The organism is Pseudomonas sp. SDO5532_S415, from assembly GCF_054071155.1.
Genome location: NZ_JBSVWS010000035.1, coordinates 1 through 40,816, shown reverse-complemented (window position 1 = coordinate 40,816; position 40,816 = coordinate 1). Strand labels below are relative to the sequence as shown.

The following is a 40,816-nucleotide window of genomic DNA, read 5'->3' as shown; positions in this document are numbered from 1 at the left end:
CGCTTGCTCTGCAGCACGCGTTATCGTTAACGTCCTTCGCGAGCAGGCTCGCTCCCACAGGGGTTACCCGCCGCGGCTCAGGTCAGGGGAACTGCTTCACCTTCAGCCCTTTACGGCATTTCCACTGGCTGCAGGTTAGCGCGCTGCAGGGCTTCGCTGGTCAATCTGGCGATCAGTGCCTTTTCCTGCACCGCGATCGCCTCCATCTCGGTGTAGTACTGCGCATCGCTCATGACCGCGCCGGGCTTTATTTCGCTGTCAGGTTTGCCCAAAAGTTTTGCCAACCGAACGACCTCCGAGCGCCAATGAATCTTTTGCACCGCCGAATCACTGTCGAGCCAGGCCTGTTGCGCTGCCTGCAAGTCCAGCAGCGGCTCGCCTTTGGCGTGCAAGGCCTTGAACAGCTCCTGATAGTGTCGCTTGAGGTACTCGACCCAGAAGGTTTGTTCGATCAGCCGTTCCTGCAACAGCGGTCCCCTCTCCTTTTCCAGCACCCGTTCGTAAGCACTCTTGATCATCCCGTCCGAGACTTCGGGTGCGTTGAACCACATCTCACGGGATTGCCAGGGTAACTCCAGGTCCTCCGCCAATCGAGTGGTGTAGATCATATGGATTTCCACCTCATCAATATCCTCAAGCGGTTGCCCTTGCGCATTCTCATGGGGGACCAGATCGCCTTCTGCATCGAATTCGGGAAACCGGCGCCCTGCGGCCACCAGCTCGTTGACCCGCTTTCGAGCGATCCTGCCCAGCTCGTCCAGACGCCACTTGCCGCGCGCCAATGTCACCAGCTCGATCTCGATTTCGTCTGCGCCCAGGTCATAGGCCTGAGCGATCAAGACCTCGACGCCCATGGCGTTAAATATCTGCGCGCCAGCATCCACGCAGGTTGTCGGGGCAGCGGCCATACGGAACAGTTTTTCCCGTAAAGCCGTGTTTGCGGCTGTCGCCTCAACCATTGACCAGACCTTGCCACACAATTCGATCCTCGCCGCTTCGTTGGCGGACAGAGCATCCGCCGATTGCGCGAGCTTCCTCAATTCATTGAAAAATGGCTCCGACCCGGGTTCACGTTCGAGGTCGGCCCATACATCCTGTTTTTCCTTCCATTGCGGTTCGGTCAGCCCCTCTTTCCAAAGACTGCTGTCAAACACACCTTGGGGTGGAAACTGTGGATCCGGCTCAAAGCCGACCGACTGGCGATAGTCTCTGACCCTGCTCAGATTCTCCGGGGAAATAGAGGCCGGCTCGTGACTGATGAGCGTGCGTGCCACGATCTCCGCTTGCTCTGACCCTGGCGTCACCTGCGGAACGATTTCCAGGGTGTTGGACCTCATGTCCAGGAACAGCGTGCGGATCCTGGGCTGATCGAATATACCCACAGGCCAGGTATGGATTTCCGTGTTGGCCAGCAAAAGGATAAGCAGGTCGGGCATCTGTCCGATATCCGGAGGCAACTTCAAGGGATTGCCCTCAAGCCCCAGGTATCGCAGGTGCGTCAGCCCCTTCAACTGCTCGACAATCTGCGTGTCGAACTCGATCAGGTTGTCTGACAGGTCCAGTTCGGTCAGGTGACCCCATTGCCCCAATGCTTGCGGCATCTTGTCCAGTTCGTTGTTGCCCAGATTCAGTCTGCGCAGACGCTTGAAATGACGCAGAAATCCATCCGCGTGTGCGATGCCGGTACCCGATAAATTCAGGTGAGTCACGTGACTGAAATTGGCCGACAGCGGTGGTAGTTCTTCGACTTGTCCCTGCAGGTCGATGTTGGACAAATCAATCGTTTGGCCCTGGGGCAAACCGGTATTGTCCATGTCCACCTCCCCCCTGCGTTGCCAGGCCTCACTGAGTGCATTGGTGATCATCAGTCGTGCATCCTGCTGGGGGGACTGTTCGAGTGCCAGCACCCAGTTTTGCAAGGTGCGGGTGAGCGAATCAAACTCGCGCTCACGGTTTCTGAGGACCGTTTCGCGACTGTCGCCCAGGCTCGCGATAAACGCGTCCATCTCCTGCGACGACATCGTGGGGTACAAGTGACGGACCCGTTGCTCAAAAACAGGTCGCCACTGGCTGACGTCAGGGTGATCGCTCAGGGGATAACCAATACGCTCGCCGGACAGACGTTTGGGTACCCGGAAAAAAGGTTGTCGACGCGGTTGCATTCTCAATAGCGGACGAAGCTGATCACGGGGCAACTGATGCTCGATGATTTTCACCTTCAGCTGCGCACCCTGCGCGACGTGGGGTAACCCGATGGCTTGACGATGCCGGTCGGGCAAGGCGTGCTGGATCGAGGCGTAGAGATCGTCGGTACCGTGCAAGTGTTCATCGCGCTCATTGCGTGCCTCGTAGCGTCCCTCGCTCACCCGAACCAGCACCTTGCGTTCGGTAGCCTGCTCGGAACCGACACTGGCGCGCAGTTCACCTTCGAGCCCGCTTTCCCGTACTTCAAGGCGAAGATCGTCGGGCCAGCCGGGGAAGGCTTCCAATGAATTGAGTGCCAGGATCTCTGTGTCTTGATCGACCAATGCATCGAGGTACAGTCCCTCGTAGGCGCGGGCGAGGCGCATTTGCTGCTGTAACCGACGCGCGCCCTCGGCCAGGCGTAATGGAACACGCTTGTCGGTGCTCAGAGTCGCCACTTCATTGGGGGGGGCATCGGCCAGCAATTCCTTGACGATTGACGCCGGCAGACCGGTGAAATCCCGTTGCACTACAGAGACTGCCGCGTCCGCCGACGGTTGTTGCTCGGCATAGAGGCTACGCATCAGCCGCGCCTTGACGGCGATCGCATGCTTCTCCAGTTTTTTTTGCAGAGCGGCAATGCGCTCTGCTGATGCGTTGGGCAAGTAGTCGGGCAGCAGGGATTTGATTTCCGCCTTGTCCATGGCTGCGATGATTCGTGTCGGCAATTGCCCCGCCATCAGCTCAGAGCGTGTGACTCTGATCGTGTTCAGCGGCCCGGCATCTGCACTGCCGTACTTGACCGAAGTCTCGCTCGGTCCCGATCCGGACACAGCTTCTATGGCCTTGTTCGCCGGCCAACCCGGCAACTCGACTGCCAGAGCGGCCGGCAAACTGCACAGCGCGCTGGAGAGTGAACCGTCGCGGATGCCCTCGGCAACTTTCACCGCATCGCCATAGGCCCGGAATCGCTTGAGGCTATCAAGAAGAATCGCCGGGACCGGTTCGCCCTCAACATGCAACCGACGCAGGACGGCGGCGTCCACATCGCTGACCTGCCGAATCTGCTCCAGTTCGGTATCGCTGAAACCCTCTACCAGCGGGCCGAGCCGACGCATCAGTGTGGCGCCCTTCCAGGTTTGGGGACGGTCCAGTTCATGGTGCCAGGCGCCTTCGCCATTATGCGCAAGTTCAGGGGCATAGGCATCGGGACGGGTCGGATGCTGGATTCGGTACTGCTTGCTGACCGGGTCCTGCATGACCTGATAAAGCTCATCCTCGAGCGGCAAAAACGTCTGCCCACCCTGCGCATACAAGCCCAACTCATCAGGGCCGGTCCCGGCCGCCAGAGTGACGGAGGACTTGTAGGGTGCAAGATCGGGTTTCCACAATTTCTGTTTACCGTCGGGCATGGTGACCGGTTTCAGATTGTCCACCATCGTCGACACTTGAACCTTCGGCAACACCGCCGCTGCGGTACCGGCAAAGGCCGCATTCAGCGCCACACTGGAAAAGTGCGCCCACATCTCTCTCGGCTCACCTTCCTCGTATGCTTCGATACCCTCGAACACCTCAGTGCACATCTGCGCCGCGCCGACCATCAGCATGATCGGTCCGAGCCCCGGTACCACAAAGGCAGCGAGGTAGAAGACATTGATCACTGCGTCCTGAAAACTTTCCAGCCGGGCCAAACGAGCTTCGCGGTCCTCATCACCCGTGGTCACCGCCATCACGCGCGCATCGTCATACAGTTTTTTGATGAATCTTTCACGCAGCTGCTGCCACGGCTTGCTCCCGATAGAGGCCTCGTCCACCGGCAGCTTCCTGGGGGTGGTCTGCAAGGGATAGTCGGATTGAGCACTGAGTCCGGAAGGCTGATACAACTTATTGAACTGCGCGAAAAAAAGGCCCTGTTGCCGCACCGGTATGAACTGGCTGAAAAAACGCCGGTAGGCACCACTGTGCAAGCGAGTGCGCAACTCGACCATGAAGTCGGCACTGGACGCATATTCTTTCAGTGGATGCAGGGGATCATTGGGCACGTAGACCGCCAGCCGCTCGACCCGATCCGATGGCTGCCGGCTCGGGCCGATCAGCAGCGGCCCCACCAATTCGATGCCAAACACCTTCAACGTGGCGAAGGTCACCGGCCTGCCGTCCAATACTGCGCCGTTTGTGCTGCCCAGCAACTGTTTGAGCATTAGGTAGACGTCTTCACCGATGCCCGATTCGACCTCGGCTCTGCCAGCCCGGGTTGCAAACTGCCGCCTGGCGATCTCACAGGTCACTGCCAGTTGGCGCCGGTGGTGCTCCTCCAGTTGCTGCTCCAGTGCTTCACGCTCCTGGACCTCTTTCGGTTGCACGATGTCCTGGATGTGCTTCTGATAAAGCGCCCCCAGGTCGAGGGTACGACAGAGTTTGGCAAAGTCATGGGGAGCGATGGGCCTGGCCTGCTCCTTGAGCGTTGCGTACGAGGGAATGACATCACCGCCATAGTTGCTCCAGTTGGTGATGATCTGGCAATCGTTGCAGGGCAGCGGTTGCTCTTCGTCGGGCGTGAAGTTGGCCAGGGCCGCCTCGAGCAAGGAAATGCCTCGAAATTCCTGCTTCAGGCTTTGATCGACCGGCTGATCGAAGACAAAGAATCCAAACAGATCATTCCGGTCTTTGAACGCATATTTACGGGCGAAGAAAACGTTTCGCACATCAAGGTCCAGCTTGAACCGGGCCTTGATCGCGGCTTTGAGCAGCGGCTCGGCAAACTCAAAAATATCCTGGATACGGCCGAGCCTGGCATCGATCTGATTCAAGGTTTCGCGATAGCGCAAGTGCAGGTCCGCGAGCACGGTCTTTTGCTCGGGCAAGGCCGTCCGGTACCAGGCTGGAAGTTGCAGTTCGTGATTGCCGAGTTCTTTCTGCCGCAGTGTTGAGGCCTGGCTGAACCAGGCGGGTATGCGGTCTTTGAGGAAGTTGTAGTGAACACCTCGAAGGTCGCTGGTGAAAGAAATTTCGGGCGTTGCAAGGGTTGTGTCAGAGACTGGCATAACGGGTCATCCGTGACTTATGGGTGAGACTTCAGCCTACCGAACGACCTCAAGAAAAAAGCTTATATATATACCGCACTCGAATGTCGGGCCGAATCAGCAGTTGCGACTGCCAGCTCCGATGCCCGGCGCCGCATCGAGCGACGCCGGGCGATGGGATGACCGAGGGAGCTAGCGCCCCATCAAATCCTTCGACGTCCCGGGCTGTGGTTCCGCGGGTCCGACGGGTTCGCTTTCCCCGGTTTCTCTGCGAGACAGTTCGATCAGTTTCTGATTGCGCCGAATGTCGTGTTGAATGCCGAGCATCTCTATTCCTTCTCTGTAGGCAGATCCCGTCATGTCTTCATGTGCGTCCTCAAACCGGCTCCGCTCCTGGACAATGCCCTGCTCCAGGTCGCTGAATTCATCAGGGTATTTTTCCTTGAGGTATTGCACCCAGTAATCGCGACTGATCAGGTCTTCGTAGAACACCTGGCTTTTCTCCAGGGCTTGCACACGCGCACGCGCGGTTCTCTGCGGTTCACCACTGATGGCCTTGCCATAGAGCATGTTTTTGGGTTGGCCCGGAAGCTCCAACCCGTCATCCCAGCCTCTGGACAGGCCCAGTCGGTACTCCAGACGCACTTCCGCCGGATCAGACCTCGTACGTAACGCAGCATCGGCCAGCTTCTCAACCTGATCCAGCCGAAACAGCTGGCGGGATAACCGCAGCAAGGCGACGCCTTTCTGATCCAGGCGACCGGAGTCGATCCCCTGCAAGGCATTGTGCTCGAATACCTTGACCTCCAGGTTGCTGAAGGTGAGGATCCGCCCATCCACACAGGTCCCATGGGAGCTGGACATGGCGAACAGGGTTTGCCTGAGTTCGCTGTCGGCAGCTGCTGCATTCACCACCTCCCAGACCTTTCGGGTCAAATCGGCGCGCGCCAACCTGAACTCCGCTGTATCTTGCAGCCGGGACAGCAGATGAAAAAACGCCAGATTGACCGGCTCGTCCCGAAGTTGGTTCCAAAGGGCTCGATGACCGGCTTGTAACTCGGGATCGAGTATCTCCAGCCATGGTTCGACGCCATCGAGCTCCGCTTCTTCCTCCCCGATGTCCTCGTCAGGCAAGAAGGGGTCAGATTCATCTTCACTCGAGCCCGCACTGCCAATCTCGCTGTCACTGGCCAGATCGTCGATCAAATCATCGAGGCCTTCGGAGGTGTATCCCATCCATGTGCCGGGTCTGACAGTGGTCGCGTAATCCCTGAGTCGCTCCAGATCGTTGCGCGACAGGTTGTTGTCGGACAGGTCCGTATTGGCCATCAAGGTATCGTGCTGTACGTTGAAGGCATCAGCGGGAATCGACGTGATTTCATTGCCACTTAGATTCAGCACCCTCAGACGCCCGGCCGCCAGCGTTCCGGCCGGCCACTCGGTCAATCGATTGTTGCGCAAATCCAGTTCCTCGAGATGCACCAGCGAATCGACACTGAAGGTTTGCAGATTGTTATGACTCAGATCCAGCGAGCGCAGATGCTCCAGCGATCCCAACGATGAATACAAACCCTCGGGATCGGTAAAGCCGACACCGGACAAGTCCAGACGTTCCAGCTGCACCATGCCCCCGACCGCCTGCGGAAGTGCGCGAAACTCATGACCACCGAGTTCCAGGTTGCGCACGTTGGCAAAGGCTCGCAGGAACCCGTTGGAGCCTTGCTCGGTAATCCTGGCGCCGTTGAGAATCAAGTCCCGCACATGAGGAAATTGCACCGGCAGTTCAGGCAGATCCCCCAGCTGCATGTCATGGAACCAGAGGCGACTGTCAGTGACGCCGTCCCAGACGATCGTCCCTTCGAGCCAGCATTCACGGATCAGCCGTGACGCCCGCCCACGGGAGACTGACGAAACAACCCAATCCGCCCCCCGAGACTCGCGGACAAACATCCAACTGTTCAATTGTCGTGTCAGGGTTTCCAGTGTCCGATGCCAGCCGCCGATGCGCTCGCTGATCACTCCATCGCTCGCCCCCTGATTTCGCATGCCTTCAATGGCTTGCAAGGCCTCATCGTCAGAAAACCGAGAGTCCAACCGTTGCAAACGCCGGGCAAGCCAAGCCGGGCCTTCTCCTGCAGGCTCCTCTACCGGCATCGGCAAAAGTCGCTGGGCAATCGAGGCTCCCGTCTCCTTGGGTGGAAAGACCGAGGACTCGGTTTCCAGCGCAAAACGCTCGAGCGTACCGGGGACCAGGCCCCTGGCCTGTTCTATCCGCCCACGGGCGGCGCTCAAGGCAGTTTGCGCTTGCGGAGTCAAAGGTGAGCCGGACAAATTCATGTTCAGCAGCAGATCATCCCTTGCCAGTACCGTTTCAGGTAGCTCGCCAAGCTGATTGTTGCGCAAGTCCAGCCAAGAAAGATCCGCAAGATTTTCGGCACCGGTCGGCCACGCCGCCAGGTTCGTCCCGCTGAGGTTCAACGCCTTGAGTTGGCCCATTGCACTGACATCCAGACGCTCCAACGGAGTATTGCGTAAATCCAGGTTCTGCAGCACGGGCAGATCGCCGGGCGTTACCGGCGAGTCCATCACGTTGCTGTCGCCCAGATCCAGGGTGTGCGTCTGACTGAAGCGGCCCACGAAACGGCGAACCTGTTCGACAGGTGCACGCAAGCCTGACAGGCGTAATGTGTTGACATGGGAGAAGCCCTGATCGGGAAGTTCCGGAAGCTCGTCGAACCGTATCCCGGACAGGTCAAGCACCGTGGAATAAGTCGTTGAGCCATATCGCTTCAAAAGCCCCTCATACCAGCACCGCTTGAGGGTCGGCAGGGTTGTCCAGTCAGCGAAGCCGCCGATTTGCGTCACTACCCGCGCAGTCCACGCATCGAGCTGTCGAGTGAGCTGGCTGTACTCTTCGCTCAGCGCCTCGATGGCGTCGAACCGGGCTTGGGCGTCCGGCCATTTCTCGAAAAACGCACCAGGCAAAGCGTCGGGCTGCGCGGTGCCAGAGAATGACGCGACATGACGTTCGCCAAACTGCTTGAGTCGCCCCTTGCAGTAATCTCTGACCATTTCCTCAAGATCGATCAGGTGTGTTGAGTGGTTTTTTACATAGTCATAGGCTGGTTTGAGCGCTTCGCGACTCGAAAGCGACCAGTCCAGGGAGAGTCCTGACAATAGCGAGTCATGAGTGCCATCGAACAATTGAGCGGGCAGTTCGTTGATCTCCGTTTGTCGCAAGTCCAAACGTTGCAGATGTGGCAGGTCGAGCACACCGACCGGCAAAGTCTTCCGCGCGTACGCCCCTGCAATCGTCAGCTCATGTAATGCGCTCAAGCGGCTGACATCAACGACACTCGCCGACTCGAACGCCCCACGAAGCGACAGCTTTTCCAGCTTCGTCAGCGCTCCCAACCCGGCGATAGCCTGCGCAGGAAAGGGGAAGCGGGATTCGATCGTCAGATCTGTGAGTTCAGTCATCTCGACTAACGCTTCAGGAAAGGCGTGCAATGCTGGATTGGCTACGTGAATCGCGAGCTGTTGTACTTTGGAAAATTGAGTCAGTACGCTGTTGACTGCGGCATCCGTGAGGCCCCTGCCACCCACTGTCATAACACGGACATGCGAAAAGTCCGCCGTCAGCGCCGGCAATGGATCGCCACATAAAAGGTTAAGCGTGGCATAAACGGGATTTTCCATGGCCCTGGGGGAATTCTGCCAGGCAGCTTTGATCCCGTCCGCCACCGCCTTTTTTCCATCCAGCATCGCGTGCAATGAGAGACTCTCGTCCGCGACCCATCGATCAAGCTCGGTATTGAGCTCCTCCCATTCGCGCATTCGGTTCCGCAGCAGGGAAAAAATTTGCTGGTTGGTTTTGCCGAGTCCCCATTGATCGAGCAGAAACTTCATGGCCTGCACGTCGTTCAAACCAAAGTAGACATCCTTGACCCGGGAGACCAGCGTATCGCTCTCCGCTCCATGACCACTGGCCGGGTAGCCCACCAGTTTTTCCGAAATGCGTTGCGGTGGTTTGAACCAGGGTTTGCGAGCGGATCGGGCGTGCAGGCTCTGCGTCGACTCGACGGGATGACCGCTGGCATAGTCGATAATCGCGTGCCGTAACTCAGCGCTTTGTCCCACCTCGGGCATGCCCAGCGACCGCCGCGCTTCATCGGGCAGTGCGTGCATGATGGAAGAGTAAAAATTATCGCCATGGCCGGGTACGCTGTTGAGGGTTTCTCCCCGGTCGTTAAAGGCCTGGTAGTACGAGCCTTTCTTGACCAGGTACTTGCGGGTTTCAGCGGTCTCGCTGCCAATGCCATCGATCAAGGCACCTTCGAGGTGGCCGTCGCGAATCTCCAGCCGCACCTGATCAGACCAGCCTGGCAATTTCGCCAACGTATGCAGCGCCAGACGCTTGCTCTCCACCGAGGCCATGTTTTCCATGTGCAACCCTGCCAGGGCTTGAGTCAAGCGTCCTTGCTGCGCATACCAGCGGGCTTGCTCTAGCAGGTGCAGCGGGAAACGTTTGGTGGACTGAAGGCGGTTGATTTCTTCGGCCGAGGCCTGGCGCAAAACGGTCTGCGCCGCCGGCTCGCCCAGCCCCGGGCAAACCTGCTGCAGTTTCGCGACCCAAGGGTCTATGGGTTCGTTGCCCTTGTAGAGACTTTCGAAGATCGCCGGTTGGCGGGTTCGGGCGAAATCGGCGATCTGCTTTCGCAGCTCCCCGGGTCTGGCGTCCTTGACCCGCGCCGCTTCACCGCCCAGCAGGCGGGTGATCTCCGTTTCGTCGAGCGCCGCCAATATGCGCGAGGGCAATTCGCCGCTCAGGACATCGGCCCGGGTCAACTGGATCTTTGCCTTGCGCTTGGCCCCCGGCAGCAGACGCTCGGAGCCGTATTTGACCGAGGGTCCGGACAGCTCGGTGCCCTCGAATACTTCCAGGACACGGCCCATCGGCCATCGCGGCAGCTCGGTTACCAATGGCAAGGAATACAGATAGCGGCCATCGATGGCTTGTCCGGTCTCGACTTGCTCGATGACCTGGGCAACACCCCGGTCAGCGTTGAACAGACGCAATGTGTCGCTCAACTCGGGGGGTGGCAACGCGTTATCCAGGTGCATCTTGCGCAAGGCATCGTCGCTGACGCCGCTGACGTCGGCGATCTGCAGTAATTGATCGTCTGAAAACGCTTCAACCACAGGTCCCATGCGCCGCATCAGCGTCAGGCGATCCCAGGCCAGCGGGCGCTCCAGTGTATGGCGCCAGGCACCGGCAGCGTTGTGAGTCAGGACGGGCTGGTAGGCTTGCGGGTCGGTCGGATGCATGATCCGCCATTGGTTCGACGAAGCCTCATACGTTGTTTCATAAAGCTGGCCGCCGAGCCGGACATAGGTCTTGCCGCCAGCCTCGTATTGGCCCAGGGCATTGGCCGTCGTGCCGGGGTCTAGTGCAACGGAACGCTCATAGCCGCTCAGATCGAGTTTCCACAGTCGGCTCTCGCCATTGGGCAAGGTCACCGGATCCAGGGTTTCGATCACGGGCTCGGCCTTGACCGCGGTCAGTTTGGCCAGTCCTTTACCGGCACCGGCCGTTACGGCGATCAGTGCCAGGTTTTCCGCCACCTCGGTCAGGTGGGCCTTGGCGGCCTTGCGATCGCCCTCACTCCATTCCACGGCACCGGCAAAGGCGCCATACAACAGTTGGCCAGTCATCACGACCATCATCAACTCGCCGAACACCGGTACGAACATTGAAACAGCCATGAGCACCAACATGCCGATATTCAGCAGTCGGGCGAGCTTCTCGGAGCGCACCCTGGCATCGACATCCGCCGTGGGCACGGCGTGGGCTTGCGCATCGGCGATGACCTTTTCGCGATGTTGCTCGAAGAGGTAGTTCCACAGGTCAATGTTATCGGCCCATACCCCGTGGCCCTTGCGAGGGACATCCGCCGGGAGCAGGGCGGGATCGTCATTGGGTTGCTGGTTGATCGGCCTGGTGGGTGGCAGTTTTTTGAAGCCGAGAAACGGATTGATGCCTTGCGCCAGTGAATTGAGTATCGATTCATAAGGACGCAACTTCTGGCTCAGCGGCGCATTGGATGCATCGTTGGTGAATTCACTGAAATAGTGCGGCCGATCGGCATAGGCGACGAACTGACTGAAAAACCGCTGGTACGCGGTCGGGCTGCCGTCCCAGGATTGCGTGGCATCACGGGTGGTGAAGCGACGTTTGAACATCGCCGTCAACTCGCCATACGTGAGTCGCTTGAGGGGATGGTGGGGGTCGTTCGGGACATACAGAATCAGTTCGTCGCTGTAACGGTATTTTTCGCAAATACTGAACACCACGCAGCCGGTCATTCTGCGTTTCATCAACGTCAGATCACGGAACCAGACCGGTTTACCGTTCAAACGGGGATGCACTTCGCCGTCGATCACAGACAGGATCATCCTGTAGTCCGCGGGCTCGATATCCTTTTTCAACAGCGCCAGTTCAGCCGCTGCTCGCAAGGCGGTCTTTTGAGCCGCGATGAATTTATGGCGCAGCGCCTGCTCCGCCGCAGCATCGGCCGGTTGCAGGAAGTCTTTGAGATAAACCTGATACTTCGCGCCGATATCCAGCGAACGACACAAGCTGGTGAACTGCGCCACCGTCAAGGACGTCTTGACCGCTTCAAAGTCCTCCGTCGCCGATTTTTGCGTCAGGAATCCCGACGACTCATGAAAGGCGCCGTCCTCGTATTCCGACGCTTCGAAGTTATGCAACGCCGCCTGTAACAACGGCAACTTCAACACATCGAAAATCCCGACATCGATGTCAAGGATGCCCATCTCCAGCGGTTGCTTGAGGCAGATCAGGGTTTTATTGACGTCCAGCTCGACGTTGAACCGGTCCTTCAGTGCCTTGCTCAGCAAGGGCGCGGCGAAGGCGTCGATGTCCTGGAAGGCCGTCATGGCCTGGTCCAGTCGGGTTTGTGCGCTAAAGCTGGCGGTGACGGCGGTGTTCAACGCCTGGCGTTGCTCCGGCGAGGCGCGTCGATACCAATCCGGCTGCGGCGTATTATGGTCTTTGAGTGCCGTGCGGCGTTGTGGCGTGGCCTGGATCAGCCAGTCGGGAATGGCCTGTTCCAGGAACGGCCCGTGAATGCTTTTTGTCACAGCGGTTTGTTTGCCGGCAGACGTGAAGTTGTCGGACATGGTGTGTCTCCTGTAAATGGGAGCACTAGCACACCATGACCGACAGCCTCGTTTGCGGTACATAGTTATGGCATCAGGACCGCGCAAAGCAGGTTATCGATGCCGGGTGTTACGAGAAAATGCCCTCGCCCCTACCCACCTTCGCCCGATCCATGGCTTGTTGCGTCAACAGCCTGAGCAAGGCGTCCTGCTCGTTTTTGATGGCCGAGTACTGTTCGTTGAATTCGTCGTCGGTCATGTCCCGGCCGGGGACAAAATCGCTTTGCGGTTTACCCAATTCGTGTGCCAGCACTCTGATTCGCGTCTTCAACCGATCTTTTTCCTCAGGAGCTAGCGTCACACCGGCGGCCCTTTCATTCAGTGCCAGCTTGTACTCATAGAGTGCATTCATGCGTCGGTCGAACTGTTTGAAGCGAACCCGGTTCGATCCCATCACGCAGGACTTCCAGAACGGTTGTTCAGCGATCGAGTCGCGCAGGAGGTCGCCTTGCTCAAACGCCAAGACTTGCAGACGGGCTTTTTCAATCATTGGCCCGGTAACCCCGGCAATGCCGCGAAACTGCATGGTATGCGCCTGCCAGGGCAAGTCCAGCCCGCCCTGCTGCTCCGGCTTCGCCAATTCGGTGGTGAATGCCAGGTGAACCTCGACGACATCGATGGTTCCCGTCACCTGGCCGTCGGCACCTACCCGGCGAAACTGCTCACCGTTGGCGATACGGTCGGCAATGTGCTGCTCGGCGATACGCCCGATGGCTTCCAGACGCGAATTCCCCTTGGCCAGTTCGACCAGTTCGGCTTCTACCAGTCCCGGGTTCGCCAATCCGTAGGCCTCGTGGATCAGCACCTTCATGCCCAGAACGTTAAACATCTGCGTCGCGCCATCGACACATTCCGATCGCGCCTGGGCTTCGGCAAAAATCGTCGTGCGCAATTCGCTGTCCTGCGCCATGGCTTCGAGCATGCGCCAGACCCTGGCCGTCAGTTCCTGCCGATAAAGCCCGCCGGCCCTGAAGTCGGCGGATTGGGTGAGGCGCCTGATCTCGTTGAAAAACGCTTCGGAATTGAACTCATCCTCGACCGCGTCCCAGATGCTCTGCCTGATTTGCCATTGCACGGGCATGCCCTCGGCCCATTGGATGCTGTCCAGGGTTCCCCGGGGTGGATACGGGCGATCGGGGTCCAGGCCGACTGACTCGGTGTACAGCCTGAGCCTGTCCAGATGCTGCACGGACATCCACTCCGGCTCACGACTCAACAGGGTACGGGCCAGCAATTCGGCACGAAAGGTTCCCGGCGCAACCTCTGGTATCTGGCTGATCTGATTGCGCCGCAGGTTCAGGTAAAGGTTGCGGGGACGGGATTGCAAAAACAGCCCGGTCGGCCAACCCTCGATGCCCGTGTTCTCCAGAATCAGCGAATGCAAGTCGCGCATCTGGCTGATATCGGGCACCAGCCTCAACGGATTGCCTCTGAGCTGAAGCGAACCGAGACGGGTCAGGCCCCGCAAATGCGCCACCGCTTGAGGGGTCAGTTCGATGCGGTTGTCATTCAGAATCAGGTCCTCGAGGTAGCGCATTTGACCGATGACCGGAGGCAAGCAATCCAACAGATTGCCGGTGACGTCCAGATAACGCAGGCGACGAAAGGGCTGCAGAAAATGTACCTGGTTGGGGAGCAAGTCCGCGCGACGCATGCTCAGGGAGGTGACATGGTCGAAATTGGCGGTCAGCTTCGGCAGGCCGTCGCTATGCCGACTCATCGAGTGCCCGTCCAGGTTAAGCCTCTGCGGACGGACGATACCAGGGACATCGAGCCCCGCCGGCCCGGTCCTTTGCCAGCATTGCCTAAGAGCCAAATAGAGTTGCTGCCGGGACGCGGCCTCGGCCAAACCGGAGCCCGGCATCGTCGTCGGTGATCTCACCCAGCGCGTGAGGGACAGTTCCAACTGATCGAACTCCTCTTCGAGTGCCTTCAGGCGTTCTTGCGCGGCGTCGCCGAATCCGATGCGCAGCGTTTCCAATTCCTCTTCGGACAACCCCGGATACAGCCAACCCAGGCGTTGAACAATCGTCTCCCGGCTCATCTGTTGCGGGTAACCGCGCATGCCTCCGCGAAGGCGCATGACTTCAGGGTCGTAGGCCGGTTTGCCAATCGGATGTTGCTCCAGCTCCCTGTCGAATCGCTCATGGCTTATCGCTGAACGCTGCAACGCCTGCTTGAGTTTTTCACCCTCGTGAATCTCGAAGCCGAGGGCTTCGCGCTCACTGTCCGGCAAGGCATGCAACAACGACGCATAGAAGCTGTCGGCACCGTGCAGATGCAGGCCCTGCTCGTCTCGCGTCTGATAAAGACCTCGTTCATCGAAAAACAGGACTTTGCGAATCGGCGCATTGTCGGGACCGACGCTCGTCTGCAATTCGCCACTGAAGGAGAAGGCGCGAAGCTCGATGCGAACCCCGGCGGACCAACCAGGCAGGGTCGACAGCGTTGCCAGCTCGAGTCGACGGGTATCGTTGTCTGCCAGGGACTCCAGATAAAGGCCCTCGTAGGCGCGACTCGCTCGCACACGGGTCAATGCCGCTTGCGCTCGCTCGTGCAGACTCAGGGGAACACGGCGTTTTTGCGACAGATGTCGCAGCTCCTCGGGACTGGCATCGCGCACGATTTCTTCGGCGACCACCACAGGCAATTGCGGGTAGTCATTGCGAAGCAAGCGCACGCTGGATTCGTCGGAAAGATCCTGTTGTTTGTAGAGTGTTTCGAATGAGCGGTTTCGATGAATGTCGGCCAACTCTGCAAGGCGCCTGCGCAATTCATTTATCCGCACTTGCCGGTCGCTGGGAATGCCTTGGCCGAGCAATTCATGAATTTCCGTTTCACTGAAATTCTCGATCACCCGTTGCGGCAGAAGACCTTCGCGCAGTTCTGCGCGGGTCAGCTTGATCTGTCGCTCAGGCCTGACCTCGACGTTGCCGAAGTCGTAGAACTCGCCTTCCAGTGTCGGCCCGTCGAACAGCGCGATGCCTCGGGATTCGGGCCAGCGTGGAAGCTCAATCATCAAGGCGGGTATGGTCTGTTCCAGCGCCTCCGGAATCCGGTTCGCCAGTATTTGCTGCCCGAGTTCGCCAGCCTGGGCATACAGCTTGAAGCGGTTGAGCGTGTCGACCAGCATGGCGGGCGGGGCTTCGTGCTCGACATGCATCCTGCGCAGGGCATCTTCATGCACGCCGCTGACGGCCAGCACCTGCTCAAGGGTCTCATCGGATACCGTTTCCGTCATTGTCCCCAAGCGTCTTAACAAGCGGCGCTTGCCCCACCCCAGCGGCTGTTCTACTTCAGTTTTCCAGCTCCCGGCGCCGTTATGTTCGACGACGGGTTGATACGCGCCTGGCCGGTCGGGGTGCTTGAGGCGATGCAGCCCTGTCTTCGGGTCTGTCGTCACCACGTAATGCCTGTCTTCGAGGCGCAATACGTCCTTGCCCTCATGTCGGTGAAGCCCACGTTCGTCGGGCTGCGACGTGGGCTCCAGGACCAGCGGATGCTCGTAAGGACTCAGGTCAGGGTTCCAGAGTCGTTCTTTGCCATCGACCTCCACGGGCTTGAGGTTTTCCACGAAGGGCGACACAGCCACAGCGGTTTTGGGCAGCACATGCCCCGCGCCCATCAGGGCTAATTGTGCAAAGTTGATCAGCACACCGTTGATGTAGGACGCAGCCTCTTCCTTATCGCCCTTGCTCCAGTCCTCGATGCCTTCGGCCAGTTCCGCCAGCATCTGCGCAACCATGATGCCCAGCACCGCCTCGCCCACTCCGGGAACCAGCATCGCGGCGAAGCTGAACAGGTTCCAGCCGATGTCCAGGTAGCTGGCCAGGCGCTTCCAGCGGGCAGTCGAATTCTCATCGCCGGTGGGCACGGCAATGCAGCGTGCATCGCGGATCATCTTGTCTCGCCGCTCCTTGAACAGCTCGGCCCAGAGATTTGCGTCCCTGACATTGGTGATGGGTTCTGCGTTGGGGTTCTCGATCGCGGTTTCGCGCCACCATGGTCCCATGTCGAGTGGATTGCGCTGTTGCCAGGTCATGGTCTTGAGCCGCTCGTTGACCCGCGCAAAAAAATGGCCCTTGTCTTTCTGCTCCACGAAACGGCTGAAAAAGGCCTGGTAATCCGGGTCGCGCAGCTGGCTGATCAAGGTTTTCATGAACTCGGCCAGCGAGGCATATTCTCTTAGCGGATGGTCGGGATCATCCGGCACGTAGGCGATCAGCGGACCGCTCAACCGGCTTTGTTGATAGATGTCTTCCTTGCGCAGCATTTCGTCCGCGACACCACTGGGACCGTTGGCAAAGAAGGCCTGGATCAGCTTGTACTGGTCAAATTCGCGCCCTGGCAGGACCGGGATATGCTGCGACCAGCGTGTCCAGAATGTCAGGCTGCCGGGGGTCAGGGCATCGACGGCCTTTTTCACTACCGAGGCTTCGCCTACAGCGCTGAACAACACGATGGATGTCAGGCGAAAGCCCATCAGCGACAACCGATGGCTGCGCAGTGGCGCGCCATGGAAGCGGATATTTTTCCTTTCTTCGACAACCTCGCTCAAACGGTCATAGGCGTGGGCAGAGATGTCGCCTTTCAGACGCGCGATCAACACCGATAACGTGAAGACGGCTTTTTCACGGGCCTGCGCGCGCTGGCGCAATTGCCATTTTGCAACGGTGTCCGTTGGGTCCAGCTTCGCCTTGATGTGTGTCTGGTATTGTCCACCGATGTCCAGCCTGCGACAGAGACTGGCGAACTTTTCCGGGGCTATTGCGTTAACGCGTTTAAGGTCTCCCTGTACGTGTTGCGATAAACGCCGGAACCACTTCTGAAGGCGCCTTCTTGAGTTTCGGCTTCCTCGAAGTTATGCAAAGCGGCGGCGAGCAGCGAACTTTTCCGCAGGCGACTGACACCGGTGTCGATGCCAAAAACCATGTTATCCGGGACATAAAGATGCAGGGACAGGGTTTCGGGGTCTTCGTAGGCATTGAAGTTCGCTTGCAAGGTACTCGCCAGAAGCGGCTTGGCGAAGGCCTCGATATCGTGTTGCAGGCCGGCCAGCAGTTCATCGAGCTCGCCCTGCAAGCGCCAGCGTTCGTCAATTAACGTTTTCAAACGCTGTCGATCCGCGGCCGACGTCTTCAAGTACCAATCCGGCATTTCTGCAGACTGATTCAACATCGATTCAAGCAGCGCCGGTGGCGCATTTTTTATTGCATCGGGAATAACCCTCGTTACGCGTTGCTCGTGAACACTCTTTTCAGATTTAGAGGGGGCATTCGTCGAGTTGCTTCCTTGCAAGTCAGACATGATTCAGACCTTCAAATGAATAGTTAAGCCAATAGCCTATTCATGCGAAGCCAAGGAATGGATATACATCTGTACCACCCCTGAAACGGCTCATCGTGCATCCGCCCTGCGGCAGGTTTACACCCGGCCCAAAGGGGCTACTATTTCGACACACCTCGCCTCCACATGTCCCCGGGACTGCGCCCATGCGACTATCCGATTTCATCACGCAACACGCGGACCGCATCGTCGATGAGTGGGAGCAATTCGCCAAAACCATCACGCCCGCAGCCGAATTCCTGGATCGAGTGGCCTTGCGCGACCACGCCAAGGCTATTTTGCTGGCGGCCGCGCGCGACATGGCGAAGCCCCAGAGCGCCAGTGAGCAAATGGCCAAGGCCAGGGGGGAAGGCCCGGAGAAAACCCCGAGCCTCGATAAAGCCGGTGCCAGCCATGGCGAGTTGCGGCATACCGTGGGGTTCGATCTGGTACAGATGACCAGCGAATTCCGTCACCTGCGTGCCTGTGTGATTCGACTGTGGGTCGACAGCCTGGAATCACCGGACATGGCGTACTTCCAGGACATGATCCGGTTCAACGAAGCCATTGACGAAGCCCTCGCCGAATCCACCGCCGCCTATGCCGAACAGGTCAATCGTTCGCGGGATATCTTTCTGGCGATTCTTGGCCATGACCTGCGCGCGCCGTTGCAAGCGGTGAGCATGTCCACCGAATTGCTGATGCGCAAAACGTCGTTGGAAGGCGATGCGCTGACCTGCGCCAACAACATCAAGCGCGGCACGCGGCACATGGCGGCGATGGTCAATGATTTGCTGGAACTGGTGCGCAGCCGCCTGGGCAAAAGCCTGCCGATAGACCCGGCGCCCACGGACCTGGCTGCCGTGGCGCAAGCGGCGATAGCCCAAGCCTGCGCAGGAAACCCGGAGTGCGATCCGACGTTAAAAGTAGCGGGGAATATGCAAGGCGTCTGGGATGCCGCGCGGCTGAGCCAGTTGCTGCAAAATCTTATCGGCAATGCATTGCAGCATGGCTCGACCAAAGGCGCTGTAACGGTGACGCTCAACGGTGAACCCGACACCGTTCACCTCGCGGTACACAACTACGGCGAACCGATTGCCGAGAAGGACATCGGCACGATCTTCGATCCATTGGTGCGTAGCGCCGACGAAGAATTGGGCCACCCGTCCACCAGCCTCGGTCTGGGTTTGTTCATCGTCAAGGAAGTGGTGGATGCGCATGGCGGGACGGTCGGGGTCAGTTCGAACGAAACAGATGGAACGCTGTTTACCGTGACGTTGCCAAGAAAGGTTTAGGGATATTGTGGAGAAGTCCCACTTGTGGCGAGGGGATTTATCCCCGTTCGGCTGCGAAGCAGTCGTCAATCCGGACAATTCAGTCTTTCAGTCTGTTTGGCCAGGAGCCGGGCCGCTTCGCGACCTTACGGGGATAAATCCCCTCGCCACAGATTTCTTGCCCGACTGAAGATAAATGAACGGCATTACGTACCAGCGCGACGCCTCACTATCAGTTCTGCTAGTTCCCAGCTGTTCCTGGTCGAGTCAGACTCAGAGCATTGCTCCAAGTCCCCTACCAAGAAAGGCTTCGCCATGCCCAACTTACCTTCTGTTAACCAGACTCACACAATCCTGCTGGCCCCCGACGACAAAAACTCGATACACACCGAACTCGCGGGGGGCCAGCGCAATTCCATCGCTTATGCCCCCTATGGCCACCAGTCCGCGCAGCAGGAAATAGCCTCGCATTTGGGGTTCAATGGTGAATTGTGCGAAAGGAAAATCGGTTGGTATTTCCTGGGTAAAGGCTACCGCGCTTACAACCCCATACTGATGCGATTCCATAGCCCGGATAGTTGGAGTCCGTTTGGGAAGGGTGGGTGGAATGCGTATATGTATTGCGACGGGGATCCGAGGAATTTTGCGGATCCGACGGGGCATTCTTTATTCAGTTTTATTAAAAATCTTCCATCCGCACCACTCCCTAAATTTAAGCTCCATAACCCCTTCAGATCGAAAGAAACCAATCCCTCCAACTCAGTAGCTCGGGTAGAAGCAGATACACCTCGTGAGGTCGTCAACCAACGTAATAGGTCGCCATCTGTTTCGTCAAACAGAGTGGCTGACGTAGCAGGTGCAGGTAAGGACGTCGTTAATCAACGTAGTAGGTCACCATCTGTTTCGTCAACCGGAGCGGCTGACGACGCAGGCGCAGTTAAGGAGGTCGTCACGTCACATCCTGTTGAATCGCCCCTAGCAGTTGCCACTCAGGTGCTTCCAAAGCCTTCTCCGGAATTAGTTGATTTGATAACGACACTCCGCTCGCTCACCCCCGCGGAGCGCGCGGAACTGCAAAGACAACTCGCTCAAAAGGACCAATTTGCCGCCAACAAAGACACCTTCCGCGAAGACATGCATAGAATAAGACGGTAGAGCCGTCCTTCAACAGGTTCGGTGGAGTAATGCAAAAAGCGTCACTCCACCACCAACCGCCCCAACCGCTGCTTCAACATCCGGTTCTCCGCCCGCAACTGCTGGACCTCTTCAAGCAAATCCAGCGCCAAGGCAACCCCTTCCCAGTCCAGTTCCAGGTCATGGCGCAGTTTGGCGGCGCGTTTGGCCAGGGTCAGTTCGTAATCGGTGAAACGCCAGTCCTTGGGCACGGCGCCCTGAGGTTCGAGGATGCCGTGCTCGACGATTTCGATCACGTAGACGTCCGACAGATCGGTCGCCTCACAGAATTCCGCCAAGTCCAGTTGAACGATCAGGGGGTTGCTCATGACGGGCTACTCCATGTCTGGGATCAGAAATTTTCTCTGGGGTCGAACGCGGCTTTCTTCGCCAGTTCCTGCCACAAGGCCTTGATGTCGTCGTCGGATTTTTTCGGCATGACGGCCTTCAGTTGCACGAACAGGTAACCCCGCTCGCCCGACTTGTTCAATAACCCGTGGCCCTTGGCGCGCATGCGCTGGCCGTTCTGGCTGCCGGCCGGGACCTTGAGGTTGATCTTGCCGGTCAGGGTCGGCACGGCGACTTCAGTGCCCAGCGCCAGCTCCCACGGTGCCAGCGGCAGCGTGATGATCAGGTTTTCGCCTTCGACGTCGAATTTCGGGTGCGGCGCAAAACGAATCGTCAGGTACAGATCGCCGTTGGCGCCACCGCCGACGCCCGGTGCGCCCTGGCCCTTGAGGCGGATGCGCTCGCCGTCGGTCACGCCGGCGGGGATCTTCACGTTGAGGCTTTTAGGGGTGTTGCTGACGTGCTGGCCGGCCGCGTTGTATTGCGGTACCTGAAAGGTGACCTTCTTCGATTCGTTCGACAGGGTTTCTTCGAGGAAAACCCCCAGTTCCATTTCCACGTCCTGCCCTCGACGCCCGCTGCTGCGACGCGACTGTCCACCACCACCGAAACCAGGGCCTCGGTTACCGAAAATCGAACTGAAGAAGTCCGAGAAATCGCCAGTGTCCTGGCCACCGCCGCCGAAACCGCCACGGCTCTGCCAGCCCGGTGGTCCCTGGAATGGCTGGCCATGCTGGCCGTAGCGGCGCAGGTCGTCGTATTCGGCGCGCTTGTCGGCGCTTTTCAGCGCTTCATAGGCTTCGGACGCGTCCTTGAACCTGGATTCGGCGTCCTTTTCCTTGCTGACGTCGGGGTGGTATTTGCGCGCCAGCTTGCGATAGGCGGCCTTGATCGCCTTGTCGTCTGCCGTCGGCTCCACACCGAGAATCTTGTAATAGTCTTTGAAGTCCATCGCGGGAATCACCATCCGTTATCGAAATCGCGCCACCTGCCACAGCATGCGCTTGATTGCAGCGCAGGGGTTGACCGATCTCAAGGTTGTGACCGGGCGGCGCATCAGAAGTTTATCGGCAGCGGACGGGGCGACTTGTGCTCGCCTCGGGGCTGTCCGGTTGATGCAGGGTAGTTTGGGGGTGATGGCACTTCTTTCAAGCGTTGAACGGCAAGATTTAGCAGATAACCGGCCTTCGATTCTGTGCCGCACTGGCATACACTGCGCGGCCGTTTTTTAACCGGAACTCGAAAGACATGAAAAACGCATCTCCAGCCCGTGCCGTGGGTATCGACTTTGGCACATCCAACTCCACCGTCGGCTGGCTGCGCCCCGGCATGGAAACGCTGATCGCGCTGGAGGACGACAAGATCACCCTGCCCTCGGTGGTCTTCTTCAACCTGGAAGAACGCCGCCCTGTGTACGGCCGGCTGGCGCTGCACGAGTACCTGGAAGGCTACGAAGGCCGCCTGATGCGCTCGCTCAAAAGCCTGCTGGGTTCCAAGCTGATCAAGCACGACACCAGCGTCCTGGGCACGGCGATGCCGTTCAAGGACCTGCTCGGACTGTTTATCGGCCAACTCAAGAGCCGCGCCGAAGCCGCCGCCGGTCGGGAATTCGAAGAAGTGGTGCTGGGCCGCCCGGTGTTCTTTGTCGATGATGATCCGATGGCGGACAAGGAAGCCGAAGACACTCTGGTGGATGTGGCGCGCAAGATCGGCTTCAAGGAAGTCTCGTTCCAGTTCGAACCGATTGCGGCTGCTTTCGACTACGAGTCGACCATCGAGAAAGAAGAGCTGGTGCTGATCGTCGACATCGGCGGCGGTACGTCCGACTTCTCCCTGGTGCGCCTGTCGCCCGAGCGTCGGGGTGTGGATAACCGTCACGAAGACATCCTGGCCACTGGCGGTGTGCACATCGGCGGGACCGATTTCGACAAGCAACTGAGCCTGCAAGGCCTGATGCCGCTGTTCGGCTACGGCAGCCGGATGAAGAGTGGCGCCTACATGCCCACCAGCCACCACATGAACCTGGCGACCTGGCACACCATCAACTCGGTGTATTCGCAGAAGTCGCAACTGGCGTTGGGCAGCATGCGCTACGACATCGAAGACACCGGAGGCATCGACCGCCTGTTCAAGCTGATTGAACAGCGCGCCGGGCACTGGCTGGCCATGCTGACGGAAGAAACCAAGATCGAGTTGACCTATTGCGACAGCCGCCTCGTCCCCCTGGATCGCATCGAAGCCGGTTTGAGCGTGGAGCTGACCCGTGCGCTGTTCGAATCGGCCATCGGCAATCTGCTGGAGCGCGTGCGCAACAGCGTGAGCCAGTTGCTGGCCGATGCCAACGTGCAGGTCGGTCAGGTGGACACGGTTTTCTTCACGGGTGGTTCGAGCGGGATTCCGGCGCTGCGTAACAGCATCTCGGCCATGCTGCCGAATGCGCGGCATGTGGAAGGGAACATCTTTGGCAGCATTGGTAGTGGTTTGGCCATTGAAGCGGCGAAGCGCTACGGCACGATGGACTGATTCGAAACCCTGTGGCGAGGGGATTTATCCCCGTTCGGCTGCGCAGCAGTCGTTGCTTTTTTGTTTTGGGGGGCGCTACGCACCCCAACGGGGATAAATCCCCTCGCCACAATTAGATCAGCATCAAACCATCCCGACCTGCTTCAACTCGCTCTTCAGGTACGCGTAATAAATCGGCCCCGCCACCACCCCCGGCAGGCCGAACGCGGCTTCGAACACCAGCATCGCCAGCAGCAACTCCCACGACTTGGCACTGATCTGCCCGCCGACGATGCGCGCGTTGAGAAAGTACTCCAACTTGTGGATCACGATCAGGTAACCCAGCGCCGCCACAGCCACCCAGATCGACAGCGACAGGCCGACGATGGTGATCAGGGTGTTCGACATCAAGTTGCCGATCACCGGCAACAGGCCGAGCAGGAAGGTCAGGACGATCAGGGTCTTGGTCAACGGAAGCTTGATGCCGAGCATCGGCAGCACAACAGCCAGGAAGATCCCGGTGAAGAAGGTGTTGAGCAGTGAAATCTTGATCTGCGCGAACACGATATTGCGAAAGGCCTGGACCAGCAGGTGCAGACGATCGAACAACGCGGCGGCCAAAGGCTTGCGCTTGGTCAGGTCCGGCACGCGCTGCAAGGCAATGATCGCGCCGAGTACCATGCCGATCAACAGCGTCACAAACATGTGTGCCGCGTCCTTGCCTACCAGCTGCAAGTCACTGAGGTGTTTACTGATCCACTCGCCAATCGCCACACGAAACTCGGCGGCACTGGCCGGCAGGTAGGCGTCGATGAAGGGTGGCAGTTGCCCGCGAGCGCGGTCGACCACGCCCATGAACTTGTCGAGAGAAGCGCCGGGGTTTTCCGCCTCGTGCAGCAGAAAGCTGAAGGCACCGGCAAAGATCAGCGCCAGGACACTGACAATCAAGGTCCCTAACAATGCCACCGCGAGCCAGCGCGCGCGCCGACCTTCGATCAGCCGTTGCAACTGCGGGGTGAGCATGTTCACCAGCTCGAACACCAGCAACCCGGCCAACAGACTGGGCAACAACCGCAGTGGAATCACCAGCAGCAACCCGCCGAAAATGATGACCCAGCTGATGACCAGCAACACTTGACGCTGAGAAAACGTTGGCATACAGCCTCAAAACGAACGGCGTAAAAGGATTGGCAGTCTGCCAGCGATCCGGTGTCAGCACTAGAGATTGTGTGGGACGACCTTGGTCGGGGTTCCGATCAAGATTTGCAGCGCCCTTACCCGCCCCTTCGCGAGCAGGCTCGCTCCCACATTTGTCCTATGAACACACATCCACTGTGGGAGCGAGCCTGCTCGCGAAGAGGCCCTCTCAACCACCACAGAACCCCGATCAATGCCTATTTTTTCTTCAGGCACTCACTCATGAACGCCTTGCGCGCATCGCCCTTGAGGGCCTTGGTCGCCGCGTCGGCATTGCAGGTTTTCATTTTCTCTTGCTGCGGAGTCAGGGCTTTACCGGCATCGTTTGCTGCCGGTGCCGCCTTGAGGCAATTGCTCATGAAGGCCTTGCGCTCGTCGCCCTTGAGGCTTTTTGCGGTAGCGTCGGCGTTGCAGGTGGTCATCTTGTTCTGTTGTTCAGTGGCGGCAAAGCCCTGGGCGCAGAGCAGCAAACCGATCATCAACAAAGGGGCACGCAACATCTTCATGGAGTTTTCTCCTTGTTGCCGCACCGAGGGGAACGGCCTCGCAGTGCAGTGTAGTCAACAGCCGTTACACCTTCCTGCTCTCCAAATGGCTGCGTCGATACTGCTCCGGCGTGCATCCGGCCTGGCGCTGGAACATAGCAATGAACGCCGAGCCTGTGCTGTAGCCCATGTCGAAGGCGATTTCCTGAATGCTGCGATGGCTGTCCAGCGCTTCGAGGGCGGCGAGAAACCGCAGGCGTTGGCGCCATTCGCCGAAGCTCATGCCCAACTCGCGGACAAACTGCCGTGCCAGGGTGCGCTCGCTCACATGAATGTGCGCCGCCCAATCCGCCAATGGCCGGTTATCGCCAGGCTCTTTCTGCAGGGCTTCGAGAATGCCATGCAAACCGGTACTGCTGGCGTAGGGGAGGTAGCACTCATGCACGGGGGCCTGTTGCAACTGATCCACCAACACCTGGGCCAGGCGCTGGTCCGCGTCGCGCTCGGGAATTTTCACATCCCGGGCGGCGAAATCCTTGAGGATGGCCTTGAGTATGTCGCTGATGGCCAGGGTGCAGGCTTGCGATGGCAGATCACGGCAAAGGACCGGCGCGAGGCAGACCGCGCGATAGTTGATCGGCTGGTTGCTGTAGAAGCTGTGCTCGGTCTCGGGTGGCACCCACACGGCGTATTGCGGCGGTGACATGAAGCGGCTGCCACCGATCTCCATGTGCAGCACACCATGGGCCGAATATTCCAGGGTGCCCCACGGATGCCGGTGCGCTGAAGCGAAGCGGTGCGCATCAAAATCGGCGTAGCGGAAGTAAACCGGGGCCGGCAGTTCGCTGAAATCCAGCAGGTCGATGTGTTGACTGGTCATGCTGTCCGGAATCAAGGGTGAGTTGTCTGGATCGAAGTATAGGCTTGTATCCGGACAGAGGATAATTGGCCCTCATTAACGTTCTGGTTTTCCCCGATGCAATACGCTTATCCCCTGCTGGCCATTTTTATCTGGGCCGGCAACACCGTGATCACGAAAATGTCTGCCGGGGCGATCTTCCCCGCGGAGATCGGTTTTTACCGCTGGCTGCTCGCCGGACTGCTGTTCACGCCCTTTATGCTCAAACCGGTGATCGCCCACTGGCCGGCAATCCGACCGCACCTGGGCAAGATTTTCATTCTCGGCGTGCTGGGCATGGCGGTCTATCAGAGCCTGGCGTACTTCGCCGCGGCCCTGACCACGGCCACCAACATGGGCATCATCCTGTCCCTGATGCCGTTGATGTCGCTGGCCATGGCGATCATCAGCCTCGGCCAGCGCCTGACCGCCGGCGCACTGGCGGGTGCAGTCCTGTCGTTCGCCGGAGTCTTGGTGGTGGTCTCCTCCGGCAGCCTCGACGTGCTGTTGGAGCACGGGGTAAACCTGGGTGATGCGATGATGCTGGTCGCCACGCTGGCCTATGCGGTCTACAGCACACTGCTGAAGAAATGGCAGCTGAAATTACCGCCGCTGGTGTTGCTATATTTGCAGGTACTGGTGGCGGTGGTGGTGCTGTTTCCGTTATTCCTCGTTTCACCGAAGACCGGCCTGACCCTGCAGAACATGCCGCTGGTGCTATACGCCTGCTTGCTGGCTTCGATGCTGGCGCCGCTGGCGTGGATGCAGGCCGTGGTGCGTCTGGGGCCGAGCCGGACCACGCTGTTTTTCAATTTGCTGCCGGTGATGACTGCCTTGATTGCGGCGCTGGTGTTGCATGAGCAATTGGCGAAGTATCACCTGGTGGGCGGAATATTGACCTTGGGTGGGGTGATTCTTTCCGAGCGCTGGACCACGGTATTAGGGCGGGCATAACCGTTGTGGCGAGGGAGCTTGCTCCCGTTCGGCGGCGCAGCCGCCGCAAAATCAAACGCTGCGGTGTGTCAGAGGGAGTCGAGTGACAGGATTTGGGGCTGCTACGCAGCCCAGCGGGAGCAAGCTCCCTCGCCACAGGCGGTCTAAAGCCCTGCCGCTTCAAGCCTCGCCGCATGTTCGACAAACAGCCTCACCGGCTCGGCCCCCTTTCCCACCAACCCCAACGACTGATTGACGATGTCGAAGTGGTCCAGCGGGTAATCATCGCCAATCACCGTCCCCAGATGCGAGCTGTAGCGTCCGACCATCCCGTCGCAATGCCCGGCTTCGCGCACAAAGGTCCTGGCGAACAGCCGGCAACTGCGGTTGGTGCCATCGAGCAGGTTGAGTCCGCGATTGGTCTTGCCCGGCTGCAAAATGCCAGACCAGGAGTAATAACGCACGCCATTGACCTCTTCCGCCCCCTGCCCGCCCCAGGTCTCGGGCAGCCCTTGTGGATAACGCTGATTGAACAGCGCCACGCCTTCGGTGGTGAGTGAGTGGTGGGACGCGTGGATATCCACAGACAGTTTAGGTCCGCGATACCCGGTTTCCAGCAGGCTCATCAACGCGCCGATCAGACGCAGCAAAAAACTCAGCAGCCGGCCACGGACACTGTCATGTGGATAATGTTTGTGCAGGTAGTCGGCGAGTTCCGAACCATGATTCGGCCCCGCCACCGACGTCACCGACGCGACCTGGTCGGGTCGCTTGGCGGCAGCATACCGAGCCGTCAGCGAACCCTGGCTATGGCCTATCAAATTGACCTTCTCGGCCCCGGTTTCGCGCAAAATCTCTTCTATCCGCGCCAGCAACTGCTCACCGCGCACCTCGTTGGAGTTGAGCGGCGAGACCTGCACCGCAAACACCACTGCACCGCCCTGGCGCAGCGCGGAAATGATCCCGTACCAGTACGGATACAGCAGCAAGCGCACAAATCCGAGCATTCCCGGGACCAGCACCAACGGATAGCGCGGGGCGAAACCTTGCGACATGGGCGAACATCCTTGTGATCGAGGGTTGTAAGTGAGCGTTGAAGCAAGGCGGGATGCAAGACATCCGCCAAGCTAAGCCAGCGAACATGACAACTCGACGACCAGTTTAAGACATCCACCCTACTTCAACCCCACTACCCCCGCCACGATCAGCCCGACCGAGAGCAACTTGACCGCGCTCAGGCTTTCACCCAGCAACGCAAACCCGAGAAATACCGTGCCCAACGAACCGATGGCAGTCCAGATCGGGTAGGCGATGCTCACCGGCAACTCGCGCATGGCCAGTGTCAGGAAGTACACCCCGCCCACTGCGGCCACCACGGTGATCAGCGACGGCCACAGGCGGGTGAAGCCCTCGGCGTACTTCATGCCCATGGCGAAGGTGACTTCGAACCCGGCGGCGATCAGCAAGAACAGCCAGGCCATCTAGAACTCCCTGGCCAGCGCCAGCAAACGCTGTTCGGCCTCGGCGGCGGAAACCTCGAAGGTGCGTGCCTCGGACTCTTCGCCCTCGGCGGCGACCACTGTGACATCGGTGATACCAATAAAACCCAATGCCGTTCGCAACAAGGGATCGGCGTGATTCATGGCTTCCAGCTCGCCACCCGGACCAAAACCGAAGCCGCCGCGACTGGTGATGATCAGTGCTTTTTTGCCCCGCACTAGCGGTTCGTATTGGGCGATACCGTTGTCGAGCGTGTGATTGAAGGTCAACCCAAGCCGCACGATCTGATCGATCCAGGCCTTCAAGCCGCTGGGGACGCTGAAGTTGTGCATCGGCGTGGAAATCACCAGCAAGTCATGGTCCAGCAACTCGCCGACCAGTTCATCGCTGAACGCCAGGTCGGCCTGCATCGACAATGGCCGGGCATCGGGTTCAGGGTAGAAAGCGGCCGCCACGAAGGCTTCATTGACTGGCGGAATCAGCGCCCGCCCGACTTCGCGGCGGGTCAGCTGTGCGTGGGGATTACGCGCCTGCCAGGCTGACAAAAACACTTCGGACAAACGTCGGGAGTGCGAGCGCTCACCACGTGGACTGGCATGAATGGCAAGAATTTTACTCATCTGAATCTCCTCGGAGCTAAACTAAAACTGCTTGTGGCTTGCAGCTTGAAGCTCGCAGCTGCCCCTATTCAACTGAACAAAAATCAGTCTGGATGAATCCATTTCATCCATGGAGCATTCAATGTTTGCCTCGCTACCGCTGACCGCCCTGCGCGCCTTCGAATCCGCTTCACGCCTGCTGAGCTTCAAGGCTGCCGCCGAAGAACTGTCGGTGACCCCGACGGCGGTGTCCCATCAAATACGCTCGCTGGAGACGTGGCTCGGCGTGCCCTTGTTTGAACGCTTGCCACGTCAGGTACGCCTGACCGTCTGCGGCGAACGGCTGTTCCACAGCCTGCATGGCGCTTTTCTGGAAGTGGCGCAAAGCGTCGACACCCTGCGCCCGCAACGCAGCGGCACGAACCTGACGATCTCCACCACCGCCGCCTTCGCCGCCCTGTGGCTGGTGCCTCGCCTGGGGCGCTTTTACGCCCGCCATCCAAACATCAGCCTGCGTCTCGATACCCATTGCGAAGTCATCGATCTGCATCAGGACGCCAGCGTCGATCTGGTGGTGCGCTACAGCCTCGATGACTATCCGAACCTGTATGGATTGTGCCTGTTCGACGAATCCTTCGGCGTCTATGGCTCACCAGAACAAGTGAGCCTGGCCACCACTCGCACGCCAACGCTGATCAGCGTGCGCTGGCACAACTCCAAGCTCTATGCCCACGGCTGGGAGGCCTGGTGCGCACAGGCTGGCGAGACCTGGCTGACCGGCCAGCCCGCCGTGCGTGAATACGATGAAGAGCATTACGCCCTGCAAGCAGCGATCGCCGGGCAAGGTCTGGTGCTGGCGAGCAACATTCTGGTATCCGAAAACGTTGCCAGCGGTGTGCTGGTGCCTTATCGGGGCGATGTGCAGGTGGATGGCGCCGGATACAGCGCACTCTGTGTACCGGGGCGTGAGCGACATCCTCCGGTTCGAGCGTTTTTTGCGTGGTTGCGAGAAGAAGCACTTGGCTCGGGACAGGCCGTGCGTTGAGCTTCAAAGATAAGTCACTCGACATTTAGATATAAAAGATTGAGCACCTCTCCATTAAAAATACAACCCGAAAACCTGATAGATAGAAAACAACTCAACATCTAACACTTCACCTATATTTAAAGTTACAAACCTTAAATGGACTTTTTATCGGAGAAAATTAATCTAAAACCGTAACCAACCGGTTGCTTACACAATCAAGTAAAGGACTACTCACATGTTTTTGGAACAACGACTCGAATTTGTCGACTCCCTTCCATCGTTACCACTGATCACAATGCCACGGGCATTCTCCGGCACGTCTGGAGACCAGCCAGCATACGATATAAACAAACCAAACGCCAGCGCATTGCCTGGCACAATCGATGTGTTTATGCTTGGTGTTTCGCAACAACTGATGGAGGATGTCAACATCTGCAAACTAATAATGCAAAGGGACGCAGATAGATTATATCCGAATGACACCCAGTTATTTGAATGGTACAAACACTATGTTACTGGCTTGAGCAAGCTGGGCTGGATCATTCAAGCCAAGGACATTCAAGAGACCACTATCCGAAGAGTTGGACTGACGATGGATCAGGTTGCCCTGGAAATTGCCAAGGGGTTGATTGGTGCAAATAGTGCTCAAATCCTCGCAAACGTCGGCAAACAGGCAGTAGAGGCGGCACAGAAAAATCCTCGAGCCATCGATATTTTTAATCGAAATTCCAAGCTTGGAAAACAAGCCAAGTTCGACATCGCTCCCGTTTGGGTTGATGGTAACGGACAAGCGAACATGGTCCTTAACTGCATATCCCTCGACGCAAGGGAAAGCACCCGTGGCGTCCTGTTCTGGAAATCCACAAGGCAATCCACCACCATCAAGACCGGGGCCGTGCGGACATACCTGGACAACCGCGTGTTCTCTGGCATTCGCGAACTGCTGTATAGGAAATTCAGCAAGCAAGCTGAAGATTTTATTGAGGGGCTAAACTTCTAAGTCAACACAAACTGCAAACTAATACACTTAAACACCAAACCAGAGTCCCAGCCATCATGGACACATCCCCGTTTGATATTTACCTGATAAGAGGCAATATAACTATTTTCTGTGGCACCCACACCGAAGACTTTAAAAAAGACATTTTGCATTCCAGCCTGTTGGGCGACCTCGCTTCAGGGTCGAAACACTCACACTGCGAACTTTCGTGGTCCGAATATGTATCCACGGTCAACAAATTAGGCTGGATCACGAAGAGCCGAGAGTTGAAGCGTTGCGAATTCTCCGCGAAAAGCCTGTTACAGGCAGTGGAAACATGTGCAGAGGTTTCCCTGACAAAAGACGAAAAACAAGCATTACTCAATGCCTTTTTGCAGCTAAGTAAACCGCCCACCCAATCGCCTGTTATCAACATAATTCTGGATAAACTTCGAACCAATACATTTGATCCAGGCGTAAAAATCAAAGCCATCGCTTCAAAACAGACACCGGTAGCCACTTCAACCCGGTTAACCATTGTTCGCAACAATGCCAGCATCATTAGCCTGCGGATTGCATTTCAAGCAAATGATGGAATCAACGCTGATGTTCTGAACCAGCCTGTCCTCAGCTCCATCAAGGACGGAAAATCCAACATGTGGTTATTGGTGAGTTCGCTGGATGCGCGTGAGTACGACAAAATCAGAGCCGCTGTCATAAAAAAAATCGGCAATCACATCAACACAGATGTGCTGCACGTTCCAACACCTACCCTTGCTGGCTGAGAATCTGCCGCAATTTATGCTTGATCGCTCTGGGACTTGTTCTGCGGTAGTGATCAAGCATTTTCAACCCACCTCAGTTTCTCACCGTCTTAGGCGCCTTGCCCGCTTTCATCTGCTCCAGCAACGGCGCGCACTGATTCGGCTCGCCGCCGCTCGGCGCCACCAGTGCCAGCAACCCTGCCGCGGGTGCCGCGATCACCCCCAGCGCCACCATCCCGGCGCCGCGCAACATCAAGGGTACGGCTTTTACCCCGGCATCGGGCTTGATGAACTTGCCCCGCACGTAAAGCGGTGAACGCAATGAAATCAAACGCCAACCCTTGGATTCCGGGGTAATGGTCAGGTCCAGTTGCTCGGTCGCCATGTTCGCCGTGCCATCGACATAGACAATGGCGTTTTCGGTGTCGAAGACGAACAGCCGCGTGGTTGCCAGACCGCTCTTGATGTCGAAGTCGGCCGCTGCGCAGTTGATCTTCACTTCCTTGTCGCCAAAGATCCTGCCCACTACGTAGTTGCCGACGTTCAACCCGGCCAGCTCCATCAACTCGCGACTGATCGCCCCATCGTTGATCAGCATTTTCAGATTGCCATTGGCGCTGCCCAGCAATTTGGCCACCGAATTGCCGCGCCCGGTGATGTCGGCATCACCATTAAGCTCGCCGAAACTGGTTTTCATCGGCTCGAAGGTCGGGAACAACTGCTTGAGCTTGAAACCGCGCGCGGTGAGCTTTGCGTTGCCTTCCAGGGGGTCAGTGCGACCGTTCAGGCGAATTTGCGCGTCCAGCTTGCCCCCCGCCACGCCGAATCGCAGCGGTTCGAGGCTAAGCACGCCATCCGTGAGCACCAAGTGTGTATAGAGGTCGTTGAACGGCAGTTTTTCACTGTGGACGATGCGTTTGCCGGTGAACTCGACATCGGCGTCCATATCGCGCCAGCGCTCGGTCTTGAACGCTTCGACCGGCAGCACCTTGTCCGCCGGCTGCTTGCTCTCTGCGCCACGGGTCTTTTGCTTGGCATTGGAGTCGGCGCCGATCAGCGGCGCCAGATCGGTAAACAGCAATTGATTGGAAATCAGTGAACCACTGAGCTTCGGTCGCGGCTGGCTGGCGACATAACTCAAGTTGCCATGGATATCGCTGGCGCCGATCTTGCCGTTGAACGCTTCATAGCGGAAGACTGCGCCCCCCGGCTCATGTAACCGGGCTATCAGGTGACCGTCGGTGGCGTACGGCGGCGTATCCGGCAGGGTCACGCCGGTCAGCGGGTAGAGATTGCCCAGGCTGTTGCCGGCCAGCTTCAGGCGCAAGTCCAGGGCACCCAGGTTCATCGGGTCCGTCAGGGTACCCGCCAGTTCGACGCTGGTGTCGGCGATCTTCACCTGGGCCTGCAGCGGAAACGGCCGCGCCGCGTCCTGCAGGGCCAACAGACCTCCGACTTTGCCCTGCCCCGCGAGTTTCTGACCGTGATACTGACCTTTGACCTTCAGGGCAAAGGCGTAGTCCTGCGGTGATGCGCCTTTCTCCCGAGCGGCTTTCGCGGTCTTGTCGCCGACAATCTCGCTGAACGGAACCGGTTTGCCCAGCGGGTCGATCAACACGTCGAGCTGGGTCTTGAGGCTTTGGTCGTCGAGGGTGACATGGCCTTTGTCGAAACCGATTGCACCGATATCCATCACCCAGGGTGATGGTTCGGCGTTCGGGTCCTTCGGATCGAACTTGAAAATCCAGTTGGCGCGGCCGTCGGCCAGGCGTTGCAGTTCGGCATTGGGTTCTGTGAGGTCGATACGCGGAATCACCACACGCTGTGCCAGCAAGGCCAGGGGTGAGATGCGCAGCTCGACGCGTTTGAGGCTGGCCATCTGTGGCGCCTTCGACCAGTCCGGATTGCCCAGGCTCAAATCTTCGGCCACCACGTGCGGCCACGGTACCCAGGCTCGCCAGCCGCCCTCATCAAGCTCGCGGCGCCAGACCACCGCCAGGTTGCCGTTGATAGCGAATGGACGGTGCAACTCTTCAGAAACTTTGGCATTGAGCGACGGTTTGATCCGGTTCCAATCAAAGAACACGATGATCAGTACCAGCACCGCCAGCAGCACAACCAGGCTGGTGAAGGTCCAGGCGAGAGTTTTACGAGTGCGCGTCATTGCACAGGGCTCCTGATACGACTGAGCGCCCGGACTGCGACGCACATGAAAAACGCTGGGCCAGAACCGGCCCGCTATGGAATCTACGACTGGAAAACCGCGCGCAGGTTTAATCGAAAAACCGATATTGCCGCAATCAACCACTCGATTGTCGCCCTTCCTTCCTACCCTGCGTTACCGCACCCGCACTTTTGCGTGGCGCAAGTGAGTCGAAAATACCCACCTCGGTGCACCGCAAAGCCCCGGTTTACAAGGCCTGCAGAGAACAATCAATTCCGTTGATTATTAACATTGCGTTTATGAACTTTTATATCGACTTATCGAGAGTAGCATTGCCTTCGTACCCAATTTATCGCCCTCCCACGGAGCACCCGATCATGAAACGCCAGTTACTACTCAGCCTTACTCTCTCTATGTTGGCCAGCACTGCTTTCGCACTGCCGGCCGCTGACCAGGCTACTCCGCAAGTCAAAGACAGCCACTCGGTATTCAGCCAAACCGTCGCCGCCGATGGTTCCGACCGTACTCCAGGCCAAACCCTTGCCGAAGGTGGTAACGATCGCCTGAAAGAAAAAGGCCTGATCACCGAAGATGGCTACGATCAAACCCCACAAGGTCAAACTGTTGCCGAAGACGGCTACGACCAGACCCCACAAGGTCAGACTGTTGCTGAAGACGGCTACGACCAGACGCCTCAGGGTCAAACCGTTGCCGCTGACGGCTCGGACCGCACCCCAGGTCAAACCCTCGCCGAAGGTGGTGGTGACCGCGTGATCGAACGCAACAGCACCATGAGCTAACCCCATGGTGGCCCTGAAAAAAAGCCCAATCACCGGATTGGGCTTTTGATTTTCTGGCTCCTCGCTTTATAGACGCCATACCTCCCCCACTGGAACGCCGTATCCCCGTTCGACGCCGGCAAAGCTGATTTGCTAGAGTGCGCCGCTCTCCTTCTTCAGAAAACACCCCTGCAATGCTGCCCCGCGCCGAACAGAAGCAACAAACCCGCAACGCCCTGATGGACGCTGCCCGCCACTTGATGGAAGGTGGCCGAGGATTCGGCAGCCTGAGCCTGCGCGAAGTGGCGAAAACCGCCGGGATTGTCCCGACCGGTTTCTACCGGCATTTCGCCGATATGGATGAGTTGGGCCTGGTGCTGGTCAGCGAGGTCGGCCAGACCTTCCGTGAAACCATCCGTTTGGTGCGGCACAACGAATTTGTCATGGGCGGCATCATCGATGCGTCGGTGCGGATTTTTCTCGATGTGGTCAGTGCCAACCGTTCGCAATTTCTGTTTCTTGCCCGCGAGCAGTACGGCGGTTCGCTCCCGGTGCGTCTGGCCATCGGCCGTTTGCGCGAAGATATCAGCTCGGACCTGGCTGCCGACCTGTCGCTGATGCCAAAGCTGCAACACCTGGACATCGCCGACCTGAGCGTGATGGCGGACCTGATCGTTAAAAGCGTGTTCGCCACCTTGCCGGACATCATCGATCCGCCAGCCGAGGCATTGCCTGAACATCTGACGCCTCAGGCGAAGATTACCCAGCAGTTGCGGTTTATCTTTATCGGCCTCAAGCACTGGCAAGGTCTCGGCAGCACTGAGTAACCCGCCTCTCCTCCTGGCTGCACACAATTCCCTGCTCGCGAAAGCGGTCGTCCACTCACCATCAAGGTAACCGACCTGCCCCATTCGCGAGCAGGCTCGCTCCCACAGAAAAGCCAAACCGCCTCACGCTGGTGCAATACAAAATCCTTTTGCACCAACATCACTCAAACCCACGCCCTACCAAGCCTCGACCTACGCGTCCCTCAGGCATTTCCTACACACCACCCCGGTTGGCAAGCCCCTTGCTCTAGCCTGAGCATTGTCCATTGCTGGAAGCTTTCCGATGCTGGTGATTCATCGCAGAATCGACCCTCAACCCGTCTGGGCCGCCGAGTTGCACCTGACGTTCGAAGCCCGGAGCAAAAGCCGTTTGCGCTGTTTCAGTGCCGAAGGTGAAGACGTCGGCTTGTTTTTGGAGCGCGGTCAATCGCCACTGTATGACGGCGAATGCCTGCAAGCCGAAGACGGGCGCATCGTCCGCGTTTGCGCCCGCCCGGAACAGCTGCTGCACGTCACCTGCGCCAACGCTTTCGAATTGACCCGAGCCGCCTATCACCTGGGCAATCGCCACGTTGCCTTGCAGGTTGGCGACGGCTGGCTGCGCCTGCTCGATGATTACGTACTCAAGGCCATGCTCGAACAACTTGGCGCCACTGCCGAAAGCATCGAAGCGCCATTCCAGCCGGAGCACGGCGCCTATGGCGGCGGCCACCATCATTCGCGCCATGGCGATGAAGACTTCAACTACCCGCCCAAACTGCACCAATTCGGCGTGCGCCCATGAACCCCGCCTGGGCGCTGCTGCGTCTGGCCAGTCCGCAATTGCCGATCGGCGGCTACAGCTATTCGCAGGGTCTGGAAATGGCGGTGGAGAACGGTCGGGTGCACGATCCGGACAGCGCGCGGCGCTGGATCAGCGATCAGTTGCTGCTCAATCTCGCCCGCTTCGAAGCCCCGCTGCTGCTTGCCCATTGCATGGCCGCTTTCGAGGAAAACTGGAGCGGACTGCTACAACGCTGCGAAGAACACCGCGCCAGCCGGGAAACCCGTGAGTTGCATCAGGAGAGCCGGCAGATGGGCTATTCCCTGCAACAACTGCTCTACGGTTTACCGGAGTTGGACGCAACGGCACGCGCCTTTCTCGCACAACGCCCCGAACCGCACTTGGCCCTGGGTTGGGCACTGGCCGCCCGCGCCTGGCAGATCAGTCCACAGGACGCACTCGCCGCGTGGCTCTGGAGCTGGCTGGAAAACCAGTTGGCGGTATTGATGAAAACCCTGCCGCTGGGCCAACAAGCTGCCCAGCGCCTGACCAGCGAATTGCTCCCGTTGTTGCAGCAAGCTCAGCAGAACGCCACCACCATCAACACCGAACACTATGGCAGCGCCGCTTTCGGCCTGTCCCTGGCGTGTATGGCCCACGAGCGCCAGTACAGCCGTCTGTTTCGTTCCTAGGCCCCTTGTTTTGGCCGCTCTATTCTGGAGAACCACATGAACACACAACCCCTGCGCGTCGGCATCGGCGGTCCGGTCGGCTCCGGTAAAACCGCCCTGACCCTGGCCCTGTGCCTGGCCCTGCGCGATCGCTACAACCTGGCCGTCGTGACCAACGATATCTACACCCGCGAAGACGCCGATTTTCTGGTGCGCAACCAGGCTCTGGCGCCAGAGCGGATCATTGGCGTGGAAACCGGCGGCTGCCCGCACACGGCGATCCGCGAAGACGCCTCGATCAACCTCGAAGCCGTGGATCAGCTGAACCGCCGTTTTCCCGGCCTGGATCTGATTCTGGTGGAGTCCGGTGGCGACAACCTGTCGGCGACCTTCAGCCCTGAACTGTCGGACCTGACCATCTATGTGATCGACGTTTCGGCCGGCGACAAGCTGCCACGCAAGGGCGGACCGGGGATCTGCAAGTCCGATTTGCTGGTGATCAACAAAATCGACCTGGCGCCGCTGGTAGGCGCGTCGCTGACCCTGATGGACAGCGACACCACGCGCATGCGCAACGGCAAGCCGTTCGTCTTCAGCAACCAGAAAACCGGTCAGGGCCTGGAAGAAATCATCGCCTTCATTGAACGCCAGGGCCTGCTGACCGCGGCCTGAACCCCTTATTCACAAGGAAGCTTATCCATGACACTGAAACGTATCCTGGGCGCCCTGGCCCTTCTGTTGACCCCGGCTATCGCCTTCGCCCACCCGGGTCATGGCGACAATGGATTGATCGCCGGCATCAGCCATCCGATCGGCGGCCTCGACCACTTGCTGGCGATGCTCGCCGTCGGTCTGTGGGCAGCGCAACAGAAAGGCGCGGCGCGTTGGGCGCTGCCGTGCACTTTTGTCGGCACCATGCTGTTTGGCGGGCTGCTGGGTTTTGAAGGCCTTAACCTGCCGGCACTGGAAAGCGGGATCGCCGCGTCCGTGTTGGCGTTGGGTCTGGCGGTGGCCCTGGCGGTGCGTCCGCCGCTTAGCATGGCAGTTACCGCAACAGCGCTGTTCGCGCTGTTCCATGGCGTGGCACATGGGTTGGAGCTGCCGGATATGTCCAGCCCCTGGGCGTATGCAGCAGGTTTTGTCGCGGCGACGGCAGCGTTGCATGCAGTCGGTTATGCCGTGGTGCGGGTCTTGCCGCAAGCGGCGGCTCCGCTGGTTCGGCTGGCGGGCGCGGCTTCGGCGGCGACTGGGGTCTGGTTGTTGGCGGGTTGATACCCCAGCGCCCGTAATGGCCTCTTCGCGAGCAGGCTCGCTCCCACAGGGGGACGCATTCCAAATGTGGGAGTGAGCCTGCTCGCGAAGAGGGCCTGACAGACACCGCGTCCCTCAGGCCTGCTAACATGTCGCGCAATCAAACCTGCCGTGACGACGCCAGCCAATGCCGCATGTTCCTCGCTCCGCCTCCCAGCCTGAACTGACCGCTCTGTTCACTTCGGTGCAACAGCACTTCCAGGACGTGATCGTGCCACTCTGGCAAGGACCCGGCTGGAATGCCGACATGGCGTTGCCCTATGAGGCATTGGACGCCGAACACCAGCCGCTGCCCCCGCAGCGTTACCGGGCCATGGCCTGCGCACGGCAGTTGTATCTCTTCGCCAGCCTGATCGGTCAGGTACCGAACGCGGAAGAACGTGCCGCTGCCCTGTTCCGTTCCCTGCAACGGCATTTTCACGACGCCGAGCACGGCGGCTGGTTCTACAGCATCGATCCGCACGGAGCGCCGCTGGATCAGCGCAAAGACCTCTACACCCACGCTTTCATCCTGTTCGCCTGCGCCCATTACTGGGACAAAGTCCGCGAGCCGCTGGTGGAGTCGGTGCTCAACGCCGCCCTGGAAGTGATCGCACGGCGTTTCGCCACTGGCGACGGCCTCTACGAAGCCTGCCTCGATCGTGACTGGAGCACCCTGGAAACCGGCCCGCTGCAGAACCCGTTGATGCACTTGGCCGAAGCCTTCCTCGCCACATTATCCGTGCGCGAAGACCTCGCCGTACAACGTGCGCTCGTAGAGTTATGCACAGCCATGCAGAAGGGTTTTATCGATCCGAAATACGGCGTGTTGATGGAGAAACCGCTGGGCGCTGTGGATAACTGGTTTGAACCGGGCCATCAGTTCGAATGGTATTTCCTGCTGGAGTCTTCTGATTTGCTGCGCGGCTCGAAACTGCACGCTTCGCTGGAGCGCGCGTTTGCCTTCACCGAGCAATTAGGTGTAGATCAACAGACCGGTGCCGTGCGGGCCATGCTCGACCTCGGGCCGAATGGCGGCTCTCGAGATGCTACCCAGCGAATCTGGGCTCAGGCCGAGTACCTGCGCGCGTTGACGCTGCGCCCGGACAGCGAAGCCACGGTATTGCGTCAATTGCAGGCGTTGCAGCAGCGATCGCTGCACCCAGGCGGGTGGTACGAGTGCCGTGACGAGCACGGCGAAGTGAGTCGTCGGGATATGCCGTCGACCACGCCTTATCACCTGGCGACCTGTTATCGCGGGCTGGCCGACTATCTGCGCTGATAAATAAATCGCTTTCGCGAGCAGGCTCACTCCCACATTGGAATGCCCCCCTGTGGGAGCGAGCCTGCTCGCGAATAGCCGTTACGCGTTCTTGCTACCACTGCGATCAATCGCAAACCCGGCCCAACTCTGGCTGACCGGCATCAACTCCAGGCTGTTGATGTTGATGTGTGCCGGGGCATTGAGAATCCAGAAAATGGTGTCGGCGATGTCCTGCGGCTGGATCGGTTCGGCACCGGCGTAGGTGGCGTTGTAACGCTCCTGATCACCGCCAAAACGCACCAGTGAAAACTCGCTCTCGCACAGACCCGGCTCGAGGTTGCTGACCCGCACGCCGGTGCCTTGCAGATCACAGCGCAGGCTCAGGGAGAACTGCTGGACGAAGGCCTTGGTCCCGCCATACACATGGCTGCCCGGGTACGGATAATTGCCGGCGACGGAACCCAGGTTGACGATACCGGCGCCACGACCGTGGGCAATCAGGCGCGGGAGCAGCAAGCGCGTGCTGTACATCAGGCCCTTGATGTTGGTATCGACCATGGTGTCCCAGTCGTCCAGGCTGCACTTGGGCGCCGGATCAGCTCCCAAGGCCAGGCCTGCATTGTTGATCAGCCCGCGCAACTTGGCGAAAGAGGGTGGCAGGTTGGCAATGGCTTCTTCCATGGCCTTGCGGTCACGCACATCGAGCACCAGGCCATGCACCTCGGTCTGCTTCGACAGCTCGGCACACAGTGCGTTGAGGCGTTCTTCACGACGACCGGTCAGCACCAGTTTCCAGCCGGCCTCGGCAAAACGACGGGCACAGGCTTCACCAAAACCGGAGGTCGCGCCGGTAATAAACAGGGTGTTGGACATCGTGTTCTCCTTGCTTGGACTGAGGGTCAGCCATTGGAATAGAAAATCAGCAAGCAGCATGCCCGGCCTTGTCCACAGCGGCAACCACTGCCAAACCTGTACAAAAAACGACCACCCCACGCAAAACCTTGTAAACCGTGGCTTGCAGCCAGGTGCGCGCATCTTATCCACAGCCCCATCCACACATTCCGGGGGCAAGTCGAAATGCTGCAAGCCGCTATCCACAAGGCTTAGCGAGGGATTACAAAACTTTTTCGCTTGACCCTCGTCGTCCTGCCGTGTAGCCCATGGCCATTTTCTCGACCAGCCGGTCAAACCGACGGTGGCCGCAAGCCAGTAACTACGGCCTTAAGCCGAGTCTTTCCAGAGTTTAACCACAGACTTATCCACAGGCTTGCCCACACCCGTTTGCAGCAGTTTCACCCCAAGAAAATAGTTGACAAATCCGGCCTCAAGACGCGCAAAAGCGCCTGCTCAAAAAACAACCACAACGCTGAAAGCCACGAATTCAGAGGCTTCCAGCCAGCTACACCCACGTTATTCACAGCCAGTTCCACAGCAAACGGGGACAAGTCAAAACCGTGACAAAACAACTATTTGCAGCGGCTTTATGTCGCGCTTTGGGAGCTTGCGAATATTGTTTTCCACAATTTCCCGAGACCGCACGACCGCCCACTGTGGGAGCGAGCCTGCTCGCGAAAGCGGTCTGTCTGCCACATCCATATTGACTGT

At 58.7% G+C, this 40,816-nt stretch carries 28 protein-coding genes; 14 read left to right on the top strand and 14 right to left on the bottom strand.

Going from position 1 to position 40,816, the window contains the following annotated elements; all coding sequences use genetic code 11:
- Positions 1 to 110: 110 nt before the first annotated feature.
- The 4 genes from ACW9HW_RS11590 to ACW9HW_RS11575 form a co-directional block, all read right to left on the bottom strand.
- Positions 111 to 5,228 carry an NEL-type E3 ubiquitin ligase domain-containing protein gene (locus ACW9HW_RS11590; RefSeq protein WP_457399930.1) on the bottom strand — a complete coding sequence of 1,706 codons (5,118 nt, stop codon included), beginning with the start codon at positions 5,226 to 5,228 and terminating at the stop codon, positions 111 to 113.
- 171 nt (positions 5,229 to 5,399) lie between these two features.
- Entirely contained in the window at positions 5,400 to 12,410 is a 7,011-nt protein-coding gene (locus ACW9HW_RS11585; protein WP_457399929.1) for an NEL-type E3 ubiquitin ligase domain-containing protein, read from the bottom strand.
- A gap of 109 nt (positions 12,411 to 12,519) precedes the next feature.
- Entirely contained in the window at positions 12,520 to 17,217 is a 4,698-nt protein-coding gene (locus tag ACW9HW_RS11580; protein ID WP_457399933.1) for an NEL-type E3 ubiquitin ligase domain-containing protein, read from the bottom strand.
- Positions 17,214 to 17,756 (bottom strand): dermonecrotic toxin domain-containing protein, encoded by a 543-nt coding sequence (locus ACW9HW_RS11575; protein WP_457399928.1) that lies wholly within the window; start codon positions 17,754 to 17,756, stop codon positions 17,214 to 17,216. Before ACW9HW_RS11575 ends, ACW9HW_RS11580 begins: the two co-directional genes overlap by 4 nt.
- Positions 17,757 to 17,941: 185 nt before the next feature.
- Between ACW9HW_RS11575 and ACW9HW_RS11570 the strand changes: the two genes are divergently transcribed.
- Both ACW9HW_RS11570 and ACW9HW_RS11565 read left to right on the top strand, forming a co-directional pair.
- Positions 17,942 to 19,069 (top strand): sensor histidine kinase, encoded by a 1,128-nt coding sequence (locus tag ACW9HW_RS11570; RefSeq protein WP_457399927.1) that lies wholly within the window; start codon positions 17,942 to 17,944, stop codon positions 19,067 to 19,069.
- A gap of 294 nt (positions 19,070 to 19,363) precedes the next feature.
- Positions 19,364 to 20,203: an RHS repeat-associated core domain-containing protein gene (locus tag ACW9HW_RS11565; RefSeq protein WP_457399925.1), complete on the top strand. Its 840-nt coding sequence runs from the start codon at positions 19,364 to 19,366 to the stop codon at positions 20,201 to 20,203.
- Between the two features lie 41 nt (positions 20,204 to 20,244).
- On the opposite strand, the gene ACW9HW_RS11560 is transcribed toward ACW9HW_RS11565, so the two are convergent.
- Together ACW9HW_RS11560 and ACW9HW_RS11555 are read right to left on the bottom strand one after the other, a co-directional pair.
- Positions 20,245 to 20,550, bottom strand: a complete 306-nt coding sequence (locus ACW9HW_RS11560) for a chaperone modulator CbpM (protein ID WP_457399923.1) — start codon at positions 20,548 to 20,550, stop codon at positions 20,245 to 20,247.
- Positions 20,551 to 20,573: 23 nt separating this feature from the next.
- On the bottom strand, positions 20,574 to 21,521 hold the full coding sequence (locus tag ACW9HW_RS11555; protein ID WP_457399921.1) for a DnaJ C-terminal domain-containing protein: 948 nt from the start codon (positions 21,519 to 21,521) through the stop codon (positions 20,574 to 20,576).
- Positions 21,522 to 21,817: 296 nt separating this feature from the next.
- Between ACW9HW_RS11555 and ACW9HW_RS11550 the strand changes: the two genes are divergently transcribed.
- Positions 21,818 to 23,092 carry an Hsp70 family protein gene (locus ACW9HW_RS11550; protein ID WP_457399918.1) on the top strand — a complete coding sequence of 425 codons (1,275 nt, stop codon included), beginning with the start codon at positions 21,818 to 21,820 and terminating at the stop codon, positions 23,090 to 23,092.
- A gap of 123 nt (positions 23,093 to 23,215) precedes the next feature.
- Here the strand turns inward: ACW9HW_RS11550 and ACW9HW_RS11545 are convergent, their stop codons facing one another.
- The 3 genes from ACW9HW_RS11545 to ACW9HW_RS11535 form a co-directional block, all read right to left on the bottom strand.
- Positions 23,216 to 24,229 (bottom strand): AI-2E family transporter, encoded by a 1,014-nt coding sequence (locus ACW9HW_RS11545; protein ID WP_137807119.1) that lies wholly within the window; start codon positions 24,227 to 24,229, stop codon positions 23,216 to 23,218.
- 236 nt (positions 24,230 to 24,465) lie between these two features.
- Positions 24,466 to 24,774 (bottom strand): PsiF family protein, encoded by a 309-nt coding sequence (locus ACW9HW_RS11540; RefSeq protein ID WP_095192088.1) that lies wholly within the window; start codon positions 24,772 to 24,774, stop codon positions 24,466 to 24,468.
- 64 nt (positions 24,775 to 24,838) lie between these two features.
- Entirely contained in the window at positions 24,839 to 25,633 is a 795-nt protein-coding gene (locus tag ACW9HW_RS11535) for an AraC family transcriptional regulator (protein WP_457399916.1), read from the bottom strand.
- Positions 25,634 to 25,729: 96 nt separating this feature from the next.
- Between ACW9HW_RS11535 and ACW9HW_RS11530 the strand changes: the two genes are divergently transcribed.
- Positions 25,730 to 26,605 (top strand): DMT family transporter, encoded by an 876-nt coding sequence (locus tag ACW9HW_RS11530; protein ID WP_457399914.1) that lies wholly within the window; start codon positions 25,730 to 25,732, stop codon positions 26,603 to 26,605.
- 143 nt (positions 26,606 to 26,748) lie between these two features.
- Here the strand turns inward: ACW9HW_RS11530 and ACW9HW_RS11525 are convergent, their stop codons facing one another.
- The 3 genes from ACW9HW_RS11525 to ACW9HW_RS11515 form a co-directional block, all read right to left on the bottom strand.
- Positions 26,749 to 27,639 (bottom strand): esterase/lipase family protein, encoded by an 891-nt coding sequence (locus ACW9HW_RS11525; RefSeq protein WP_457399912.1) that lies wholly within the window; start codon positions 27,637 to 27,639, stop codon positions 26,749 to 26,751.
- Positions 27,640 to 27,759: 120 nt separating this feature from the next.
- Positions 27,760 to 28,065 (bottom strand): DMT family transporter, encoded by a 306-nt coding sequence (locus ACW9HW_RS11520; protein WP_095192092.1) that lies wholly within the window; start codon positions 28,063 to 28,065, stop codon positions 27,760 to 27,762.
- Positions 28,066 to 28,704, bottom strand: a complete 639-nt coding sequence (locus tag ACW9HW_RS11515; RefSeq protein ID WP_095192093.1) for an FMN-dependent NADH-azoreductase — start codon at positions 28,702 to 28,704, stop codon at positions 28,066 to 28,068.
- A 109-nt stretch (positions 28,705 to 28,813) separates the two neighbouring features.
- Between ACW9HW_RS11515 and ACW9HW_RS11510 the strand changes: the two genes are divergently transcribed.
- The 3 genes from ACW9HW_RS11510 to ACW9HW_RS11500 all read left to right on the top strand — a co-directional run bounded on the left by ACW9HW_RS11510 (position 28,814) and on the right by ACW9HW_RS11500 (position 31,474).
- Positions 28,814 to 29,728: a LysR substrate-binding domain-containing protein gene (locus ACW9HW_RS11510; protein ID WP_457399910.1), complete on the top strand. Its 915-nt coding sequence runs from the start codon at positions 28,814 to 28,816 to the stop codon at positions 29,726 to 29,728.
- A gap of 217 nt (positions 29,729 to 29,945) precedes the next feature.
- Positions 29,946 to 30,710: a hypothetical protein gene (locus tag ACW9HW_RS11505; protein ID WP_457399908.1), complete on the top strand. Its 765-nt coding sequence runs from the start codon at positions 29,946 to 29,948 to the stop codon at positions 30,708 to 30,710.
- Between the two features lie 56 nt (positions 30,711 to 30,766).
- On the top strand, positions 30,767 to 31,474 hold the full coding sequence (locus ACW9HW_RS11500; RefSeq protein ID WP_095192096.1) for a hypothetical protein: 708 nt from the start codon (positions 30,767 to 30,769) through the stop codon (positions 31,472 to 31,474).
- Between the two features lie 73 nt (positions 31,475 to 31,547).
- On the opposite strand, the gene ACW9HW_RS11495 is transcribed toward ACW9HW_RS11500, so the two are convergent.
- On the bottom strand, positions 31,548 to 33,617 hold the full coding sequence (locus ACW9HW_RS11495) for an AsmA family protein (RefSeq protein WP_457399906.1): 2,070 nt from the start codon (positions 33,615 to 33,617) through the stop codon (positions 31,548 to 31,550).
- 377 nt (positions 33,618 to 33,994) lie between these two features.
- On the opposite strand from ACW9HW_RS11495, the gene ACW9HW_RS11490 reads away from it, so the two are divergent.
- The 7 genes from ACW9HW_RS11490 to ACW9HW_RS11460 all read left to right on the top strand — a co-directional run bounded on the left by ACW9HW_RS11490 (position 33,995) and on the right by ACW9HW_RS11460 (position 39,229).
- A complete protein-coding gene (locus ACW9HW_RS11490) occupies positions 33,995 to 34,417 on the top strand; it encodes a hypothetical protein (RefSeq protein WP_095192098.1) in 423 nt (140 codons plus the stop codon).
- Positions 34,418 to 34,590: 173 nt separating this feature from the next.
- On the top strand, positions 34,591 to 35,223 hold the full coding sequence (locus ACW9HW_RS11485) for a TetR family transcriptional regulator (RefSeq protein WP_095192099.1): 633 nt from the start codon (positions 34,591 to 34,593) through the stop codon (positions 35,221 to 35,223).
- Positions 35,224 to 35,506: 283 nt separating this feature from the next.
- A complete protein-coding gene (gene ureE / locus ACW9HW_RS11480) occupies positions 35,507 to 36,007 on the top strand; it encodes an urease accessory protein UreE (RefSeq protein WP_095192100.1) in 501 nt (166 codons plus the stop codon).
- A complete protein-coding gene (locus tag ACW9HW_RS11475) occupies positions 36,004 to 36,678 on the top strand; it encodes an urease accessory protein UreF (protein ID WP_095192101.1) in 675 nt (224 codons plus the stop codon). Before ureE ends, ACW9HW_RS11475 begins: the two co-directional genes overlap by 4 nt.
- 36 nt (positions 36,679 to 36,714) lie before the next feature.
- Entirely contained in the window at positions 36,715 to 37,329 is a 615-nt protein-coding gene (gene ureG, locus ACW9HW_RS11470) for an urease accessory protein UreG (protein WP_077045358.1), read from the top strand.
- 27 nt (positions 37,330 to 37,356) lie between these two features.
- Entirely contained in the window at positions 37,357 to 37,929 is a 573-nt protein-coding gene (locus ACW9HW_RS11465) for a HupE/UreJ family protein (protein ID WP_457399904.1), read from the top strand.
- A gap of 166 nt (positions 37,930 to 38,095) precedes the next feature.
- Positions 38,096 to 39,229: an AGE family epimerase/isomerase gene (locus ACW9HW_RS11460; protein WP_095192102.1), complete on the top strand. Its 1,134-nt coding sequence runs from the start codon at positions 38,096 to 38,098 to the stop codon at positions 39,227 to 39,229.
- 81 nt (positions 39,230 to 39,310) lie between these two features.
- On the opposite strand, the gene ACW9HW_RS11455 is transcribed toward ACW9HW_RS11460, so the two are convergent.
- Positions 39,311 to 40,084, bottom strand: coding sequence for an SDR family oxidoreductase (locus ACW9HW_RS11455; protein WP_095192470.1), 774 nt, complete (start codon positions 40,082 to 40,084; stop codon positions 39,311 to 39,313).
- Between the last annotated feature and the right edge of the window lie 732 nt (positions 40,085 to 40,816).

What these genes read in the sequence shown, in the direction of transcription:
- ACW9HW_RS11590 (WP_457399930.1), bottom strand. Translation starts at nt 5,228, where the DNA reads ATGCCAGTCTCTGACACAACCCTTGCAACGCCCGAAATTTCTTTCACC.
- ACW9HW_RS11585 (WP_457399929.1), bottom strand. Translation starts at nt 12,410, where the DNA reads ATGTCCGACAACTTCACGTCTGCCGGCAAACAAACCGCTGTGACAAAA.
- ACW9HW_RS11575 (WP_457399928.1), bottom strand. Translation starts at nt 17,756, where the DNA reads ATGTCTGACTTGCAAGGAAGCAACTCGACGAATGCCCCCTCTAAATCT.
- ACW9HW_RS11570 (WP_457399927.1), top strand. Translation starts at nt 17,942, where the DNA reads ATGCGACTATCCGATTTCATCACGCAACACGCGGACCGCATCGTCGAT.
- ACW9HW_RS11565 (WP_457399925.1), top strand. Translation starts at nt 19,364, where the DNA reads ATGCCCAACTTACCTTCTGTTAACCAGACTCACACAATCCTGCTGGCC.
- ACW9HW_RS11560 (WP_457399923.1), bottom strand. Translation starts at nt 20,550, where the DNA reads ATGAGCAACCCCCTGATCGTTCAACTGGACTTGGCGGAATTCTGTGAG.
- ACW9HW_RS11555 (WP_457399921.1), bottom strand. Translation starts at nt 21,521, where the DNA reads ATGGACTTCAAAGACTATTACAAGATTCTCGGTGTGGAGCCGACGGCA.
- ACW9HW_RS11550 (WP_457399918.1), top strand. Translation starts at nt 21,818, where the DNA reads ATGAAAAACGCATCTCCAGCCCGTGCCGTGGGTATCGACTTTGGCACA.
- ACW9HW_RS11545 (WP_137807119.1), bottom strand. Translation starts at nt 24,229, where the DNA reads ATGCCAACGTTTTCTCAGCGTCAAGTGTTGCTGGTCATCAGCTGGGTC.
- ACW9HW_RS11540 (WP_095192088.1), bottom strand. Translation starts at nt 24,774, where the DNA reads ATGAAGATGTTGCGTGCCCCTTTGTTGATGATCGGTTTGCTGCTCTGC.
- ACW9HW_RS11535 (WP_457399916.1), bottom strand. Translation starts at nt 25,633, where the DNA reads ATGACCAGTCAACACATCGACCTGCTGGATTTCAGCGAACTGCCGGCC.
- ACW9HW_RS11530 (WP_457399914.1), top strand. Translation starts at nt 25,730, where the DNA reads ATGCAATACGCTTATCCCCTGCTGGCCATTTTTATCTGGGCCGGCAAC.
- ACW9HW_RS11525 (WP_457399912.1), bottom strand. Translation starts at nt 27,639, where the DNA reads ATGTCGCAAGGTTTCGCCCCGCGCTATCCGTTGGTGCTGGTCCCGGGA.
- ACW9HW_RS11520 (WP_095192092.1), bottom strand. Translation starts at nt 28,065, where the DNA reads ATGGCCTGGCTGTTCTTGCTGATCGCCGCCGGGTTCGAAGTCACCTTC.
- ACW9HW_RS11515 (WP_095192093.1), bottom strand. Translation starts at nt 28,704, where the DNA reads ATGAGTAAAATTCTTGCCATTCATGCCAGTCCACGTGGTGAGCGCTCG.
- ACW9HW_RS11510 (WP_457399910.1), top strand. Translation starts at nt 28,814, where the DNA reads ATGGAGCATTCAATGTTTGCCTCGCTACCGCTGACCGCCCTGCGCGCC.
- ACW9HW_RS11505 (WP_457399908.1), top strand. Translation starts at nt 29,946, where the DNA reads ATGTTTTTGGAACAACGACTCGAATTTGTCGACTCCCTTCCATCGTTA.
- ACW9HW_RS11500 (WP_095192096.1), top strand. Translation starts at nt 30,767, where the DNA reads ATGGACACATCCCCGTTTGATATTTACCTGATAAGAGGCAATATAACT.
- ACW9HW_RS11495 (WP_457399906.1), bottom strand. Translation starts at nt 33,617, where the DNA reads ATGACGCGCACTCGTAAAACTCTCGCCTGGACCTTCACCAGCCTGGTT.
- ACW9HW_RS11490 (WP_095192098.1), top strand. Translation starts at nt 33,995, where the DNA reads ATGAAACGCCAGTTACTACTCAGCCTTACTCTCTCTATGTTGGCCAGC.
- ACW9HW_RS11485 (WP_095192099.1), top strand. Translation starts at nt 34,591, where the DNA reads ATGCTGCCCCGCGCCGAACAGAAGCAACAAACCCGCAACGCCCTGATG.
- ureE (WP_095192100.1), top strand. Translation starts at nt 35,507, where the DNA reads ATGCTGGTGATTCATCGCAGAATCGACCCTCAACCCGTCTGGGCCGCC.
- ACW9HW_RS11475 (WP_095192101.1), top strand. Translation starts at nt 36,004, where the DNA reads ATGAACCCCGCCTGGGCGCTGCTGCGTCTGGCCAGTCCGCAATTGCCG.
- ureG (WP_077045358.1), top strand. Translation starts at nt 36,715, where the DNA reads ATGAACACACAACCCCTGCGCGTCGGCATCGGCGGTCCGGTCGGCTCC.
- ACW9HW_RS11465 (WP_457399904.1), top strand. Translation starts at nt 37,357, where the DNA reads ATGACACTGAAACGTATCCTGGGCGCCCTGGCCCTTCTGTTGACCCCG.
- ACW9HW_RS11460 (WP_095192102.1), top strand. Translation starts at nt 38,096, where the DNA reads ATGCCGCATGTTCCTCGCTCCGCCTCCCAGCCTGAACTGACCGCTCTG.
- ACW9HW_RS11455 (WP_095192470.1), bottom strand. Translation starts at nt 40,084, where the DNA reads ATGTCCAACACCCTGTTTATTACCGGCGCGACCTCCGGTTTTGGTGAA.